Annotated in this window: 43 protein-coding genes and 1 pseudogene; 23 read left to right on the top strand and 21 right to left on the bottom strand. The window is 68.3% G+C overall.

Annotated features, from left to right (window positions below; all coding sequences use genetic code 11):
* Positions 1-1,885, bottom strand: a 1,885-nt coding sequence (locus NE2_RS29970) for a UvrD-helicase domain-containing protein (protein WP_157110977.1), incomplete at its 3' end; no start/stop codon positions are given.
* 385 nt (positions 1,886-2,270) lie between these two features.
* Between NE2_RS29970 and NE2_RS29975 the strand changes: the two genes are divergently transcribed.
* The 4 genes from NE2_RS29975 (at position 2,271) to NE2_RS29990 (ending at position 5,986) form a co-directional block, all read left to right on the top strand.
* The gene (locus NE2_RS29975; RefSeq protein ID WP_063031540.1) at positions 2,271-3,023 is read left to right on the top strand and encodes an alpha/beta fold hydrolase; all 753 of its coding nucleotides are present in this window, start codon (positions 2,271-2,273) and stop codon (positions 3,021-3,023) included.
* Complete coding sequence (locus NE2_RS29980; RefSeq protein WP_063031543.1) at positions 3,023-3,322, top strand: MGMT family protein; 300 nt, start codon at positions 3,023-3,025, stop codon at positions 3,320-3,322. Before NE2_RS29975 ends, NE2_RS29980 begins: the two co-directional genes overlap by 1 nt.
* A 90-nt stretch (positions 3,323-3,412) precedes the next feature.
* A complete protein-coding gene (locus NE2_RS29985) occupies positions 3,413-4,150 on the top strand; it encodes a VOC family protein (RefSeq protein ID WP_063010313.1) in 738 nt (245 codons plus the stop codon).
* Between the two features lie 102 nt (positions 4,151-4,252).
* Positions 4,253-5,986: an NTP transferase domain-containing protein gene (locus NE2_RS29990; protein WP_084494425.1), complete on the top strand. Its 1,734-nt coding sequence runs from the start codon at positions 4,253-4,255 to the stop codon at positions 5,984-5,986.
* 55 nt (positions 5,987-6,041) lie between these two features.
* On the opposite strand, the gene NE2_RS29995 is transcribed toward NE2_RS29990, so the two are convergent.
* Positions 6,042-7,199: an FG-GAP repeat domain-containing protein gene (locus NE2_RS29995; RefSeq protein WP_063031545.1), complete on the bottom strand. Its 1,158-nt coding sequence runs from the start codon at positions 7,197-7,199 to the stop codon at positions 6,042-6,044.
* A 550-nt stretch (positions 7,200-7,749) separates the two neighbouring features.
* Between NE2_RS29995 and NE2_RS30000 the strand changes: the two genes are divergently transcribed.
* The 9 genes from NE2_RS30000 to NE2_RS30040 all read left to right on the top strand — a co-directional run bounded on the left by NE2_RS30000 (position 7,750) and on the right by NE2_RS30040 (position 19,470).
* Positions 7,750-11,469 (top strand): nitrate reductase subunit alpha, encoded by a 3,720-nt coding sequence (locus NE2_RS30000; RefSeq protein ID WP_063031588.1) that lies wholly within the window; start codon positions 7,750-7,752, stop codon positions 11,467-11,469.
* Positions 11,470-11,479: 10 nt separating this feature from the next.
* Entirely contained in the window at positions 11,480-13,186 is a 1,707-nt protein-coding gene (gene narH / locus NE2_RS30005) for a nitrate reductase subunit beta (protein WP_084494429.1), read from the top strand.
* A 37-nt stretch (positions 13,187-13,223) separates the two neighbouring features.
* Positions 13,224-13,973 carry a nitrate reductase molybdenum cofactor assembly chaperone gene (narJ, locus tag NE2_RS30010; RefSeq protein WP_063031589.1) on the top strand — a complete coding sequence of 250 codons (750 nt, stop codon included), beginning with the start codon at positions 13,224-13,226 and terminating at the stop codon, positions 13,971-13,973.
* Entirely contained in the window at positions 13,970-14,707 is a 738-nt protein-coding gene (gene narI, locus NE2_RS30015; RefSeq protein WP_063031549.1) for a respiratory nitrate reductase subunit gamma, read from the top strand. The genes narJ and narI overlap by 4 nt, the downstream gene beginning before the upstream one ends.
* Before the next feature lie 47 nt (positions 14,708-14,754).
* The gene (locus tag NE2_RS30020) at positions 14,755-15,714 is read left to right on the top strand and encodes an LLM class flavin-dependent oxidoreductase (protein ID WP_063031551.1); all 960 of its coding nucleotides are present in this window, start codon (positions 14,755-14,757) and stop codon (positions 15,712-15,714) included.
* Positions 15,715-15,801: 87 nt separating this feature from the next.
* On the top strand, positions 15,802-16,908 hold the full coding sequence (locus tag NE2_RS30025) for an NADH:flavin oxidoreductase (RefSeq protein WP_063031553.1): 1,107 nt from the start codon (positions 15,802-15,804) through the stop codon (positions 16,906-16,908).
* Positions 16,909-17,096: 188 nt separating this feature from the next.
* Positions 17,097-17,612 (top strand): anthrone oxygenase family protein, encoded by a 516-nt coding sequence (locus NE2_RS30030; RefSeq protein ID WP_063031556.1) that lies wholly within the window; start codon positions 17,097-17,099, stop codon positions 17,610-17,612.
* A gap of 138 nt (positions 17,613-17,750) precedes the next feature.
* Complete coding sequence (locus NE2_RS30035) at positions 17,751-18,167, top strand: YciI family protein (RefSeq protein WP_030515967.1); 417 nt, start codon at positions 17,751-17,753, stop codon at positions 18,165-18,167.
* A gap of 13 nt (positions 18,168-18,180) precedes the next feature.
* Positions 18,181-19,470, top strand: a complete 1,290-nt coding sequence (locus tag NE2_RS30040) for an RNA polymerase sigma factor (protein WP_063031558.1) — start codon at positions 18,181-18,183, stop codon at positions 19,468-19,470.
* Positions 19,471-19,495: 25 nt separating this feature from the next.
* On the opposite strand, the gene NE2_RS30045 is transcribed toward NE2_RS30040, so the two are convergent.
* The 3 genes from NE2_RS30045 to NE2_RS30055 are packed head-to-tail and all read right to left on the bottom strand — an operon-like array spanning position 19,496 to position 23,984.
* Entirely contained in the window at positions 19,496-21,235 is a 1,740-nt protein-coding gene (locus NE2_RS30045) for an N-acyl-D-amino-acid deacylase family protein (RefSeq protein ID WP_063031560.1), read from the bottom strand.
* A gap of 39 nt (positions 21,236-21,274) precedes the next feature.
* Positions 21,275-22,927 carry a steroid-24-oyl-CoA synthetase gene (gene casG / locus NE2_RS30050; RefSeq protein WP_063031562.1) on the bottom strand — a complete coding sequence of 551 codons (1,653 nt, stop codon included), beginning with the start codon at positions 22,925-22,927 and terminating at the stop codon, positions 21,275-21,277.
* Positions 22,928-22,943: 16 nt separating this feature from the next.
* On the bottom strand, positions 22,944-23,984 hold the full coding sequence (locus NE2_RS30055) for an NAD(P)-dependent alcohol dehydrogenase (protein ID WP_030515971.1): 1,041 nt from the start codon (positions 23,982-23,984) through the stop codon (positions 22,944-22,946).
* Positions 23,985-24,098: 114 nt separating this feature from the next.
* On the opposite strand from NE2_RS30055, the gene NE2_RS30060 reads away from it, so the two are divergent.
* The gene (locus NE2_RS30060) at positions 24,099-24,719 is read left to right on the top strand and encodes a TetR/AcrR family transcriptional regulator (RefSeq protein WP_063031564.1); all 621 of its coding nucleotides are present in this window, start codon (positions 24,099-24,101) and stop codon (positions 24,717-24,719) included.
* Between the two features lie 23 nt (positions 24,720-24,742).
* Here the strand turns inward: NE2_RS30060 and NE2_RS30065 are convergent, their stop codons facing one another.
* Positions 24,743-25,078 carry a TfoX/Sxy family protein gene (locus NE2_RS30065; RefSeq protein WP_030515973.1) on the bottom strand — a complete coding sequence of 112 codons (336 nt, stop codon included), beginning with the start codon at positions 25,076-25,078 and terminating at the stop codon, positions 24,743-24,745.
* 138 nt (positions 25,079-25,216) lie between these two features.
* On the opposite strand from NE2_RS30065, the gene NE2_RS30070 reads away from it, so the two are divergent.
* The 3 genes from NE2_RS30070 (at position 25,217) to NE2_RS30080 (ending at position 28,333) form a co-directional block, all read left to right on the top strand.
* Positions 25,217-26,917, top strand: a complete 1,701-nt coding sequence (locus NE2_RS30070) for a metallophosphoesterase family protein (protein ID WP_084494426.1) — start codon at positions 25,217-25,219, stop codon at positions 26,915-26,917.
* Positions 26,918-27,018: 101 nt separating this feature from the next.
* Positions 27,019-27,906, top strand: a complete 888-nt coding sequence (locus NE2_RS30075) for a TIGR03619 family F420-dependent LLM class oxidoreductase (protein WP_063031593.1) — start codon at positions 27,019-27,021, stop codon at positions 27,904-27,906.
* A gap of 7 nt (positions 27,907-27,913) precedes the next feature.
* Complete coding sequence (locus NE2_RS30080; protein ID WP_063031566.1) at positions 27,914-28,333, top strand: nuclear transport factor 2 family protein; 420 nt, start codon at positions 27,914-27,916, stop codon at positions 28,331-28,333.
* Between the two features lie 12 nt (positions 28,334-28,345).
* Here the strand turns inward: NE2_RS30080 and NE2_RS30085 are convergent, their stop codons facing one another.
* The 3 genes from NE2_RS30085 to NE2_RS30095 all read right to left on the bottom strand — a co-directional run bounded on the left by NE2_RS30085 (position 28,346) and on the right by NE2_RS30095 (position 30,899).
* On the bottom strand, positions 28,346-29,329 hold the full coding sequence (locus NE2_RS30085) for an alpha/beta hydrolase (protein WP_063031568.1): 984 nt from the start codon (positions 29,327-29,329) through the stop codon (positions 28,346-28,348).
* A gap of 188 nt (positions 29,330-29,517) precedes the next feature.
* Complete coding sequence (locus NE2_RS30090; protein WP_063031570.1) at positions 29,518-29,964, bottom strand: VOC family protein; 447 nt, start codon at positions 29,962-29,964, stop codon at positions 29,518-29,520.
* Positions 29,965-30,068: 104 nt separating this feature from the next.
* Positions 30,069-30,899 carry a helix-turn-helix domain-containing protein gene (locus tag NE2_RS30095; RefSeq protein ID WP_063031572.1) on the bottom strand — a complete coding sequence of 277 codons (831 nt, stop codon included), beginning with the start codon at positions 30,897-30,899 and terminating at the stop codon, positions 30,069-30,071.
* Between the two features lie 117 nt (positions 30,900-31,016).
* On the opposite strand from NE2_RS30095, the gene NE2_RS30100 reads away from it, so the two are divergent.
* Positions 31,017-32,081 (top strand): aldo/keto reductase, encoded by a 1,065-nt coding sequence (locus tag NE2_RS30100; RefSeq protein WP_063031574.1) that lies wholly within the window; start codon positions 31,017-31,019, stop codon positions 32,079-32,081.
* Between the two features lie 176 nt (positions 32,082-32,257).
* On the opposite strand, the gene NE2_RS30105 is transcribed toward NE2_RS30100, so the two are convergent.
* From NE2_RS30105 to NE2_RS30130, 6 genes are all read right to left on the bottom strand, one after another.
* Positions 32,258-32,974, bottom strand: a complete 717-nt coding sequence (locus tag NE2_RS30105) for a sirohydrochlorin chelatase (protein WP_063031576.1) — start codon at positions 32,972-32,974, stop codon at positions 32,258-32,260.
* Positions 32,971-34,197: a uroporphyrinogen-III synthase gene (locus NE2_RS30110; protein ID WP_233429919.1), complete on the bottom strand. Its 1,227-nt coding sequence runs from the start codon at positions 34,195-34,197 to the stop codon at positions 32,971-32,973. The genes NE2_RS30105 and NE2_RS30110 overlap by 4 nt, the downstream gene beginning before the upstream one ends.
* The gene (nirD, locus tag NE2_RS30115) at positions 34,194-34,586 is read right to left on the bottom strand and encodes a nitrite reductase small subunit NirD (protein WP_030515983.1); all 393 of its coding nucleotides are present in this window, start codon (positions 34,584-34,586) and stop codon (positions 34,194-34,196) included. Before nirD ends, NE2_RS30110 begins: the two co-directional genes overlap by 4 nt.
* 65 nt (positions 34,587-34,651) lie before the next feature.
* Positions 34,652-37,279, bottom strand: coding sequence for a nitrite reductase large subunit NirB (nirB, locus tag NE2_RS30120; RefSeq protein ID WP_063031578.1), 2,628 nt, complete (start codon positions 37,277-37,279; stop codon positions 34,652-34,654).
* Between the two features lie 26 nt (positions 37,280-37,305).
* A complete protein-coding gene (locus NE2_RS30125; protein WP_227463199.1) occupies positions 37,306-38,784 on the bottom strand; it encodes a nitrate/nitrite transporter in 1,479 nt (492 codons plus the stop codon).
* Between the two features lie 315 nt (positions 38,785-39,099).
* On the bottom strand, positions 39,100-40,347 hold the full coding sequence (locus NE2_RS30130) for an MFS transporter (RefSeq protein ID WP_233429920.1): 1,248 nt from the start codon (positions 40,345-40,347) through the stop codon (positions 39,100-39,102).
* Positions 40,348-40,412: 65 nt separating this feature from the next.
* Here NE2_RS30130 and NE2_RS30135 point away from each other — a divergent pair, with 65 nt between their 5' ends.
* Together NE2_RS30135 and NE2_RS30140 are read left to right on the top strand one after the other, a co-directional pair.
* The gene (locus tag NE2_RS30135; RefSeq protein WP_030515987.1) at positions 40,413-41,081 is read left to right on the top strand and encodes a FadR/GntR family transcriptional regulator; all 669 of its coding nucleotides are present in this window, start codon (positions 40,413-40,415) and stop codon (positions 41,079-41,081) included.
* A gap of 188 nt (positions 41,082-41,269) precedes the next feature.
* Complete coding sequence (locus NE2_RS30140; RefSeq protein ID WP_063031580.1) at positions 41,270-42,736, top strand: MFS transporter; 1,467 nt, start codon at positions 41,270-41,272, stop codon at positions 42,734-42,736.
* A gap of 51 nt (positions 42,737-42,787) precedes the next feature.
* On the opposite strand, the gene NE2_RS30145 is transcribed toward NE2_RS30140, so the two are convergent.
* From NE2_RS30145 to NE2_RS30155, 3 genes are all read right to left on the bottom strand, one after another.
* Complete coding sequence (locus tag NE2_RS30145) at positions 42,788-43,639, bottom strand: TIGR02569 family protein (RefSeq protein ID WP_063031582.1); 852 nt, start codon at positions 43,637-43,639, stop codon at positions 42,788-42,790.
* 245 nt (positions 43,640-43,884) lie between these two features.
* Positions 43,885-45,084, bottom strand: coding sequence for an adenylyltransferase/sulfurtransferase MoeZ (moeZ, locus tag NE2_RS30150; RefSeq protein ID WP_062963480.1), 1,200 nt, complete (start codon positions 45,082-45,084; stop codon positions 43,885-43,887).
* A gap of 221 nt (positions 45,085-45,305) precedes the next feature.
* Complete coding sequence (locus NE2_RS30155; RefSeq protein WP_063031599.1) at positions 45,306-46,283, bottom strand: DUF3152 domain-containing protein; 978 nt, start codon at positions 46,281-46,283, stop codon at positions 45,306-45,308.
* A 429-nt stretch (positions 46,284-46,712) separates the two neighbouring features.
* Here NE2_RS30155 and fasR point away from each other — a divergent pair, with 429 nt between their 5' ends.
* A complete protein-coding gene (gene fasR, locus NE2_RS30160; protein ID WP_030515992.1) occupies positions 46,713-47,375 on the top strand; it encodes an HTH-type transcriptional activator FasR in 663 nt (220 codons plus the stop codon).
* Positions 47,376-47,594: 219 nt separating this feature from the next.
* On the opposite strand, the gene NE2_RS30165 is transcribed toward fasR, so the two are convergent.
* From NE2_RS30165 to NE2_RS30175, 3 genes are all read right to left on the bottom strand, one after another.
* Positions 47,595-47,822 carry a DUF3107 domain-containing protein gene (locus NE2_RS30165; protein ID WP_030515993.1) on the bottom strand — a complete coding sequence of 76 codons (228 nt, stop codon included), beginning with the start codon at positions 47,820-47,822 and terminating at the stop codon, positions 47,595-47,597.
* A gap of 124 nt (positions 47,823-47,946) precedes the next feature.
* Positions 47,947-48,645 carry a ferritin-like fold-containing protein gene (locus NE2_RS30170; RefSeq protein WP_063010276.1) on the bottom strand — a complete coding sequence of 233 codons (699 nt, stop codon included), beginning with the start codon at positions 48,643-48,645 and terminating at the stop codon, positions 47,947-47,949.
* 129 nt (positions 48,646-48,774) lie between these two features.
* Positions 48,775-49,824: an alpha/beta fold hydrolase gene (locus NE2_RS30175; protein WP_063031584.1), complete on the bottom strand. Its 1,050-nt coding sequence runs from the start codon at positions 49,822-49,824 to the stop codon at positions 48,775-48,777.
* 570 nt (positions 49,825-50,394) lie between these two features.
* Between NE2_RS30175 and NE2_RS30180 the strand changes: the two genes are divergently transcribed.
* Both NE2_RS30180 and NE2_RS30185 read left to right on the top strand, forming a co-directional pair.
* Positions 50,395-52,011 (top strand): DEAD/DEAH box helicase, encoded by a 1,617-nt coding sequence (locus tag NE2_RS30180; protein ID WP_233429921.1) that lies wholly within the window; start codon positions 50,395-50,397, stop codon positions 52,009-52,011.
* A gap of 26 nt (positions 52,012-52,037) precedes the next feature.
* A pseudogene (locus tag NE2_RS30185) lies at positions 52,038-52,248 on the top strand (Rv3212 family protein); the annotation flags it as partial.

Consider the following 52,248-nt stretch of genomic DNA (forward strand, 5'->3'; position numbering starts at 1 on the left):
CCCCGCGGCGCAACGCCCGCCGCGCCCGGTCGACCGCCCGCAGGACCCGCACCAGCGGCGCCACCTCGACCTCGGTGAGCCGATCGAGCAGGGTCCGATCACCGACGCCGGTGATGAGGTCGCGCAGCACGACCGCCGAAGACCGGTCGAGTTCGGAGTAGGGGGCGAGGACCTCCGGCGACTCCTCGATCGTCGACGCGCCGCGCGCCGGTGGCACGGAATCGGCCTCGCCGGGCAGACTCGGCCCGGATTCGCCTGTCCGCGTAGGAGATTCGACTCCCGGCTCGCCGGCGACCAGCTCCGCGTCGTCGTGGCCACCCGTGCTCGGCTCGGTCCGGGGATACCCGCGCTCGATCAGCGCGCGGCGAACGCCCCGGCGCAGGCGGCGCAGACTGATCTGATCCGCGCCGCCGAGCGGGCCCAGCAACAGATCGAGCGCGTCGTCCTCGGAGAACATCTCCGGGCGACCGCGCTCGACCACCAGCAGGGCGCGCAGCGATTGCAGCATCCACGCCGCGCCGCGCCGCCGGGCCAGTGGGGTATCCGGTTTCGGTTGCAGCACCGGCACTCCCGCGGCGGTGAGCGCGCGGCGCAGCGGGCCCAGCGACAGCGGCACCGAACGCACCACGACCGCCATCCGCGACCACGGCACCTCCGCGGTGAGGTGGGCTCGCCGCAGGTGATCGGCGATCAGCGCCGCCTCTTTGGCCGGGGTCGTGAGTACCCGCACCAGCGCCTGCCCGTCGACGGACGGATCGCCGAGCAGGTGGGGTCCACCGGTCCGGGCATCGAAGCGGTGCTCGGTTCGCCCCGGCATGCGGGCGGCGATCCGGGCGACCGCGTCGTGGACCGCCGGCGCGCAGCGATGATCGTCGTGCAGGATGATCCGGCGTTCGGGCGGGGCGTCGGGTTCGCTGACGAAGCGGGTGTCCGCGCCCCGGAAACTGAACACCGCCTGATCCGGGTCGCCGGCCACGACGGTGGTCGCCGGGCCCGATCCGATCGCGCGAATCAGTTGCGCGGCAAGCGGATCCACATGCTGAGCGTCATCGACCAAGAGGGTGCGGAGGCGTTCGCGCTCGGCGGCGAGCAGTTCGTCGTCCTCGATCAGCACGTCCAGTGCGGCGCCGACCAGTTCGGCGGCGTCCAGGGCGGGCGCGCTGGCCTCGGGGGCTTGGACGCCGACCGACCAGCGCAACAGCATCGACTGTTCGTAGCGCTGCGCGAACGATCCGGCGGCCTCCCATTCCTCACGTTCGTGCAGGCGCCCCAGCTCGATCAGATCCTCGGGCCCCAGGTCGCGCTCGGTGGCGCGCAACATCAGATCGCGCAGTTGCTCGGCGAAACCGTTGGTGCCGAGTGCGGCGTGCAGGCGCGGCGGCCACAGCACCTCACCGCCCGCCGACATGTCGGCGAGTTCGCCGCGCACCATCTCGCGCAGGACCACGTCCTGTTCGGCGCCGGTCAGCAGCCGCGGCGGCGGATTGCCCCGGGCGGCCGCGTGCGTGCGCAGGATCGCGAAGGCATAGGAGTGCACCGTGCGCACCATCGGCTCGCGGCTGGCGCCCGGCACCCCGCCGAGTTCCGGCGCGAGGGCGGTCAACTGCCGGGTGAGAGCGTTGCGAACCCGCAGCGCGGCCTGTTTGGAATGGGTGAGCACCAGCACCGATTCCGGATCCGCACCCGCGACGATGCGATCGACGGCGAGATCGGTGAGCAGCGCGGTCTTCCCGGTGCCGGGACCACCCAGCACCTGCCAGGGCCGCCAGCCCGGGTCGGCACCCGACCCACCCGCGAACAGCGTTCGGACATCGGCACCCCATTCGCGTGGCCGGGGTGCGGTCTCACTGCGGCGCACCAGTCGCACCGAGCTATCCGATCGCATCACACGCGCTATTTCAACAGACACCCCCGACAAAATTGAATTCCGTGACAGCAAACGCACCCCGTACATCCGATGTGTCCGAGCTGTGATCGGCGCCACGCCCCTCCGGGCGGTTTTCACGAATTCTCGACCTTCCCCGCCTGCGACCGATAATGCCTGGTAGAAGGCTTGTGCGTGAGGCCACACGACTGCGCCTCAGGGCCGCTGCGAATATCGGAGCCAAAATCTCACCGCCGCAGTCCTTCCCCGGCAGTTCACCCGCGCGGCCAGCCCCCGGCTATCCCCCTGCCCGATTCGCGCGAACATTCGCCTGCGCACCAACAACTTTCCGGGCCCCGGGTGTGCACCGGTCGCACCGCCCCGCCGGCGGCGGCACAATGATCGGGTGCCCGACGCCCATATTCATCGATTCGGCCCCGCCGACGGTCCGCTCGTCCTCGCCCTGCACGGGTTGACCGGACACGGGCGGCGGTGGAGCGCGCTGGCCGACGGGCACCTGCCCGATGTACGCGTCGTCGCTCCCGACCTGCGTGGGCACGGGCGGGCGAGTTCGCTCCCGCCGTGGACCTTCGAGCAGATCGTCGACGACCTGGTTCCGCTGCTCACCGAACCCGCAGTCGTGGTGGCGCATTCGTTCGGGGCGGCGGTCGCGATCCATCTGTCCCGTCACCGCCCCGACCTGGTCCGCGCGCTGGTCTTGCTGGATCCCGCGATCGGCCTCGATCCGGTACTGCTGCACGACATCGCCGAAGCGGGATTGGCCCGGCCCGACCACGCCGACATCGCCGAGGCGCGCCGCGACAAGCTCGAGACGGCCTGGGCCGATGTGGACCCCGGACTCCTCGAGGCCGAACTCGCCGAACACCTGGTCGGCACTCCCGAGGGCCGGGTGACGTGGCGGATGAGCCTGCCCGCCGTCACCTCCTACTGGAGTCAGCTGGCACGCGAGCTGGTCCTGCCGCCGCCGCGGATTCCGACCGTGCTGGTCCGGGCCGGCAAATCCCCGTTCGTCACCCCCGCGACCGTCGCGGCGTTCGCCACGCTGCCGCATTTCACGCTGCACGAATTCGACTGCGATCACATGGTCGCGCAGGCCCGGCCCGCCGAGACCGCCGACGTCGTGCGGTCGGTGCTCTGATGCCGACCACCGACGCCGAGATCGAGCGCGTGCGGGAGCTGGTCGCGGCCATTCCGCCCGGACGAGTCGCCACCTACGGCGATATCGCGGCGGCCGCCGGGCTGTCGACCCCGCGGACCGTCGGCTGGATCATGCGCACCGACTCCGCCGATCTGCCCTGGCATCGGGTACTGCGCGCCGATGGCACTCCGGCGGCTCATCTGGTGCAGCGCCAGTTGCGCCGGCTGGCCGAGGAGGGCTGCCCGATCCGCGGCGATCGCGTCGACCTGGCCGCCGCCCGGCATCGATTCGACAACTGACGGCATCGCGAATCCGGCCTTCGGCCTCGGTATCGACCAACGGATATCCGAATTCGCCCATTACTCCTGTTCCGCGGTTACCGTGGAGGCATGACCACCCGTCTGGCGTGCGTGGTGTTCGATGCGATCCGGCCACGGAACGTGGCGCGGTTCTGGGCGGAGTTGCTCGACTGGCAGATCACCGTGGACCGTCCGCACGCGGTCGAGGTGGCTGCTTCCGACCCGGATTCCGCTGACGTGTCGTTGATGTTCCTGCCGGCGGCCGGACCCAAGTCCGCGAAGAACCGCATCCATCTCGATGTGGTGGGTCGTTCGCTGGATCATCAACGCGTGCAGGTGGATCGGGCGCTGGCACTGGGCGCGCGGCCGATCGACATCGGGCAGGGCGCGGTGCCCTGGACGGTGCTCGCGGATCCCGAGGGCAACGAATTCTGTGTGCTCGAACCGCGCGAGGAATACGTGGATACCGGCGCGGTCGCCGCGATCGTCGTCGACACTCCGCATCCCACCCGGCTGGCCCGGTTCTGGGAGACCGCGGCCGGCTGGCCGCTGACCCACGACGAATCCCGCATGTCCGGCATTCGCTCGGCCACCGGCCAGGGTCCGTGGCTGGAATTCCTGCGCACCCAGGTCGCGGCCCGCGAAAGCGATCGCGTCCACCTCGATGTCGTCACCTACTCCACCGGCGATCCCGCCGACGAGGTCGCCCGGCTCACCGCCGCCGGCGCGGTCCCCTGCCAGGGCGCCGCGGTGCATCCGCCGGCGCAGGCGATGCTGACCGATCCGGAGACGAACCGCTTCCGGTTGCTTCGTGCGCCCTGCGATTGACGCGGCGGCGGCAGACGACGGGCGTGCGCCCGTCCGCGCCGTTCGCCGTCCGATGTGGGCGGATTACCATCAATCCATGATCAACCTGCCGGGTGAGCCGCTGTGACGACTGTCGACGCGATCGTGCTGGCCGGTGGGCGGGCGACCCGGATGGGCGGGGTGGACAAACCCGCGATCGCGGTCGGCGGGCGGGCGATGCTCACCGTGGCGCTGGACGCGGTCGCCGACTGCGTGCGCACGGTAGTGGTCGGCCCGCATCGGCCCGAACTGGCACCCGAGATCCGGCAGGTGCAGGAGGTACCGGCCGGAGCGGGCCCGGTCGCGGCCGTCGCCTGCGCGGTGCGCGCCCTCGAGGAATGTGATTTCCCGGCCGATCTGGTCGTGGTCCTGGCCGCCGACCTGCCGTTTCTCACCGCCGCCGCGATCGGCGAATTGATCGGGCACGCAACGACTTCCGATGCCGACGCGGTATTCGCGACCGACGAATCCGGCCGACCGCAATATCTGGTCGGGGTGTGGCGGCGAGCGGCGCTGCTCTCGGCACTGCGGCAACTGGATTCGGTGACCAATCAGCCGATGAAGGCGCTGGTTCCGGTCGACACCCTGATGGTGCCGCTGTCCGGTATCGCCGATTGCGACACGCCCGGACAGGTGCGCGCGGCCCAGGCCGCCGCACCGGCGTTGCCCTTGGCGCAGGCACGCGACATCCTGCGCACCGGTATCACGCGGCTGCCGGTGCACGAGGCCCGGCCGGCCGCGGTGCGGGGTGCGGCGCTGGCGGCCCCGCTGCGTGCCGCCTCGGCGCTGCCCCGCTTCGATGTGTCGGCGATGGACGGCTACGCGGTGGCCGGCGCGGAACCGTGGCGGCTGCGTCACGACGTCGGCTTCGCCGGCGGTGAGCGACCGGTGGGCCTGCTCGCCGGTGAGGCGGTCCGCATCGCCACCGGCGCCCATGTCCCGGAGGGCACCGACACCGTGGTGCGCGACGAATTCGTCCGGCTCGACGACGGGCTGCTGCGGCGACTGCCGGAGGCGCCGATCCGCGACGATGTGCGCCACCGCGGCGAGGACTGGCACCCCGGCGATATCGTCGCCGCCGAGGGCACCCCCGTCGACGCGGCACTGATTTCCGTCGCGACCGCCGCCGAGGTGGTCACCGCCCAGGTCCGCGGGCCGGTCCGCGCGCGAATCGTCATGACCGGCGACGAGATTCGCAGCGAAGGTCCGCTGCACAGCGGCCAGACCCGCGATTCGGTCGGCCCCGTCTTCCCGGAGTTGTTGTCCTGGCACGGAATCGAATCGTCGGACCGGGTGCATCTGCGCGATACGCCGAACGGCTTCGACGATGTGCTCTCCGATACGACCGACGACCATCTTCTGGTCGTGGTCGGTGCGACCGGCGGCGGCGCGGCCGACCAGCTGCGCGGCGCACTGGATCGGGCCGGGGCGCGAATCCTGGTGCACCGCTTGCGGATGCGGCCGGGAGGATCGACCGTGGTCGCGGAGATGCCCGCGGGCCCTGTGGTTCTCGGTCTGCCCGGCAACCCGTACGCGGCGGTGGCGACGCTGTGGGCGCTCGCCCCGGCCATCGTCTCCGGTCTCACCGGGCGCACACCGGCGCGGGTGCGCACCGGAGTTCTCCTGAATGCGGGACAGGTCTCCGGCCCGGTGCCGCGGGTCCTGCCGGCGCGCGCGGCCGACGAGGGTGGCTGGGTCGCCGACGGACATGTCCGCACCGCCCATCTGGCCGGGCTGCTCGATCGTGACGCACTGGTCGTCGTCCCCGCCGGCGCCACCGACGGCGAGCCGGTCGAATATCTGCCGCTGCCGGGCTGAGGGAGAGGCGCGGCAACTACCGCGTCGATCCGGCCGGCTCGCCGGTGGCCCCGGGCTATGCCGGGTAGTCGGTGGCCGGCCCGAAAGTGCCGTCCCCGTTGCCATCACGCAGGGTGATGTTGCCCGTGAGGGTGTTGCCGATGACCACGTCGAGTTTTCCGTCACCGTTGAAGTCGGCGAGTGCCGGAGTGGACAGCGGTACCAGACCGCCGGAGGGGTAGACGGCTGCCGGCGGGTCGAAGGTGCCGTCGCCGTGGCCGTGCAGGACGGCGATGCTCGAGGTACCGCCGTTGGCTACCACCAGGTCGGGTTCGCCGTCGCCGTCGACGTCGGCGACGTCGAAGCACTGCGGCAGCAGTCCACCGGTCGGGTAGGCGACGGCCGGCGAGAACGTGCCGTCGCCCCGGTTCGTAAGGACCGAGACGGTCGCGTTGGCGAGGTTGGAGAACAAGATATCCGGCTTGCCGTCACCGGTGACATCGCGCGCCATCCCGTACCACGCGGTCGCTGCCCCCGAATCGAAAGTGATGGGCGCAGCGAAGGTTCCGTCCCCGTGGCCTCGGTAGATCTGGATCGTGCTGTTGACGTAGTTGCCGCGGAGCAGGTCGAGGTTGCCGTCACCATCGAAATCGGCGACATCGGCCGAACCGGATCCGACACCGCCGGCGGTGGATATCGTCACCGTGGGCTGAAAGGTGCCGTCGCCGCGGCCGCGCAGCAGCGACCACGACGGCGCCTGGTTCGAGGTCGCGATATCGAGGTTTCCGTCGTGATCGAAATCGGCGGCGACCAAGGCACCCGGCGCGAAGTCGGTGGCGTAGTTCACCGCGGCCGCGAAGGTGCCGTCACCGTGGCCCAGCAGGATGGAGACGTCGCTCGAGGCGAAGTTCGTGACGGCCAGGTCCAGCGTGCCGTCATGGTCGAAGTCGGTGATGGCGACGTAGTCGGCTTGACCGCCGGTGGCATAGTGCACGGCCGGCCGCAGGCCACCTCCGGGCTCACCCAGGAAGACCGAGACACCCCCGCCGAGAAGGTAGTCACTGAAGACGACATCGGGCACACCGTCACCGTTGATATCGGCGATCGCCGGTACCGCCGGCCCCATGAGATTGGGCGGCACCGGATCCGCTTGCGCCACGGTAACTGAGACCACCGCGTGAGCGGCGAGTGCCAGTGGCGCGAGAACGCCGGCAACGGTGATAGAGCGCGACATCGGTTCTCCTGCTGTTGGATTTCGGGGGCAGCCTATGGCCTTCCCGCCAGTGGCGGCATCGCTGCGGCTATCCCCATCCGGTAGCGGTAATCGCCGTCACTTTCGCGTGCGCGCCCTATCCTTTCGACTCGATCCGACGCCTCGACAATGTGTTAACAAATGTAAAACGCCCGCGAAGCGCCGGTTTCCAAAGCATCACCGGGGGCATCGACAGCGGCTCTCCACCGAGGGGCCGGCGCCGTGAGAATCGGCATCGCCGCAGGTCGGAACCGAATCACCCCGTGGGATCGGCAATTGCCCAGTGACCGGGACGTTTCCCCCACCTCACAGCTCACCGGTGACCCGCGCGCGGTGTGAGCGGATCGTTTTGCCGCCCCCGCGAGCGTCCTTACTCTCGGTCTGGTCAGCCCGGTTCATTTGTCTCGATGGGGGCGTTGTGGTCATTTCGCACAAGAAGGGTTCGGCCCCCTCGTCAGAGTCGAACGGCGTACCCGCGGTGTCGAACGGCGTCCCCGCAGCCTCGCGCGGCGCATCTACCGCGTCGAACGGCATCCCCGAGTCGGCGGCCGACGCGCTGCTGAAGGTCGGGCGCTACTTCCAGCGCGGGGAGGTGTCGGGTGACCTCCGCACCGTGCACAAGGTCGGCGGGCGCGAGGCCGACGAGTTCTATCGCGACCGCTGGGCCCACGACAAGGTGGTCCGTTCCACCCACGGCGTCAACTGCACCGGCTCCTGCTCGTGGAAGATCTACGTCTCCGACGGCGTGATCACCTGGGAGTCGCAGCAGACCGATTATCCGTCGGTCGGCGCCGACAAACCGGAATACGAACCCCGCGGCTGCCCGCGCGGCGCGTCGTTCTCCTGGTACACGTATTCCCCTGCGCGCGTGCGCTATCCGTATGTGCGCGGGGTGCTGCTCGAGATGTACCGCGAGGCGAAGGCCCGGTTGAAGGATCCCGTACTGGCCTGGGAATCCATCGTCGAGGACCCGGAGCGGGCGACGACGTACAAGGCCGCACGCGGCAAGGGCGGATTCGTGCGGGCGGAATGGTGGGAAGCCGCCGAAATCGCCGCCGCGGCACATGTTTACACGATCAAGCAGTACGGTCCGGACCGGATCGCGGGCTTCTCGCCGATCCCCGCGATGTCGATGGTGTCGCACGCGGTCGGCGCCCGGTTCATCTCCCTGCTCGGCGGATCGATGCTGTCGTTCTACGACTGGTACGCCGATCTGCCCGTGGCCTCGCCGCAGGTGTTCGGCGACCAGACCGACGTCCCGGAGTCCGCGGACTGGTTCGACGCGGGCTATCTGATCATGTGGGGTTCGAACGTCCCGGTCACCCGCACCCCGGACGCGCACTACATGACCGAGGCCCGCTACCGCGGTCAGAAGGTGGTGGTGGTCTCCCCCGACTACGCCGACAACACCAAATTCGCCGACGAATGGGTGCCGGCTCGTCCTGGCACCGACGCCGCCCTGGCGATGGCGATGGGCCATGTGGTGCTGCGCGAATTCTTCGTCGACCGGTCCACCGCCCGGTTCGACGACTACATCAAGCGCTACACCGACCTCCCGTTCCTCATCACGCTGGACGAACGCGACGGCGGCTGGAACGGCGAGGGCGAATACCGCGGCCACACCTGGCTGCCCGGAAAATTCCTCACCGCCGCCGACCTCGCCGCAGCCGGGGTCGCGGGCTTCGATGTGGACAGCGCCGAGCACAAAACCGTGCTCCTGGACGCCGACGGACATCCCGTGGTGCCCAACGGAACCCTCGGCGACCGATTCTCCGAATCCGGCGCCGGGCGTTGGAATCTGGACCTCGGCGGCGTCGATCCGCTGCTGACTCTGTACGGCCGCACCGACGATGCTGCGGCCGTACAGTTCCCCCGTTTCGACGGTGAGACCGGCGTCGTCACCCGCTCGGTGCCGACCACCGTCGTGGCCGGACGCCGCGTCACGACCGTCTTCGACCTCCTGCTCGCGCAGTACGGCGTCGGGCGCCCGGATCTGCCGGGCGACTGGCCCACCGGTTACGACGACCCGAGCGCGCCCTACACTCCCGCGTGGCAGGAGTCGATCACGGGAGTGCCTGCCGCACAAGCGATTCGCATCGCCCGCGAATTCGCCGACAATGCCGATCGCTCCGGCGGCCGGTCGATGATCCTGATGGGCGCGGGCACCAACCACTGGTTCCACTCCGATCAGATCTATCGCGCCTTCTTCACGCTCACGCTGCTCACCGGATGCCAGGGCGTCAACGGTGGCGGCTGGGCGCATTACGTGGGCCAGGAGAAGTGCCGCCCGGTCACCGGCTGGTCCACCCTGGCGTTCGGCCTGGACTGGCAGCGGCCGCCGCGGCAGATGCAGGGCACGGTGTTCTGGTATCTGACCAACGACCAGTGGCGCTACGACCCCTTCACCTCCGAATCCTTCGCGTCCCCATTGGGTTCCGGCGCTTTCGCCGGGCGCACGGCCGCCGACAATATCGCGCTGGCATCGCGGCTCGGCTGGATGCCGACGTATCCCACGTTCGATCGCAATCCGCTGGACCTGGTCGATGCCGCCGAGGCCGCGGGGCAGACGCCGCAGGACTATGTGGTCGACAACCTGAAATCCGGTGATCTCGAATTCGCCTGTGAGGATCCCGACGCACCGCGGAACTTCCCCCGTGTTCTCACCGTGTGGCGGGCCAATCTGCTCGGCTCCTCGGGCAAGGGCAACGAGTACTTCCATCGCCATCTGCTCGGCGCGGATTCCAATCTGCAGGCCGACGATTCGGCCGGGGTCCCACCGCAGGAGGTGCGCCGGCCGGACCAGGCGCCCACGGGCAAACTGGATCTGCTGGTGTCCCTGGATTTCCGGATGACGTCGACGACGCTGTTCTCCGATATCGTCTTCCCGGCCGCCACCTGGTACGAGAAACACGATCTGTCCTCGACGGATATGCATCCGTTCGTACACGCCTTCTCCCCCGCGATCTCCCCGCCGTGGGAGGCGAAAACCGATTTCGAGGCGTTCCACCGCATCGCGCGGGGATTCTCCTGGCTGGCCGAGAAACATCTCGGCGTCCGCAAGGATCTGGTCGCCGTTCCGTTGCAGCACGACTCGGCCGACGCGCTGGCCCAGGCGCGCGGGCGGGTGCTGGACTGGAAAGCCGGTGAATGCGAGCCGATTCCGGGAAAGACCATGCCGAAGCTGGTGGTGGTGGAACGCGACTACCCGAAGCTGGCGGAGAAGATGGCGGCGCTGGGCCCGCTGATCGAAACGCTCGGAGTCACCACCAAGGGCGTCACCACCGTTCCCGACGCCGAGGTCGAGTACCTGCGCGGAGTCAACGGCACCGTGGTCTCCGGCGCCGCGCAGGGCCGCCCGTCGCTGGCCAAGGATGTGCACGCCGCGGAGGCCATTCTGGCGTTGTCCGGCACCACCAACGGCCGGTTGGCGGTGGAGGGTTTCCACGCGCTGGAGCGCCGCACCGGTACCCGGCTGGCGGATCTGGCGGCCGAGCACGAGGGCAAGCGGATCACCTTCGCCGATACGCAGGCGCGGCCGGTACCGGTGATCACCTCACCGGAATGGTCCGGATCCGAAACCGGTGGCCGACGGTACTCCCCGTTCACCATCAATACCGAACGGCTCAAGCCCTGGCACACGCTCACCGGGCGTCAGCACTTCTACCTCGACCACGACTGGATGATCGAACTGGGCGAACAACTTCCGATCTTCCGGCCGCCGCTCGACATGTCGGCTCTGTTCCGCGAACCCGATGTGGGCGCGGTCGGTGAACGGGGCGTCACCGTGCGCTACCTCACCCCGCATTCGAAGTGGTCGATCCACTCCGCGTATCAGGACAACCTGCATATGCTCACCCTCTCCCGGGGCGGACAGGCGATCTGGATGTCCGATCGTGACGCGGCGAAAATCGGTGTGGCCGACAATGATTGGATCGAGGCGGTCAACCGCAACGGGGTGGTGGTGGCCAGGGCGATCGTGAGCCACCGCATGCCCGAGGGCACCGTGTTCATGTACCACGCGCAGGATCGCGCGGTCGACGTGCCGCGCATCGAAGGCGGCCCGGAGCTTCGGGCCGGCCGGGGCAAACGCGGCGGCATCCACAACGCGCTGACCCGGATCATGATCAAGCCCACGCATCTGATCGGCGGATACGCCCAGCAGTCGTTCGCCCTGAACTACCACGGGCCCACCGGAAATCAGCGTGACGAGGTCACCACGATCCGGAGACGCTCACAGGAAGTGGAGTACTGATATGCGTGTCATGGCACAGCTGGCCATGGTGATGAACCTGGACAAATGCATCGGCTGTCACACCTGCAGCGTCACCTGCAAACAGGCCTGGACCAACCGGGGCGGCACCGAGTACGTCTGGTTCAACAACGTGGAAACTCGTCCGGGACAAGGTTATCCGCGGCAGTACCAGGATCAGGAGAAGTGGAAGGGCGGCTGGACGCTGGACCGCCGCGGCCGCCTCACCCTGAAGTCCGGTTCGCGCATGAAGCGGCTGCTCAACATCTTCGCCAATCCGGATCTGCCGACGGTGTCGGACTACTACGACCCGTGGAGCTACGACTACGACAATCTGCTGTCCGCACCGGCCATGGACACCACGCCGGTGGCGCGGCCGAAATCGCTGATCACCGGCGAGGATACGAAGGTCACCTGGGGCGCGAACTGGGACGACGACCTCGGCTCCGGACCGGATCAGGTCGGCCGGGATCCGTTGCTGGCGCGGCTGTCGGAACAGGTCAAACTCGAATTCGAGCAGACCTTCATGTTCTATCTGCCGCGCATCTGCGAGCACTGCCTCAACCCGTCCTGCGGCGCCTCCTGCCCCTCGGGTGCGATCTACAAGCGCGCCGAGGACGGCATCGTACTGGTCGACCAGGACAAATGCCGCGGCTGGCGGCAGTGCATCACCGGCTGCCCGTACAAGAAGATCTATTTCAACCACAAGACCGGCAAGGCCGAGAAATGCACGTTCTGCTATCCGCGCGTGGAGGTCGGTATTCCGACCGTCTGCTCGGAGACGTGTGTGGGGCGACTGCGCTACATCGGCGTGATGCTCTACGACGCCGACGCGGTCCTCGAGGCGGCGTCGGTCACCGATCCGGAGCAGTTGTACCCGTCGCAGCTGGGCGTCTTCCTCAACCCGCACGATCCGCGCGTGATCACCGAGGCCGAACGCGCCGGGATTTCTCCGGAATGGATTGCGGCGGCGCAGGATTCGCCGGTCTACAAGCTGATCGTCGACTACAAGATCGCGCTGCCACTGCATCCGGAATACCGGACCATGCCGATGGTCTGGTACGTGCCGCCGCTGTCGCCGGTTGTGGATGTGCTGGCGGAGACCGGGCACGACGGTGAGGACGCCGGAAATCTGTTCGGCGCCATCGATTCACTGCGGATCCCGGTGGAATATCTCGCCGAACTGTTCACCGCCGGGGATATCGGACCGGTGCGCGCGGCGCTGCAGCGGCTGGCCGGGATGCGGTCGTTCATGCGCTCGATCAACCTCGGCCAGGAACCCGATCTGGCGATCCCGGGCACCGTGGGCCTGGAGCCCGAGGAGATCGAGGCGATGTACCGGCTGCTGGCCATCGCCAAATACGAACACCGGTACGTGATTCCGTCGGGTGCGACATCCCGGGCGCACGAACTGGATTCGCTGGCGACGGGGTGCAGCCTGGAGGGCGACGGCGGGCCCGGGATGACGGCGTTCGATGTGACGTCGGAAAAATTCGCACTCGTCGACGCCAATGTCGCTGCGCCGGAGCGGAAGTCGTCGCGAATCAATCTGCTGAACTGGGACGGCGGGTCGACCGAGGGGCTGGTGCCGGAACGCAACGGCAGTGACAACGGCAACGGCGCCGCGCACACGAGTCCGGAAGCGAACGGGAACGCGGGCGATTCCGGACCCGGAGTAGCCGACGACACGCTGCCCGAGCCGACCGGAGCGACCCGATGAGGCCGTTTCGCTGTCTCGACCGACAAGGGATGTGACCGTGGGACTACTGACTCTCAGACGCCGGCCGACACCCGTGGTCGACATGTCCGAACGCGATCGCCGGCTGGTCTGGCGTATAGCCGCCCTCGTGCTGGACTACCCCGGTCCGGATACGCTGGCGATACTCGACGATCTGTCCGAGGCGGCAGCCACCCTTCCGGAACCCGTGCGCACCGATCTCCTTCGGCCGCTCACCCATCTGTCCGGCACCGCACCGCTCACCCTGGCGCGCGACTACGTCGACACCTTCGATCTGCGCCGGCGCGCCAGCCTGCATCTGACCTATTACGCCTACGGCGACACCCGTAAGCGCGGTATGGCGCTGCTGCGGTTCAAGCACGCCTACCGGCATGTCGGTGCGGAGTTGTCGGATCGCGAACTGCCCGACCATCTTCCGGTGCTGCTGGAGTTCGCGGCCACCGTCGACCCGATCGGCGGTGAGCGCCTGCTCGGCGAACACGTCCCGGTACTGGAGATGCTGCGACTGTCGCTCACCGACAGCGGATCGCCGTATGCCGGCGCACTGGCCGCCGTTCTCGCGACCTTGCCTCCGCCCACCACGGCAGACCGTCGCCGGATCGCCGAACTGGCGGCGCAGGGACCGCCGGACGAGGACGTCGGGCTGGAGCCGTATTCGATGAACGGCGAGTCGATGCATCCCGCCATGAACCCCGACCTGTACTCCCCGCCCGCAGCCGGAACCTCGGCCACCGCAGGGCTTTTCGCCGGATCCGGAGACCGACGATGACATCCACCGTCTGGGCGACGCTGCCCTACATCGCCTTCACGTCGTTCGTACTGGGCCACCTGTGGCGCTATCGCAACGACCAATTCGGCTGGACCACACGGTCTTCGCAGATCTACGAGTCGCGGCTGCTGCGGCTGGGCAGTCCGCTGTTCCACTTCGGCATGCTCGGTGTGATCGGCGGGCACGTTCTGGGCGTCCTGATTCCGGAGTCCTGGACCGATGCCGTCGGCATATCCGAACATCTCTACCACCTGATCGCGGTCTCCGCGGGCACGGTGGCGGGCGTCGCGGTTATCGCCGGGATCGCTATCCTCGCCTATCGTCGCGTGCGCGTCCCGGCCGTCCGCCAGGCCACCACCACCAACGACAAGTTCATGTACGTATTGCTCGCGGGCGCGCTGATCACCGGGCTGCTCAATACCGTCGGCAGCAATCTGCTGTGGGGCACCTACAACTATCGCGAAACCGTATCTCCGTGGTTCAGATCCCTTTTCACGGCGCATCCGCAACCGGATCTGATGGTCGGCACCCCCTGGACCTTTCAGGCGCACGGGCTCATCGTGCTGACGCTCATCGCCGTCTGGCCCTATACGCGGCTGGTCCACATGTTCAGCGCACCCGTCGGCTATCTGGTCCGCCCGTACGTGGTGTACCGCAGCAAACCCGCCGATGTGGCGAACAAGAAGAAGTATGCGCGCGCCTGGCAGAGCCCGGTCCTGCCGCCGTCGCGCTGACGAGGAGCCTTGACCTGGAGAGCACTCCACGGTCTAGCGTCGCCGGTATGAGCGATTCGGGCAGGCCCGCGCCGAGTTTCGGCATCAAGACGACACCCGCGCACGTCGGCTACGCGGAGATCCTGCGGGTGTGGCTCGAGGCAGACGGCATACCCGAGATCGAGCACGCATGGTTGTACGACCATCTGCTGCCGCGGGCGGCGGTCGGGCTGCCGGGACACGACGGTGGCGCTCCGGAAGGACGTCGGTCGGCGGGGCCGGTCCTGGAGGGCTGGACGCTGCTGGCGGCGCTGGCGGCGCGGACGCGCCGACTCCGGCTCGGATTGCTGGTGTCCAACAACCGGATTCGCCACCCCGCGCTCTCGGCGAAGATGGCGGCCACCGTCGACGTGATCTCGGGCGGCCGGCTGGATTTCGGAATCGGCGTCGGCGGGTTCCCGCGCAACGATCCGCGCTTCGAGACGATGGTGGCGCCCGAATACGAGGCGTACGGAATTCCGGTCGGCACCTGGCGCGAGGCGGTGCGCAAATTGGATGAAGCCTGTGTCCTGATCCGGCGGTTGTGGACCGAGGGCGTCTTCGATTTCCCCGGCGACCATTTTCCTCTCACCGGCGCGCAATGCGATCCGAAACCCGTCCAGCGGCCGCATCCACCGATTCTGCTCGCCGGTACGGGCGCGTCGACGCTGCCCATCGTCGCCGCCCACGCCGATCTATGGAATGTGATCGGCCCACCACTCACCACCGTCGCCGCGCTCCGCGAGCGCAGCCGGGCACTGGACGAACACTGCGCGGCGATCGGCCGCGACCCCGCTCACATCACACGCTCGGCGCAATTACCCATCGCCTACGACGCCCCCGGCCGGGTACGCGAAACGCTGCTCGAACTGATCGACGCCGGTTTCACCCACCTGGTACTGAACCCGCCGGCCCCCTATCCGGACGGAGTCGCACACTGGATCGCCGACGACATCATCCGCCCCACGCTGAACGCCCTCGCCCGCTGAGCCGGGCACGCAGGAATGCCGATGGCGCGGACCGCGTTGTCTTCCACTTCGAGGGCCGAGTTGTCGAATCGGAAGGAAACGTGCCGCATGTCACAGGAGTTGGTCGATGGGCCGGGGATCCACCTGGACGAATTGTTTTCCGAATTTCGCGCGGCGTCGCTGACGCTGCGGAACCGATTCGCGATGGCTCCGATGACGCGGGCGAAATCGCCCGACGGTATTCCGAATGCGGAGAACATCGAGTATTACCGCGAGCATGCGGCCGGAGGTGTCGGTCTGATCGTCACCGAGGGGACCTATGTGCGGGGTCCGGCGGCTGGGCCGATCGCGAAGGTGCCGCGGTTCTACGGTGACGAGAGTGCCGCCGGCTGGCGTGCGGTGGTCGAGGCGGTGCACGCCGAAGGGGCGTCGATTGTCCCGCAGCTGTGGCATACCGGTGTGGATCGCGGGAACGAGCCCCGCTTCGAGCCGGACACGCCCACCGTGAGTCCTTCCGGTGTCGACTTCACCGGAGCGCCGGTGGGGCGGGCGCTGACGACCGCGGACCTGGAGACCCTCGTCGACTCGTACGTGGAATCGGCGCTGCTGGCCCGGGAGCTGGGATTCGACGGTATCGAACTGCACGGCGCACACGGTTATCTGCTGGATCAATTCTTCTGGGCCGCAACCAATCACCGCGAGGACGAATACGGCGGCACCCTCCGCCGGCGCGCCGCATTCCCGGCCCGGGTGGTCGCCGCCGTCCGCGCGGCCGTCGGCCCGGATTTCCCGATCATCTACCGCTTCTCGCAGTGGAAGGGCGTCGACTACAGCGCGCGTATCGCCGAGAGCCCGGCGGACCTCGAAGAATTGCTGACTCCGCTCGTGGAAGCCGGCGTCGACATCTTCCACACCTCGCTGCGGCGGCATTGGCTGCCCGAATTCACCGACCACGCCGACGATCTCAGCCTGGCCGGCTGGACCAAGAAGATCACCGGGCTGCCGGTGATCACCGTCGGTTCGGTCGGCGTGGACAGCGTCTTCCGCGGCGACAGCATCGACGAGACCCAGGCGCAGCGCTTCACCCTGCTGCGCGAACAGTTCGAGCGCGGCGAATTCGATGTCGTCGCACTGGGCCGGGCACTGCTCGCCGACCCGGAATGGGTGAACAAGATGCGCGCCGGGCGACTCGCCGAAATCACACCGTTCCGCTGACCCCGGCCGCGCCTCGATCTCCGGCCGCTTCGATGGCCCGTTTCATCTCCGCCGCACCGTATTCGATGCGGATCCGGACTTCGGGGCGCGGTCGTCCGGAAGCAGATCGGTGGCCCCGTGGACGCTCGCGTATGCGGGCGAGCGCCACGACCATGGGAACGCTCACCGCTTCCCGGTGTACTGAGTGCATGACAGCGACCACCGCCACCGCCACCTCGACCACCTCCGGCTTCGCGACCGGTTCCCTGATCGGCGCGACCGTCACCACCGGCCTGCTGGCCGGCGTCTTCTACGCCTACGCCAGCTCGGTGATGCTCGCGCTGCGTCAGCTCGACGACCGCACCTTCGTGGACGTGATGAACCGGATCAACACCGTCATCGTCAATCCGGTCTTCATGCTGAGCTTCCTCGGTTCGGTCGCCTTCACCGGCCTCGCCGCCGTCCTGTACTGGCGCACCGACCAGCGCACCGTGCTGTGGTGGGTTCTCCTCGCCCTGGCCCTCAACGTGATCAGCTTCCTCATCACCTCGGGCGGCAACGTGCCCCTGAACAACCAGCTTGCCGACACCTCCTCCGGCGATTTCGCCGCCCTGCGCCACCAGTTCGAAGGCCCCTGGATCACCCTCAACATCCTGCGCGCCCTCGCCAGCACCGGCGCCCTCGGCGTCCTCGCCTGGGCCCTGCGCACCACGAACAAGGGGTGAGGGCCTTGGTGACCTGCCATAATGCGGCCGGAAAAAACTTTCGGAAAATTTCGGCTGCCGTGTCGATCCATAGTGGGTGCCGTTCGACCTAGGGGTGAGAGGGTCCGCAGGGGATCCGCCAGACGAAGGAGACACACCATGAAGTACATGCTGATCATGCGCGCCACGGACGAGGCCTACGCGAGCATGGGCGAGGTCGATTTCGACACCGTGCTGGAGACGATGGGCAAGTTCAACGACGAGTTGATCCGGGCGGGCGTGCTGCTCGCGGCGGAGGGGCTCGACCCCGCCGACAGTGTGGTGGTCGATTACGACGCGGAGACCCCGGTCGTCACCGACGGTCCCTACGGCGAGACCAAGGAACTGTTCGGCGGGTTCTATCTTCTCAACGTCGCCTCGAAGGAGGAGGCGATCGAGTGGGCGAAGCGGATGCCGGTCATCGTCAAGGGGTGCAAGACCGAGATCCGGCGGGTGCCCACGATCGACGAATTCCCACAGGACAACGTGTGGATTCAGAAGGAGCGGGCATGGCGCGAGGCCACCGGGCAGCTCTGAGCGGAACCTCCGGATGACGGCCGATCCCACCGGACGCGAGGCGGTCGCCGCGGTGTGGCGGATCGAATCCGCGCGCATCGTCGGCGCCCTCGCCCGCTACACCGGCGATTTCGCCCTCGCGGAGGATCTGGCGCAGGAAGCACTGGCCGAGGCGCTGGTCACCTGGCCGCGGGAGGGGACACCGCGCAATCCGGCCGGCTGGCTGCTCACCGTGGGGCGGCGCCGCGCGATCGACAGCTTCCGCCGCCGCTCCGCCCTCGACGATCGCTACGCCGCCCTCGCCCACGATCTGGGCGAGGGCGGTGTGCTGACCGGCGGGCCCGGTTCGGATCCGATGCGTGCGGCAGCCGAACCGCTGTGGGATCCCGATCGCATCGACGACGACGTGCTGGCCCTGATCTTCACGGCATGCCATCCGGTGCTCTCCCGCGAGGCGCGGGTGGCCCTGACGCTGCGGGTGGTCGGCGGTCTCACCAGCGACGAGATCGCCAGAGCGTTCCTCGTCCCGGCCGCGACGGTTCAGGCGCGGATCACCCGGGCGAAGAAAACGCTTGCCGCCGAAAATATTCCGTTCGCCGTGCCGGAGGCGAGTGAGCGCGCTGCCCGCCTGGGCTCGGTGCTCAGCGTGATCTACCTGATCTTCACCGAAGGTTCGTCGGCGAGCTCGGGCACCGAACTGATCCGCTTCGATCTGGCCGGGGAAGCACAGCGGCTGGCACGGGTGCTGTCCCACCTGATGCCGGACGAGCCGGAGGTGTACGGACTGCTGGCTCTGCTCGAGCTGACCGCGGCCCGCTTCCCCGCGCGGACGGGCCCGGACGGCGAGCCGGTGCTGCTGGAGGATCAGGACCGGCGGCGCTGGGACCGTGCGGCGATCCGGCGTGGCCGCGCCGCCCTCACCCGTGCCGGACAGGCCGGCCGCGGACTGGGCTATTACGGCGTGCAGGCCGCGATCGCCGAATGCCACGCCGTCGCCGGCTCGGTCGCCGACACCGACTGGGACCGGGTGGTGAGCCTCTACGAAGCGCTGGGCCGCCTCGCCCCGTCACCGGTGGTCGAGCTGAACCGGGCGGTCGCGGTCGCGATGGCGAAGGGCCCCGACGCCGGACTCGCGATCGTGGACGGTCTGCGCGCCGAGGGCGCACTGCCGAATTCCCAACTGCTGCCCACGGTTCGGGGTGAGCTGCTCGCCCGCCTCGGCCGCACGGGTGAAGCCCGCGAGGAATGGGAGCTGGCGGTGCGCCTGTGCGGCAACGACCGAGAGCGTGCGGTATTGCACCGCAAGCTCGACGACCTCCGCTGAGGCCCACACGATCCCGACAGCCCCGTCACGCGGCGGTGAGAAAGCGTCCCGTGCGCTGCGAACCCAGCACCGGCGCGGCCGTACCGCTGCCGAAAACGTAACGGCCGCCGACGAATACGGCATTCACCGTGTCGTCGTTGCGGTTGACCATGCGCGACAGATTGCCGAAGTACGGCATCGTCTGTTCGGTGTAGCGTTCGAGTCCCCCGTCCAGCCTGGTCGGGTCGATCACCACCGCATCGGCGCGGTCCCCGACGCGCAGATGCCCCGCGTCGAGCCCGTACCAATCGGCCAGTTCCCCGGTGAGCCGGTGCACCGCATGTTCCACCGACATGAACGGGCGGCCCGCCAACTCGGCGTCGCGCACCCGGCGCAGCAGCCGCAGCCCGAAGTTGTAGAAGGCCATATTGCGCAGATGCGCACCGGCGTCGGAGAAGCCGAGCTGCATCCCGGGGTCGGCGGCGAAGCGATCCAGCACGCCCGGCCGATGGTTGGAGATCGTGGTGCGCCAGCGCACCTTCGGCCCGTACTCCACCACCAGATCGAGAAACGCGTCGACCGGATGCACTCCCCCACGTTCCACGCCGACCTGACCGAAGGTCTTGCCGACGACCGAGCTGTCCGGGCATTCCACGATCTCGGCGTCGAAGAAGTCGCGATGCCAGACCCGCGGGCCGAACTTGCGGTCGTAATCCTTGCGGAACTGGCGGCGGTAACTCTCGCTCTGCAGCATCCGGTGGCGCTCGTCCAGCTGATTCGACAGGTGCAATGCCGCTGCGCCGGAACCGAATTCCTCGAACACCACCAGATCGATACCGTCGGCGTACACCTCGAACGGCACCGGCAGATGCTGGAAGCGGAAGTCACCGCCGCATGCGTTGATCGCCCGCGCCAATGCCGGAAATACGTGCGCCACCAGGGGAATCGCCTTGATGTCGGCCGCCGAGAGCAGACTCACCTTGAGGTGCGGCTGCCCGATTCCCAGACTCGACAGCGCCATCGCCAGCAGGCTGTGCGGCCGCGCCACATCGGGACCGCCCTGCAGTGCACGCCGGCGAGCCCGCAGGATCGAATTGAGCTGGTGCCGTTCGCGCATCGTCGCGTAGGTGGAGGGCAGGGTGCGGGAACGGCAGGTCTCGCCGTCGAGTTTGTCGAACATCAGCTGCTGCGAGGACATGCCGACGAAGCCGGCGTCGAGGGCCTCGTCCAGATGCCGGCGCATGGCGCTCAGCTCGCCGGCGGTCGGCTTCACCTCGGTGCGGGTGGCGCGGTCCAGGCCCATCTCCGCCGCGCGGATATCCGAATGCCCCAGGAACGCGGCCACATTCGGCCCCAGCGGCGAGGCATCCAGGGCGGCGGCGTATTCGTGTGCGTTGCGCCAGGTCTTGACATCACCGACCGCGTCGATCACATGCCCGCGCGGGATGGCCTCCACTCGTCCGAAGAGGTCGCCGGCGGTTTCGGCGCCGACGTGCACGGTGGACAGCGAACAGGAGCCGAGCAGTACGGTCGTGACACCGTGGCGCACCGATTCCGACAGCGACGGATCCAGCAGGACCTCCACGTCGTAATGGGTGTGGATGTCGAGCATCCCGGGAATCACCCATTTGCCGGTGGCGTCGACGACGGTGTCGCAACCGGATTCGTCCAGGGGTTCGGCCGAGACGGCGGCCACCCGGCCGTCGCGAATGCCGACGTCGCGCACCGCCGACGGCGCGCCCGTGCCGTCGAACCAGATACCGCCCTTGATGATGCTGTCGTACATGACAGTTCCTCTTTCACCCACCCGCCCCGGCGGGGCGCGTCAGATCTCTATCTCGCGCCGGACAACCTTGCCGGTCGCATTGCGCGGCAACGGTTGTGCCGTGATCACCCAGCGGGCCGGCACCTTGAAATAGGCGAGCCGCTCGGCGGTGAAGGCCCGCAACTCGTCCTCGGTCACGGCGGCCGGATCGGCGACGACCACGACCGCGGCCACCTCCTGGCCCAGATCCGCATGCGGCACACCGAGTATCGCCGATTCCAGCACCGCGGGATGCTCGTCGAGCACATTCTCGATTTCGGTCGGGTACACGTTCTCCCCGCCACGCAGGATGAGATCCGATCGCCGACCCGAAAGACGCAGCCGTCCCTCCTCCAGGACGCCGAAATCGCCGGTGTGCAGCCATCTTTCGGCATCGATGGCGTTCGCGGTGGCGGCCGGATCGTTCCAGTAGCCGAGCATCACGTACGGGCTGCGCACACAGATTTCGCCCTCCTCACCGTCGGGCAGCGTCCGGCCGTCCGGATCGCGAATCTCGATGCTCACGCCGATGATCGGCATCCCCACGGTGTCGGGGTGGGCGGCCAGCACCGGCGGTGTGGCCACCGTTGCCGCGGTACCGCTTTCGGTCAGTCCATAGCTCGTGGTGAGCGCGACCTCGGCCATCGGAAGTTCCCGGCGCAGCCGTTGATGGAAGGCGGGTGAGGACGGGGCGGCATTGAGCGAGAACGCCACCAGACTCGACAGGTCGTAGCGGGACAGGTCGTGTTCGAGCATGCGGCTGACCATCGTCGGCACCGCACCCCAGTTGGTCACCCGTTCCCGCTCCATCAGCGACAACACCCGCTGCGGGTCGAAGCTACCGGTGTTCATCACCACGGTCGCGCCCGTGGCCAGCCGCGGAATGATCAAATTGTGCAGGCTGGCGATATGAAACAGCGGTGAGGTCAACAGGAATCGGCGGTCGCTGGGCCCAGGGCCGAGCTGTTGCCCGCGGAAGGCGGCGGCCATGGCATCGGTGAAGCGGTGGTAGTCGCAGACGGCCAGCAGATTTCGCTGGGTGTGCACGACGCCCTTGGGCCGGCCGCTCGTGCCGCTGGTGTACAGGATGACCGCCGGGTCGTCCTCCGCGATCGACACCTCCGGCGCCGGGCCGGGATGACCGGAGATCAGCTGCGGCAGATCGGATTCCATGGTGATTACCGGAATATCGGTCGCCACCTCGGCCAGCAGCGCGGCGCGTTTGGCGTCGGCGACCACCACCGTCGGCTGGGTGTGCTCCAGACCGTAGGCGATTTCCCGCGGCGCCCACCACGCGTTGTAGCCGACCGGAATCGCGCCGAGCACCTGCGCCGCCCAGAAGGTCGTCACCCATTCGGGCGTGTTCGCGGCGAGGATCCCCACCCGATCACCCTTGCCGACACCGTAGCGATCGGCGAGTGCGCGCGCGAGAGCCGTTGCCGCGGCGCCGTGTTCGGCGAACGTGATCCGGCGGTCCGGGGTCACCAGATAGTCGTGGTCACCCCAGGCCGTACCCGCGTGGAACAGCTCGGCCATACTGCGCCGCCGATCGCGCATCACCGGAATCGGCGCGCCCAGAACCTCTTCGACCACCATCTCGAACGGCCCACCGGGACCGGTGAGGTCGGCGGTGATCCGGGCGGCGATGGCCTGCGGGTCGGCAGCTCGCGTCATAACCTTCACTTTCTGCTTACGGGATGAGCACGGCGCGACCGCGGATCAGGCCCCGGTCGAGTCGTTCGAATGCGGCGGGGCCCTCGGCGAGGTCGAAACGTTCCACCGACACGTCGATGGCGCCGCGCTGCGCGAGCGCGACCGACGCGTACAGGTCACTTCTGGTGCCGCCGTAGGACTTTCGGACGGTGGCTCCCCAAGGCAGGCCGGGCCCACCGGCGGGTCCGGCGTCGATGCCCGGAATTCCGCCGTCGAGTCCCACCATCCGGTAGGCGCCGTTCGGCGCGACCGATTCGACGGCGAGTTTCGCGGTGGCGTCGTTGCCGACGAAGTCGAATACGGCCTCGGCGCCCCGGCCGTCGGTGCAGTCCAGAATGCGGGCGGCGGTCTTCTCGTCGGCCGTCAGGGTGAGATCGGCGCCGCATGCCGTGGCGAGTTCCAGTTTCTCCGGGGAGATGTCGACCGCGATGATGCGGCAGGCGGTGGTGGCCTTCAAGATCTGCACCGCCACATGTCCGAGCCCGCCGATGCCGATCGCGACGGCGGTGGCGCCGGGCCGCAACTGATCGGCGGCGCCGCGGATGGCGTGATACGGCGTGAGTGCCGCATCGGCCAACGGCGCCGCCCTCGCGAAGTCCAGCTCGCCGATCGGCACGAACGAATTCGCCGGAATGCGAACGTATTCCGCCATTCCCCCGTCTGGTCCGAGGCCGGGGCACGGCGGCATCGCGGTGCGACCGGCCGCCAGACAGACGTTCTCGTTACCGCTCACGCATTCCCGGCACACGCCACAGGACCAGCACAGGTAGACCAGCCCCCGCTCCCCCGCGCGACGCCCCTCGACCTCGGTGCCGACCGCCTCGATGGTTCCGGCGATCTCGTGTCCCATCGTCAGCGGATCCTCGCGCAGCGGGAACGGCAATCCGAGAACGAAGGAGTCCGAATGGCAGATTCCGGCCGCCCCGACCTTCAACAGCAGATCGGCGGGTCCGATCTCGGGGATCGGGACTTCGCGAAGCTCCAGCGTGCCGGGCCCGGTCAATTGCAATGCGCGCATCTTCTGATTCCTCACCGCGGCGTTCGGCGGCAGCGCCGGACGTGACGTGGCACACACGGTAGCACTCACTGGACACAGCGTCCAGTGAGTGTGCGGGCGTCTATCATCGACGTCATGCCTTCGGAATCGACCGCCCGGCGCGGGTCGCTGCGCGATGAGCAGAAGCGGGCGACGCGGATGCGCATCGTGGAGGAGGCACGGCAGTTGTTCGTGCGCGAGGGCTATCTGGGAGTGCGTGTCGACGACATCGCGGCCGCGGTCGGCTGCAGCCGCGCCACGTTCTATCTGCACTTCACCGGTAAGACCGAGGTGTTGCGGGCGATCGCCGAACAGGGCACGCTCGCCAGCGTCCAATTCTTCTACCGGGATCTGGATCGGGTCCTGGCCACCGGTTCCCGCGCGGAGTTCACCACGTGGATGCGCCGGGCCATCGAATGGTTCTTCGACAACAAGGATCTGCTCCCCGCGTGGGACGAGGCGACCGCGCTCGAACCGGAGTTCCGCGACCTCGCGCGCGAGGGCATCATGCAGCTCGCCGACGGGATGCCGGCCTATTTGGCGCGCTGGCCCGAGGCCCGCCGCGACGAAGCGCGCCTGCGCATCGAGCTACTGGTGGCGCAGCTGGAACGCTTCTTCACCCGGTGGGCGATGCAGGGCACGATCGAGGTCACCGCGGCCGCGGCCGCCGAAGTCCTCACCGATATCTGGTTCCCCGCCCTGCAGGCGCCCGAATAGCGCCGGCCGACAACATCTTCCGGCTATTTCGGCGGTAACGTCCGGGCATATCCGAGCCCACGGTCCAGCCAGGTGTGCAGCACCTCGTCGTCGTCGAGATACTCCGGCGCCACCCGCAGCCAGTTCCGCATCTCCCGTCCGCCCATCACCATCGGCGCGACCGCGGAGCCGTCGATGAGTTCCTCGGCCTGCGCGGGATCGACCCGGACCAGCAGTCCGCCCTGCCCGCTCGCCGCCACCGCCATATTGCCGCCGACCAAAAAGGCCAGCCCGCCGAACATGCGCTTTTCGACCGTCTCGGTCACGGCGGGCCCGAGCAGGTCCCGGATCCGCTCCGCCAACTCCTCGTCATAGGCCATACGGCATTCTCACACCGGGCACCGACAGGTTCGGCCGCGATGCCGCGGCGGCCCGTCCGAAGAATTCACCGAGAATTCGCGCCCGTGGGAATCCGCAGCGGTTGCTCCGGTCCGATGGTTGGACCAGCATCCAACCTCATGCGGAATCGCTTGAATCCAGCCGGTGACATCCTCGATACCGGAATCCCCGAGCAGTTGGCCGCCACCATGACGATGGCCGAACAGCACGAATGGCATCGGGGATATCTGCGGCGGCATGCGGTGTCGCGGCGGAACTTCCTGCGCGGTTCGGCCGCGGCCGCCGCGGTGGCCGCCGTCGGCACCTCACCGTTCGCGGGGCGGGCCTATGCCGATCAGGCGCAGCTCGCGGTGGGCGGCCGCCATGTCGGCTACGGCCCCGACGCCGCCAGCCAGTTGCGCTTCGCCGCGCAGCTGTCGCGTAATCCCAGCGGCACCAAGGTCTTCCTCGATCACGGCCCGACCCCGGCGCTCGGCGCGAGCGTCGAGGCGGAGGTGCGCGATCTGGTGACCCAGATCCCCACGAGCGACAGCGGCGTCCTCGCCGCCGAACAGTTCTACGTGCACGCGCCGGTCGACGGCCTGCCCGGACGGCTGCCACACTTCTACCGGTGGCGCACCTCCGACGGATTCGTCGGTGACATCCGTGCCGCGTCGACCGCCATGCCGAGCGTGCGCAATGCGGTACTGCCCTTCCGGTTCACCATGATGGGCGATCAGGGCACCGACGACACGCCCGCCCAGCCGGCGGGCGTCGCTCCCGGCGACTACGACGACAAGTACTACAAGCCCGACAACGACCCCGCGGTCCCGCACGCGGACAACGTGATGCGTCAGATCGTGGCCTGCCAACCGGATTTCCATGTGCTGGCGGGTGATATCGCCTACGCCGACCCGTCGGGCGCGGGGAAGAAGCCGCGGTACGTCGCCGCCGGCGACAAACTGCCCGACGGATTCGACAAGTTCAATCCGTACGTGTGGGACGTGTATTTCGGCGCCATCGAATCCAGCGCCTCGACCACGCCGTGGATGTTCGCCACCGGCAACCACGACATGGAGGCCGCCTACGGCACCCACGGATACGGCGGACACCTCGCCCGGCTGGACCTGCCGGGCAACGGGCCCGCGGGCTGCCCGTCGGCGTACTCGTTCACCTACGGCAATGTGGCGGTGCTGTCGCTGGACGCCAACGACGTCTCCTACGAGATCAAGGCCAACACCGGTTACTCGGGTGGCGCCCAGACCAGTTGGGTGGAACGAACCCTCGCGGAGTACCGCGCGAATCCGAATATCGACTTCATCGTCTGCTTCTTCCACCACTGCGCCTACTCGACCACCGACTCCCATGCCAGCGACGGTGGCCTGCGTGATGCCTGGTGCGCGCTGTTCGACCGCTACCAGGTCGACTTGGTGCTCCAGGGGCACAACCACATCTTCGAGCGCACCGACCCGATCCGCGGCGGCCGCCCGACCAAGGCGGCGGGCGACAATTCGATCGTCTACCCGGACGCGGACGGCACCGTCTACTACACGGTGGGCGGCGGCGGACGTCCCCGCTACGGCTTCCAGCCCGGCTCACCGGAGACCTACCGGGGCCACGAGGTGCCCGACACCACGGTGCCCAACAGCTACGTGTGGACGCCGGCGGGCAGCAAACAGGACGAGGCCGCGCCCTGGTCGCGGGTGCGGTTCCGCAACTACTCGTTCATCCGGGTCGACGTGCGCCCGGGATTCTTCGCCAGCGAGATGGACGTGGTGGCCGTCGACGAGTACGGCCGCGAATTCGACAAGGTGACCTATCGCCGGCAGGTGGGACGCTGAACGGGGGGCGGGTCAACCCGCCGGCCCGCTGAGTCGTCGCGGACGGCCGCTGACCGGGCCGCCGGCCCCCCATCCGGCGGCCGGCGGCCACCATGGCGGTCATGCGTTTCCATTTCGCCGAGGCCGGCGGGGACCCCGCGCACTGGGTCGACCTCGCGCGGGCCGCGGAACAGGCCGGCTTCACCGGCGTCTGCCTGGCGGACAGCCTGGCCTATCCGCGCGACGGTGACCCGCGCTACCCCTATACCGCCGACGGGCGACGAGAGTTTCTGCGCGGCAAGCCCTTTGCCGAACCGATGATCGCCGCCACCGCGATCGCCACGGCCACAACCACGCTGCGCGTCACACCGTTCGTGCTGAAACTGCCGGTGCGCCCGCCCGTGCTGGTGGCCAAACAGGCCGCGACGCTGGCGGTGCTGAGCGGCAACCGCCTCTCGCTGGGAGTCGGAATCAGCCCGTGGCCACAGGATTTCGCCATGATGGGCGTGCCGTTCGAGCGGCGCGGCGCACGACTGGACGAAGGTATCGATATCGTGCGCGGCTTGTGCGGCGGCGGTGAATTCGCCTATCACGGCCAGGTGTACGACCTACCCGCCGTGGAGATCAATCCGGTTCCCACCACGTCGATTCCGATCCTCGTCGGCGGGCACAGCGAGGCCGCGCTGCGACGCGCGGTGCGTCGCGGCGACGGGTGGATGCACGCGGGCGGGACACCCGAGGAACTGGCCACGCTCCTGCGCCGCCTCGCCGAATTGCGTTCGGAATACGAAGCATCCGAATCGGCGCGGACCTCCGAATTCCAGGTTCACGTGGTAGCGCGCGACCCCTTCGACACCGCGGGCATCGCGGATCTGGCCGCCTCGGGCGTCACCGATGTGATCGTCGGATTCCGCAGCGTCCACGACGGCGCGCCGGATACCCGGGGTCTCGCCGAGAAGGTCGACGCGATCACCCGCTACGGCGAGACTGTCGTCGCCGCCTGCCGATAGGAGAGATATGGCCGACCATCCGGCTCGCGCGGCGGGACTGGCGTCCCAGCACGCCGTCCGCACCAAGGATCGCGCCACCTGGCTGAATCTGTTCGCCTCGGACGCGGTGGTGGAGGACCCGATCGGCCGATCGCCGTACGATCCCGCCGGGAACGGTCACCGCGGCCGCGATGCGATCGCCGCGTTCTGGGATACCGCCATCGCCGAGAGCGATATCGCGTTCCGGATGCGCGACTCCTACGCCTGCGGCGCCGAGGTAGCTTTCGTCGGCACCATCACCAGCGTGCGCCTGGACGTCACGGTCGAGGTCGACGGGGTGTTCACCTACCGGGTGGACGCCGACGGCCGCATCGCCGCTCTGCGCGCGTATTGGGAACACGACCGGGCTCGCCGCACCACATCCGATCCCGTGGAGACGGCCGGCTGACCGGAATCCGGCCTACACTCCCAGCGCCGGGGCGAAGACCGACCACGAGTCGTGCAGATCGTCCTGCCAGTACACCCACGCGTGGGTGCCGTTGCGGTGCACGACGGTCGCCGGAATGCCCAGGGCGGCAAGGCGACCGGTGAGCTGCCCGGTGCAGGAGTCGACGACGCTCTCCATCACGCCGCCGACCGCGACCCGGTTGGCCAGCGCGCCCGCGTTGCCGCCGATCGAGGGATCGGCGAGGGTGTCGTGCACGCCGGGCACCCCGTTGCCCGAGGAGATGTAGAGGGCCGTTCCGCGCAACCGATCGGCGTTCACCACCGGATCGTGAGCGGCCCAGTCCGGATCACCGGGTATCCCCCACATATTGCCGGCATTCGCCCCGAAGACTCCGAGCTGCGAATACACGTACGCCTGCGGAATCGGGCCGTTGGTCAGCGGACATCCGCTGTAGGCGCCGACCGCCTGGTACACGCCGGGCGCCCCGATGGCCAGATCGAGTGCCGAGGTCGCCGACATCGAGGTGCCCGCGACGGCATTGCGGCCCGTCATCTGGAACCGTGAGTTCAGCAGCGGCGGCAGCTCCCGGGTCAGGAACGTCGTCCATTCGTTGCGGCCCAGCACCGGATCGTCGGACTTCCAGTCGGTGTAGTAGCTGGCGCGCCCACCCATGGGGACGATCACGTTCACCGGTTTGTCGGCGAAGAATTGCGCGACGTCGGTGCGGTTGGTCCACGGCCCGCCGTCCTCACCGCCGTCGACGGCGTTGAGCAGATACAGCGCCGGCGCCGCGAAATCCGGATGCGACATCCACACGGTGATCTGCTTGTTCATCGCCGGGGAATAGACCACCACCGAATATTGGCGACCGCCCAGCGGATGGACGTCGACGATGGCGGGCGCGCCGGGATCCGCCGAGGCGACCGCGGGCACAATCGCGGCAATCGAGGCGAACGCGGCGAACAGGACAGCAAAACAGCGCGGGAGCCGGTGCATACGCGGAGTATTCCACCGTGTCGCGGTCTCCGCAGCACACTCGGCAGGTGTGTTCGCCGGAAGCCTCTGCCCGCACGCGGCGACCTTCGCGGTTCCGGCACCCGCGGTCCGCATCCGCCGGGCTATCTTCGCGCGCGGCCGCTCGCCACCGCTGGGAAGGGTCCCGGCGGTGACGTGCGCGGAGCCGGTCAGCCGGCGGCGACGGCGTCCCGGATCGCGGCGATATCGATCTTCGACATGGTCTGCAGCGCGGCGCCGGCCGCCGCCGCGTGCTCGCCACCCATCAACGCCGGCAGTTCGGCCGGCACGACCTGCCACGACAGGCCGTAGCGATCGGTCAGCCAGCCGCACGGCCCCGGCTTGCCACCCACGGTCAGAGCCGCCCACAGCCGGTCCACCTCGTCCTGCCCGTCGACCACCAACTGAATGGACGCCGCATCGGTGAAGGGGTGGCCGGGTCCGCCGTTCATCAGCGTGAGCGCGTGTCCGGCCAGGTCGACCTGCACGATGAAGGCCGATCCGTCGGGGTTGCGAGTGATGCCGGTGATGCGGGCGCCGGGGATGTGCTCGGTGTAGAACCGGGCGGCTTCCTCGGCGGCAGTGTCGAACCAGAGGAAGGTGCTGATGTCGGTCATGATCGCTCCTGGGGTGTGTGTCCAACTCGCTGTCACCCCTGGTCGAGGCCGATCCCGCACATTCGACACAGTTCGCGAATCTTCCCGGACTTTTTTCGCCGGTCCTACTCGGCGGCGAGCCGATCCAGCGCCGCCTGACTCGATTCGTCGGCGGCGCGGTAGATGATCAGCCGCTGATCGGGATCCTGCAGCGGCATCAGCGCTTCGTAGGCGACGGTGACCGCACCCACCCGAGGGTGGTGCATCGTCTTGCGGCCCCGGCCCTGCACCCGCACATCTCTGCGCTCCCACAGTTCGGCGAATTCGGCACTGCCCCTCCGGAATTCGTCGATGAGGTCGGCCAGGACGCGATCGTCCGGGTGGGCGGCCCAGGCGGCGCGCAGCCCCGCGATGCCCTCGCGCACGGTTCGTTCGCGGTCGGCGTAGAAATTGCCCATCCCCGGATAGAGCAGGCACAGCCACATGGAGTTGCGATGCCGGGGCGGCAGCGTGTCGAAATCGAGTAGCAGCCGCGACATCTGGCGGTTCCAGGCCAGGATGTCGTAGCGGTGGTTGAGCACCATCGCCGGGAGCGGCGCCAGATCCGCGACCAGCCGGGCCAGCTCCGGTGAGGCCGTGGTCGCAGGCTTGCCGTCGTCCGGTGGCCGCTGCCTGGCCAGATCGAACAGGTACATGCGTTCGTCGGGAGCCAGGCGCAGGGCCTGCGCGAGCGCGTCGAGCACCTCCGGCGAGGGCCGCAGTCCGCGCCCCTGTTCCAGCCGCACGATGTAGTCGGTGCTCACACCGGCCAGATCGGCGACCTCCTCCCGGCGCAGGCCCGGGGTGCGGCGGGAACGGCGGCGCAGCGGCAGGCCGAAATCACTCGGATCCAGTCGTTCGCGCCGGGTGCGCAGAAAGGCCCCCAGTTCCTGTGTCGCTACCACGGTGCCGGTCATCGCTGTCGATCCTACGACGAGGCTGGTACCGGCGATCCCAGGAAAAACCTTCCCTTACCGCGCCCGTCCCGGCCGCGCAGACTTGCCGTCGAGATCGAATCCACACAGGAGGAAGATATGGCGCTCACTCTCGACACCTATCGGCTGCTCGGCCGGTCCGGGCTGCGGGTCTCCCCGCTCGCGCTGGGCACCATGACCTTCGGGGCCGACTGGGGCTGGGGCGCCGAGCGCGACGAGGCGCGCAAACTGTTCGACGACTACGTCTCGCGCGGCGGCAATTTCATCGATACCGCGAGCGTCTACACCAACGGCAGTTCCGAGCGGCTGCTCGGCGAATTCACGCGCGACAATCGCGAAAGCCTGGTCCTGGCAACGAAATACACCATGCTGCGGCGGCCCGGTGACCCGAACTCCGGTGGCAACAACCGCAAGTCGATGTTCGCCTCGGTCGAGGCCAGCCTGCGCAATCTGAACACCGACTACATCGATCTGCTGTACCTGCACGCCTGGGACTTCACCACGCCGGTCGAGGAGGTGCTGCGCGGGATGGACGACTTGGTCCGGCAGGGCAAGGTGCTCTACGTCGCAATCTCCGACACCCCGGCCTGGCAGGTGGCCCGCATGCAGACCATCGCCGACCTGCGCGGCTGGTCTCCGCTGGTGGCGCTGCAGGTGGAATACAGCCTGATCGAACGCACCGTGGAACACGACCTGTTCCCGATGGCGCGGGAACTGGGGCTCGGGGTGATTCCGTGGTCGCCGCTCGGCAGCGGTGTGCTGACCGGCAAGTACAGCGCGGCCGATCTGGACACCTCGGCGGCGGGATCGCCGGAGGGCAGCCGCAAGAACGTCGCGCTGGCCAACGGTTCGCTGACCGCGCGGGGCCTGGCGATCGCCGAAGTGGTGAAGGAGGTCGCGGCGGAACTGGACCGGACGCCGGCGCAGACCGCACTGGCGTGGACGCTGCGGAATCCGGCGGTGACCGCCCCCATCATCGGCGCCCGCACCCCCGCGCAGCTCAGCGACAACCTGGGCGCGCTGGATGTGGAATTCGATGCGGCACACCTGGCTCGACTGGACGCGGCCAGTGCCGTCGAACCCGGATTCCCGCACAATATGCTCGCCCGCGAGATGACCAACACGGTGATCAACGGCGACCTGACGGTCGTCCCGCGCGCCTGACTCGTACGCCGTGACCACTGCGACCGGTCACCACACCGGCCACAGTGGTCACTCGGGCGGTCCGTCGAGTACGAGGCGGACCCACCAGCGACAGCCTTTCTCCGAGGACTCGGACTCCGGCATGCACTCGAGCATGCGCCGACGTCCGATCGGACAGGAATCGGGCGGTCGACGAATCAGGCCGCGGTGGTGAGGAATTCGGCCGCCGCGGCGCGGTATCGGCCGACCAGCAGGCGCACCACCGCTGGATGCGCACCCAGCGGTTCGGCGACTCCGTCGGCACCCGCCTCGTGCAAGCGTTGCTGGAACAGTCCTTGTGCCAAGAGGTACGAGCCGACGAACACCCGCCGCGCGCCGGATTCTCGCAGCGCGGCAACGACTTCCGGCACCCGTGGCTCACCGGTGGCGATATGGGCCGTGCGAACCGCGACGCCCAGCTCCTCCGCCAGCATGGCCGTCGCCCGCCGCACATCGTGGCGCGCACGCGCGTCGGAGGATCCGGCCGCCGCGAAGACCACCGCATCGCCGGGACGCATCCCGGCCTCGTGCAACCGCATCCGCATCACCCGGGCCAGCATCGGGTCCGGGCCCATCGCGGGGGTCACCACCACATCCGGATGTCCGCTGTCGCGCACCTCGCGTGGGACATCCTGGTAGACGTGGTATCCGGAGGCGAGGAAGGCCGGAACCACCACGGCCGGAACACCGTTCAGCTCGCGCAGCACCTCGGCGGGTGTGGGGCCGAGCACGTCGACGAAGGCGGTCCGTACCGGCACGTCGGCACCGGCACGCCCCAGTTCCACACGCATCGCGTCGGCCACCGCGGCGATCATCCGCACCCCTGTGGCACTGCGGGTGCCGTGCGCCACCAGCACCAGCGCGGGGGCGCTCACCAGACCCCCGCCATGGGCGTGGGTCGCTGCGGACGCAGCGACGGGGCGTACCCCACCGGCGGGCGGTTGTTGTTGTCGACGCATTCGGCGGGGTCGAGGGCGAGCCGGTAACCCCGCTTCACCACCGTCTGAATCGCCTTCGGTGTACCGAGACCCGCACGCAGTCGCGCGATTCCGGTCTCCACCGCATGGGTGTCGTCACCGCCGCCGGGCAGCGCCGCCAGCAGATCCTCCCGCGACACCACCCGGCCGGGCTGGCGGGCCAGTGCCCGCATCAACGCCATCGGCGCGGGAGCGAGCTGGCGCACCGAACCGTCGACCACGACACAGCCGCCGCGCACGCTCAATTCGTGCCCGGCGGCGTGAATTCGATTGGCGCGCCGGGGAAGTTCCTCGGCGACATGGCGGGCCAGCGCCCCGAGCCGCGCCCGGCCCGGCATGGACGTCGGCACCCCGAGTTCCTCGAGCGGCGCGGCGGTGATCGGGCCGACACACGCCGGCAGCACCCGGGAACGCATCGCCTGCAGGACGCCCTCGAGCAGCCCGGTTTCCTTGGCTCGCATCAACATCGAGGCCACCGCGGGCGCGCTGGTGAACGTGACGCAATCCAGTGCCGAGGTGACCACACCCTCGATCAGGCGGTCCATCGGCACGCGGTCGTCCGGTGGCACCCAGCGGTACACCGGCACCGGCACGACATCGGCTCCGGCGCAACGCAGTACTTCACAGAAGTCGGGTACCGGTTCCCATTCGGTGGTCGCACCGTGCAACTGCACCGCGATGCGCACTCCCTCGACACCCGCCGCCAGCAGGTGATCGAGCACCTCGGCCGACGATTCGGAGGCCGGCGACCATTCCTCGCGCAATTCGGCGGCGCGGATCGCTCCCTTGGCCTTGGGACCACGGGCCAGCATCCGCGTGGAAGCCAATGTCTCCCGGAGGTTTTCGGCCAGACCCCAGCCTTCGGCCGCCTCCATCCAGCCGCGGAAACCGATGCCCGTGGTGGCGACGGCGATCTGCGGCGGATCGGCGACCAACTGCCGGGTGACCCGCTCCAGCTCGGTGTCGTCGGACAGCGGGATGATGCGAATCGCCGGGGCGGACACGATATTCGCGCCTCGGCGACTCAACAGCGTGGCCAGTTCGTCGGCCCGGCGGGCGGCCGTCACACCGATGGTGAAGCCGTCCAGGGGTTTCAATTCGGTGGGTCGCGCTTCGCTCACGGCGTACCGCCGTACTGCACCGGTTCGTTGGACACCGCGACGACCCCGTCGACGACGCGCACGCCGTAGACGGGCAGTGCGACCGAGTCGTCCTCGAGGCAATGGCCGTCCAGCAGGGAGAACGCCTGCTTCAGCAGCGGCGACGCGACGACCGGCACACCGGCGCGGTCACCGACGATGCCGCGCGACATGACTGCCGCCCGCCCGAACGGATCGATATTGCCGACGGCATACAGCGTGCCGTCGGGCAGCAGGAAGAGCGCGGCCTGCCGTCCGCCTCTCAGTAGCACCGCCACGCCGCGGCCGGGGATCAGATAATCGAGCCGGCAGGCCGAGGTCCAGCCGGTGGTGGTTGCCGGTGCGAAGCCCGGTGTGTCGATAACGGTCATCGGTAATCTCCTCCGAACGCCTTACCTAATAGGTACCGGTGTCCTGTTTCCGCACGATTACGTGGCTATTTCCCGGGCGTGGCAGTTGCGGCCGGCATGGCGGGAAGTTCGGGCATACCGTGTCCATCGCGGCCCGCCCGGTGCCCTCCGTGGTTACGCGGGCTGCCGCCTCCGGGCACGTCGGGCAGGCCGAGCAGAACCGGCGTCTTGCGCTCCCCGCTCTCGTCGAAGGCGATTGTCGGATCGGCCTCCTCGGGCGCGTTGACGAAGGTGACGAAGCGCGAGAGCTTCGCGGGATCCTCCAGTACCGCGGCCCATTCGTCCTTGTAGCCGGCCACGTGGCGGGCCATGCTCTCCTCCAGTTCGGCGGCGATGCCGAGGGAGTCCTCGCACACGACCTGCTTCACGTGTTCGATGCCGCCCTCGAGTGACTCCTGCCACGGCGCGGTGCGCTGCAGCCGGTCGGCGGTGCGGATGTAGAACATCAGATAGCGGTCGATGTAGCGGATCAACGTCTCGTCGTCGAGGTCGCCGGCCAGCAGCACCGCGTGCTTGGGAGTCAGGCCGCCGTTGCCGCCGACATAGAGGTTCCAGCCGTTCTCGGTGGCGATGACGCCGACATCCTTACCGCGCGCCTCGGCGCATTCGCGGGCACAGCCCGAGACCGCCAGCTTCAGCTTGTGCGGCGAGCGCAGCCCGCGGTAGCGCTTCTCCAGCAGCACCGCCATGCCGACCGAATCCTGCTGGCCGTAGCGGCACCAGGTGGAACCCACGCAGCTCTTCACAGTGCGCAACGATTTGCCGTAGGCGTGGCCGGATTCCATCCCCTTGTCGACCAGTCGCTGCCAGATCTGCGGCAACTGCTCGACCCGCGCGCCGAACAGGTCGATGCGCTGACCGCCGGTGACCTTGACGTAGAGGCCGAAATCCTTGGCGATCTGCCCGATTTCGATCAGCTGCTCGGGCGTCACCTCACCGCCGGGCATCCGCGGCACCACCGAATAGGTGCCGTTCTTCTGCAGGTTGGCCAGGAAGTGGTCGTTGGTGTCCTGCAGCGCGGACTGTTCGCCGTCGAGGATGTGGTCGCTCGAGGTGGAGGCCAGGATGGAGGCGACGGTCGGCTTGCAGATATCGCAGCCGATTCCGGTGCCGTGCTTGGCGATCAGTTCCGAGAAGGTGCGGATGCCGGTCACCTGCACGATCTGGAACAGTTCGGACCGTGACGGGGTGAAGTGCTCGCACAGCGCCTTCGACATCTCCACGCCGGACTGCTCGAGCAACTTCTTGATCATGGGAACGCAACCGCCGCAGGAGGTTCCGGCGGAGGTGCAGCTCTTGACGCCGGCGATATCGCAGGCGCCTTCGTGAATAGCTCCGACGATGGCCCCTTTGGACACGTTGTTGCAGGAGCAGATCTGCGCCTCGTCGGGCAGTGCGTCCGCGCCCAGTTCGGCGCCCGCGGGCGAGATGAGCGCGGCCGGTTCGGCGGGCAGTTCGCTGCCGACCAGCGGGCGCAGCGCCGCGTACTGCGAGGCGTCGCCGACCAGGATGCCGCCCAGCAGCGTCTTGGCGTCGTCGGAGATCACCAGCTTGGCGTAGGTGCCCTTGGCTGCGTCGTGCAGCACCACCGACAGCGCGCCCTCGGTAGTGGCGTGGGCGTCACCGAAGCTGGCCACGTCCACACCGAGCAGCTTCAGCTTGGTCGACAGATCGGCGCCCGGGAATTCGCCCGCGCCGCCGAGCAGCCGGTCAGCGACGATCTCGGCGGTGGTGTAACCGGGAGCGACCAGGCCGTAGCAGGTGCCCTCCACGGCCGCGACCTCGCCGACGGCGTAGATGTTGGGGTCGGAGGTGAGCATGCCGAGGTCGGTGAGCGCACCACCGCGCGGCCCGATCTCGAGTCCGGCATCGCGGGCGATCTGATCGCGCGGGCGCACACCGGCGGAGAACACCACCAGCGAGGCGTCGATCACCGAGTCGTCGGACAGCGAAACCCGCAGGCCCGCGCCGTCTTCGGCGGGTTCGATGGCCGAGGTGCCGACCCCCGTGTGCACGTGCAGGCCCAGATCGGTGACCAGCTTCTCGAGGATCGCGCCGCCACCCTCGTCGACCTGCACCGGCATCAGCCGCGGCGCGAACTCGACGACGTGCGGCGTCATTCCCATGAGCCGCAGGGCATTCGCCGCCTCCAGACCGAGGAGGCCACCGCCGACGACGACACCGACCGCACCGGGGCCCGCGTTCTGCGCCGCGGCGCGGATGCCGTCGAGGTCCTCGAGGGTGCGGTAGACGAAACATTCGGGGCGGTCGTGGCCCGGTACCGGCGGCACGAAGGCATACGATCCGGTCGCGAGAACCAGTGCGTCGTAACCGATCACGTCACCGGAGGAGGTGGTCACCTTGCGGGCGGCGCGGTCGATCTCGTCGGCGCGCACGCCGAGACGCAGATCCACCAGCACGTCGCCGGCGTATTCGTTGCCGGGCAGGGCGAGCGCGCTCTTCTCCCAGGCGCCGACGTAGGACGACAGGCCGACGCGATCGTAGGCGGCCTGCGACTCCTCGCTCAGCACCACGATCTGCCAGCGCCCGGCCTCGTCGCGGGAGCGCAGCGCCTCCACGAACCGGTGCCCGACCATGCCGTGGCCGACGACCACCACGGTCTTGCGCTGCGTGGGTTCGACTGTCGTGTTCATGACTGTCCTCCGATGCTTTCCGATGGTCAGGCGCGAGCCGAGGTGGTGGACTGGGTGGTATCGGTTTCCGGCGACCGTTCGGCCTCGAGCACCAGGGCCTCCGCCTCGGCGACGACACCGGAACCGCTTCGCGGCGAACGCATTCCGGGCCGACGCAGGAAGACCGACCAGACGACGGTCGCGCAGACGACGTAGAAGCCCAGGAACACCCAGAACGCGGTGGTGGCGGAATTGGTGGAGGCGTAGGAGGAGCGCAGCACCAGGTTGATGGCCACCCCACCCAGGGCGCCGATCGCGCCGACGAAGCCGATCAGCGCGCCCGAGGTGTTGCGCGACCAGGCGGCCTGCTCCGCGGGGCTCACCGGGAGGCTCTTGGACTTCGCGTCGAACACCGACGGGATGATCTTGGTGACCGACCCGTTGCCGATTCCCGAGAGCACGAACAGGGCGATGAATCCGCAGACCAGGGCGACCATGGTCGCCCCCGAGGCCACGCCGCCGTTGTGGTCGGCGGCCACACTGGACACCGCGACCACGACCGCCGCGACCATCATTCCGGCGAACCCGGCCAGCGTGACGCGGCTGCCGCCGAAGCGGTCGGCCATCTTGCCGCCGTAGGGGCGGGCCAGCGAACCCAGCAGCGGGCCGATGAAGGCGATCTGCGCGGCGTGCAGACTCGCCTGGGCGGCCGAATCACCCCCGGCCTTGAAGCCGATCTGCAGAATCTGGCCGAAGGCGAAGCTGAAGCCGATGAACGAGCCGAAGGTCCCGATGTACAGGAAGGCGATCGCCCAGGACTGCGGAACCTTCAGCGACTCCAGCATGTAGCCCAGGTCGGCCTTCTGATTGCGCAGATTGTCCATATAGAGCGCGGCGCCGAGTCCGGCGATCGCGATGAACGCCAGGTACACCAGGCAGACGACCGACGCGTACGAATTGCCGAGCGTGGCGATCACCAGCAGGCCGATCAACTGGATCACCGGGACGCCGATATTGCCGCCACCGGCGTTCATGCCCAGCGCCCAGCCCTTGAGCCGCTGCGGGTAGAAGGCGTTGATATTGGTCATCGAGGAGGCGAAGTTGCCACCGCCCAGGCCGGCGAACGCCGCCACCACCATGAACGTGGTGTAGGACGTGCCCGGCTGGTTGATGAAGTACAGCGTCAGCAGCGTCGGGACCAGCAGCATCAGCGCGCTGAAGATCGTCCAGTTGCGGCCACCGAAGCGCGCGGTGGCGACGGTGTAGGGAATGCGCAGAATGCCGCCGACCAGCGTCGGCATGGCGACGAGGAAGAACTTTCCGGCGGCGTCGATGCCGAACTTGTCCGTCGGCATGAACAGCACCATCACCGACCAGATCGACCACACCGAGAATCCGACATGTTCGGCGACGACCGACCAGATCAGATTGCGACGGGCGATGTTCTTGCCGCCGGCCTCCCAGGCCGCGACATCCTCGGCATCCCACTGCTCGATGTCGTGGTTACGCGTCAGCGTGCTCAACAGGGCCTCCTGAAATCCGGTTGGCCCCAAGGTAGGAAACGGGTATTGCCGCGATGCTGCGCCACATGACGCGCAAATCAACGGTTGCTCACGCATTCGGCGATTTCCCGGTGAGAACCGGGGCATTGTTTCGCCCATATGACACAACGGTTTCCGTGCGTCACAAAGTACCGACGCTCACACACGGACTCGGTGAGGTCGATGCCGGCGAGTGGCCCGGGCCACAATAGTCGGGCGTCGGCTCACATCATGGACACAAGCTCACCGCGGCGCAACCCGAGCGGTGAAATTGCCGAAAGGTCGCGGCCCCGACGCCGATCAGTGCCAGGTGTCCTCGAGCATGCGCGGCTTGCACGCCTGCCAGGCGCCGGCCACGAGCACCAGGACGGCAACCGCCAGCAGCGCGAAGGGCGCGCCCCATCCGCCGACCGCACTGTGCAGCACACCGAACAGCAGCGGACCCACACACGCGACGGTGTAGCCGATGCCCTGGGTGAATCCGGACAGCGCCGCCGAACCGGCCTGGGTGCGGGTCCGCAGATTGATCAGCGTGAGCGCCATCGGGAAGGTGCTCGGTCCCATGCCCAGCAGCAGCACCCAGAGCCAGGGCGCGCCCATCGGGGCGACGAGCAGTCCGGCGAAGGCGGCGAAAAACGCGATGGCGCAGACGATCACGACCGGAAACGGATTGCGGATACGGGCGGTGAAGGAGGGCGCGGTCAGCGCGGCCGCCAAACCGATGAAGGAGAAGAAGGCGACCATCGTGCCGCCGTAGGCCGCGTCGGCGCCCGCATCGGCGAGAATCTTGGGCAGCCAGGTGAACATGGAATAGGTGATCAACGAGGTCATACCGAACATCGCGGCCATCCCCCACGCCAGCGGCGAACGCCGGATGTTCCCGGCGCGCGCGGGCTGTTCGCCCGGCACCTCGGCGAGCGCGGTGGTGTCCACGCGATCGCGGCCGCGCCGCTCGCGCAGCACACCCAGCCACGGCACCGCGGCCGCGAAACCGAGTAGCGCCCACAACCCGAGCGAGACCCGCCAGCCGGCCGCGTCCGCGACCGGGACCGCGATCAGCGCCGGCACCACGGTGCCGATCTGCACCATCGTGATGTACACCGAGCTCAGCACCGCCAGCCGATCGGCGAAATAGCGCTTGACCAGCGGCGGAATCACGACATTGCCGATGCCCATACCGGCCAGCGCCAGCGCGGACAGACTCAGCAACTCCCAGGTGTCGGGCACCAGCGCCCGGGTGAGCTGCCCGGCCCCGGCCATGCACATGGCGACCAGCGCGGTGCGTTCCAGACCCAGCCGGCGCACGAAGATCGGGGTGATCAATCCGGCCAGCGCGAACATGGCGGTCGGGATCATGCCGAAGACACCGACGATGGCCGTGGAATAGCCGATATCGGCGCCGATCCGCTCGGCGAGCGGGGTGAAGGCGGTGACCGCCACACGCAGCGTGAGCGCCGAGACGACGATCGCGACCAGGACGAGAATCCGGCCCTCGGCCAGGCCGCGGCGCCGGATGTCGGTAGTCGACTGCAGATTGGTGACGGTCACCGAGAAATCATAGGATGATTGGATGAAAGCGAGCAACAAATGTGAGGAGGGGTACTCTGTTGGCCGTGCAACCAGTCCGGCGCACCAGCCTCATCGCTCAGGTCACCGAACAGCTGCGCGCTGAAATCCGTTCGGGGCGTTGGCCGATCGGCTCTCGCATCCCGACCGAGCCGGAACTCACCGAATTGACCGGCACCGGCCGCAATACCGTGCGCGAAGCGGTGCAGGCGCTCGTGCACGCCGGCATGCTCGAACGCAGGCAGGGTTCGGGCACCTACGTCATCGCCGCGTCCGATCTGGGCGGCACCCTCACCAAATACTTCGCCGACGCCGTGGAACGCGACGTCCTGGAACTGCGTCAGGCCCTCGACGTACAGGCTGCCCGGCTGGCCGCACAGCGCCGCGACGACAACGACGTGCAGACCCTGCTGCGCTTGCTCGACCGGCGCAGCCAGGTCTGGGATACCGACAGCACCGCGGCGGTCGACGCGGACGTGGCCCTGCACCGCGCCATCGTCGCGGCCAGCCACAACACCGTCTACCTCGAGTTCTACGATTCGCTGCTGCCGGTGATCGAGGACGTGATCCGTTCCCGCACAACCAAATACGGCAACCAGTATCACGACGAACACGCCGAGCTGGTCCACGCCGTGATCGACGGCGACTCCGATCGGGCCGCTCGCGCCGCCAACTGCTTCCTCGGCTCGCTCATCGCCGAATACCCCGAACGGTGACGGATTCCGCGGCAGGTAAACGATTCGTCACCATGGTGCCGGTCGCGGGGTGAGCGAGTGTTGCTGCGAACGTCACGGAGCGTGAATCGGACGTAATTTCGCCTTCCTACCGTGGATGCGACCGCCGGACCCGCACCTCAGGGTCCCCGAGATGAGGGCGGTCACACCCCTTCGAGAGGAACGCGCCGATGACTACCACCGACGCCGCGATATCGGCCACCGCCGCTCCCGACTTCCACTATCAGGCCCGCGGCCGCTGGCTCGATCACTGGGAGCCCGACAACGAAACCTTCTGGGAGAACGGCGGAAAACGCACCGCCCGTAAGAATCTCGCCTTCTCGGTCTTCTCCGAGAATCTCGGATTCAGCATCTGGGTGCTGTGGGCCAGCGTGGTCACCGCCATGGGTTCGGCGGGCTTTCATTATCTGAGCGGCCCCGACGCCGTCGCCAATTCGCTACTGCTCACCTCCACCCCCACACTCGTCGGCGCCGCGTTGCGCGTGCCCTACACCTTCGCCATCCCGAAATTCGGTGGCCGCGCGTTCACCGTGTTCAGCGCGGGGATGTTGCTGCTGCCGACGCTGGGCCTGGTCTATTTCGTCAATCAGCCCGGCACGCCGTTCTGGGTGTTCATGGTGCTGGCCGCGCTCGCGGGCGTGGGTGGCGGCAATTTCTCCTCGTCGATGGCGAATATCAATTTCTTCTATCCCGAGGGGAAGAAGGGCGCCGCGCTCGGAATCAACGCCGCGGGCGGCAATATGGGCGTCGCGCAGACCCAGCTGCTGGTGCCGCTGATCATCACCCTCGGCACCCATCTCACGGCCAAGGATCCGGCCGGTTACCGGTTCGGCATCACCCTCGCGGTGCTGGTGTGGATTCCGTTCGTCCTCGTCGCCATGTTCGGCGCGCTGCGGTACATGGATTCGATCACCGGCGCGAAATCCGACGGCAGCTCCTATCGGCTGGCCCTGACCAATCGGCACACCTGGATCATGGCGGTGCTCTACATCGGCACCTTCGGATCGTTCATCGGCTTCTCGTTCGCCTTCCCCACCCTGCTCAAATCCACCTTCCCCGACCTGGCGAAGATCGGCTGGATGTCCACGATCGGCAATCTCGCCTTCCTCGGCGCGTTCGTCGGATCGCTGAGCCGGCCCTTCGGCGGCTGGATCGCGGACCGGTTCACCGGCGCCCGGATCACGGTCTACGTCTTCGCCGGTATGGCCGGCGCCACCGCGCTGATCGTGGCCGCGCTCTCGGTGAAGAACTTCCCGCTGTATCTGATCTCGTTCCTGCTGCTGTTCGTGCTGTCGGGCATCGGCAACGGCTCCACCTACCGCATGATCCCCTCGATCTTCGGCGCCGAGGCCAAGCGCCGCGCCGCCGAACACGGCCAGGACCCGGCGACCGCCCTGGCCGCGGCCAAGCGGCAGGCGGGTGCGGCGATCGGTGTGGTCGGCGCGGTGGGCGCGGCCGGCGGGTGGGTGCTGCAGCAGGCGCTGCGGGAATCCAACATCCACTTCGGCGGGATGGCACCGGCCTTCTGGGCCTACGCCGTCGCCTTCCTGATGATGGGCGGGCTCACCTGGTGGTTCTATCTGCGCTCGTCGTTCGCCGTCGGGCGGGTGCCGTCACTGGCCCACGCGGGCATCTAAGACCCTCGCACAGACTGCGGGCTCGCCGGTCGCATCCGATCGGCGGGCCCGCTAGAGCATCAAGCGGATCATGTCGGCGGTATGCGCCAGACCGGGAAACGCCTCCGCCGTCGACCGCGGATGCAGCGCGTGCACCGCGAGCCGGAACATGACCGCGCGCAACAACATCTGCGGCCACTCCGGCAGATCCGACCATCGCTCGAGCAGACCCGGATCCGCACCGCCCCAGGAGAGCGCGTCGACCACGATCACCCCGGCCGCCCAGGACGCGGGCCGCCAGTAGGGGGCGATGTCGGTGAGCCCCGGCGCCTGGCCGTTCGCGAACAACACCGTGCCGAACAGATCGCCGTGCACCAGCTGCGACGGGATCTGCACCGGTTTGCGCAGCGTCGCCAGCTGCGCCAGCATATCGATGCTGTGGCGGCCGTCCGGCGTGGTCACCGGCAGCATGCCGCCGGCTTTCAGGCTGCGCAGCGGCACCGACTCCCACGCGGCCCGGTCCGCGGCGACGAACACGTCGACATCGACCCACGGCGCGATCGGCTGCTGGACCAGGAAGCGCGGGCGCTCCAGCCGCGCGGTGGCGTGGTGCAGGCGTAGTGACACCGACACCACCTCGTCGTGGCGCGGTTCCGGGGTGCCGTCCATATAGGTATCGGCACGCCAGCCGGACACCACGTAGCGACCGTCGGTGGCGCGCACCGGCCGCGCCAGCCGCACCCCGTCCACCTGCAGTGTTTCCCGGACCTTCGCCGACCACGCTGCCCGGGCGTGGTCGGCCACCGGGCTGAGCACGACCTCTCCGCACCGCCACCCACCGTCCCAGTCGCCCAGCGCGACCGGGGACACTTCGCGCAGCCCGAAGGTGGCCCGCACATACTCCGGAGGTTCGACAGATGTCACGGCCGTACCGTAACCCCGGCGACTTGTCCACTCGAGACAACGCGCTGAGCCGCCTCCCCGGAACTTTTACTGTGCCGCCACCCCGGGCCTCTGCGTACCGGTAAGTGCCACGCGAGTACCAGCCCGGTCCCAGGTAGGGAGCCGAAAAGGCCTTGGGCGTACCCGGCGAGTTACCCATGTTCTCGCGAAATCAGTGGGCCTGTCCCGTAGCGGAGCTACGGGACAACATCGACGAAACGTCCGGGTCAGTAGACAGGCAGGCTCGGGTCGACCTGGTTGGCCCAGGCGACGATTCCGCCCTGGAGGTGGGTCGCGTCGGAGAATCCGGCGCGCTTCAAAGCAGCCAGTGCCTCCGCTGAGCGGATGCCGGTCTTGCAGTGCAGCACGATCGGTGTGTTCTGCGGAAGTTCGGCAAGCGCCTCGCCGGACAGGATGCGGTCCTTGGGGATCAGGGTCGCGCCGTCGATGCGGACGATGTCCCACTCCACCGGTTCGCGAACGTCGATGATGGCGACGTCCTTGCCCGCGTCGAGCATGTCCTTCAGCTCGCGCGCGGTCACCGTGGAACCCACCGCAGCGGCCTGGCCCTCCTCGGAGACCACACCGCAGAACGCCTCGTAGTCGATGAGTTCGGTGATGGGCTGACGCTCGGGATCGCGCCGCAGCTTGATGGTGCGGTAGTTCATATCCAGTGCGTCGTAGACCATCAGCCGGCCGAGCAGGGTCTCGCCGATGCCGGTGATCAGTTTGATGGCCTCGGTGACCATGATCGAACCGATCGACGCGCACAGCACACCCAGCACACCGCCCTCGGCGCAGGACGGGACCATGCCCGGCGGCGGCGCCTCGGGGTACAGGTCGCGGTAGTTGATGCCGCGCTTCTCACCGTTCGGGCCGTCGGGGGCGTCCTCCCAGAACACCGACACCTGGCCCTCGAACCGATAGATCGACCCCCACACGTACGGCTTACCGGCCAGCACGGCGGCGTCGTTGACCAGATAGCGGGTGGCGAAGTTGTCGGTGCCGTCGACGATCAGGTCGTACTGCGCGAACAGGTCGACCGCGTTCTCCGGCTCCAGGCGGATCTTGTGCAGCACCACCTCGACGCCGGAATTGATCTCCAGAATCGAATCGCGCGCACTGTCGGCCTTGCTGCGACCGATATCGGATTCGCCGTGGATGATCTGCCGCTGCAGATTCGACGCGTCCACCTCGTCGAACTCCACGATGCCGAGCGTGCCGACACCGGCGGCGGCCAGATACAGCAGCGCCGGTGAGCCCAGACCACCCGCACCGATCACCAGCACCTTGGCATTCTTCAGGCGTTTCTGCCCGTCCATCCCGACATCGGGAATGATCAGATGCCGGCTGTAGCGGGCGACCTCATCCCTGGTCAGCTCCGCGGCCGGTTCGACCAGTGGCGGCAGGGACTGTGGTGATGACACGTCGCAGACTCCTCGAATCGAATTCGCCGTTAGGGCTGATCGGTGCAACGCGGCGAATCGGGCCGTTCTTCCCAGTACCGCCTCTCCGCGACTTTAGCGTGCCGCCGCCTGCCGCAAGACTTGCGGGTCGGGCCGGCGTTTGGCTGCCCGCTCGGCGTAGCCCGTCCCCGGCGAGTTACCCATGTACTCCCGAGATCAGCTGTGGCGTTGGCATGCCGTCGTCACCCGCGGGGATACGGCCAGGGGTTGAAGCGGCACCTTTTCCCGTCCATCGGCACCACACCCTGCGGGTCCAGGGTCGCGATGTCGTTGTTGCGGGTGCCGAAGGTCTGCTGCATCATCACCGGCGCCAATCCGCCGTCGATCTCGCACGGCTGATGTTCGTGGTAGCCGATGGCGTGACCGACCTCGTGGTTGATCTGATACTGCCGGTAGGAGCCGATATCGCCCTCGAAATCGGTGGCGCCGCGCACCCAGCGCACCTCGGAGAGAACCACGCGGCCGAGATCGGAGTTGTAACAGGAGGAGTCGATCGGGATTTCGAAACCGCAGGCCGATTTGGTGGTCTGCCGGGAGGTCAGCGAGACCCGGAAATCCGGTTCGCCGTTGTCGATCCGGCGGAAGCCGAAGCGCGGATCGTGGGTCCAGCTCTTCGGGTTGGCCAGGGTGGCGTCCACCATCTTGGCCACCGAATCGTCCCCGCCGAGCGAGGTGGTGTCGACTCCGTTCTCGACCTCGACGGTGTAGGTGAACAGATGCGCCTGACCGGCCCCGACCTGCGCCGATGCGCCGGGAACGATATGCCAGGTGCCCGCCGCGGTCTCCGTGAACGCCCCGCCCGCGGGCAGCGCGCCGGAGGGCGGATCGCCGGCGAACTTACCGTCGCCCTTGGGTGGTGCGCCGATGATGCCGGCCTTGCTGGTGTGCTGGCTGAGCCGGCCCAGGGCGGGGGTGGAGCCGCCGGAGGTGTCGGTACCCCCCTTGACGGCGTCCACGATCACCAACACGGTGATGATCACCAGTACCGGAAGCGCGTAGGCCCGCCAGCCGTAGGTGGAGACGAACCGCCCCAGCGCGCTCTGCTTCTTCGTATCGCGTTCCGGCCGTGGCCGATTCGCCGCGTCGTGGGCGCCGGTCGGATCCCATTTCGCACGCAGCGGTTGATGGGAACGATCGCCGTGGCCGTTGCCGGAATACAGGCCGAGCGGATCGTAGAATTCGGAGCTTTCCGTAGGTAGCTGCCGGTCACGCCGACCGGTAGCGGCCGATTCCGCGCGCGCGGCCAGAACACCTGCGGGGCGAGGCGAATCGGGCCCGCCGGTCGTTCTGCCCCGTTGTTCGCTCACCCGAACAGATTCTCACAGGCCGTTCGGCGACATCTACATACCTGCCGTTGACCGGCCGGGGTTGCGAGAAATCTCACCACTGTGCGAGATTTCTCACGGCGGCCAGTTACTGACAGGTTGCCAATAGGTGTGGAAGGTTATTCGAATACCACAACGGCAGGAACGGGATCGGCTTCCCAGCCAGTGCAGCCGACCCGCAGCGGGCTGCATCACGAACGAGTATCGTTCGTTGAATACCGTGCACATCCACGTTCCCGCCGGGAATCGACTGGGAGAACCGAAATGACTGACCTCGTGGACCGGATGACGTCCTCGCGACTGTCGTCCGAGGCCATGGCACCGAGCAAGCGCGGAACTCGCCTACCCCGGGAGGCCCGCCGTGCCCAGCTGCTCGCCGCGGCCAGCGAGGTCTTCGTGCTGCGCGGCTACCACGCCGCCGGCATGGACGAGATCTCGCAATGCGCCGGCGTCTCCAAACCCGTTCTGTACCAGCACTTTTCGAGTAAGCTCGAACTGTATCTGGCGGTCCTGCAGAACTACATCGACGCTTTGGTGTCGAGTGTCCGCCAGGCGCTGCGGTCGACCACCGACAACCGGCAGCGCGTCCGGGCCGCCGTCGCGGCGTACTTCGACTTCGTCGACCACGAAACCCAGGGTTTCCGACTGGTTTTCGAATCCGACCTGACCAGCGAGCCGCAGGTGCAGCGGCGCGTCGAACAGGCCACCGAGGCCTGCGTGGACGCGGTGTTCGACCTCGTCGCCCACGATTCCGGACTGGACCCCTACCGCGCCCGCATTCTGGCCGTGGGACTCGTGGGCGCCAGCCAGATCACAGCGCGCTACTGGCTCGAGGCGGACCGGCCGATCCCGAAGGAAGAGGCCGTCGACACCACCGTCCAGCTCTGCTGGGGCGGTCTGTCCCGCGTGCCACTCTCCCAGCGCTGAGAGCGCTCCCCCGCCTCTCCGCGTATTTTGCGTACAAGTGAGTGCCGCGTAGGTTTCTGCCCGGTCCTGCGTTGAGAGCGCATGCACCTTCTGGGCGTGCCCGGCGAGTTACCCATGTCCTCGGGAAATCAGGCAGACGTTTCGGCCCCGGCTTGCTTCGACAGCAGGCCGGGGCCTTTCGTTCATCATGCCCGCAGCTACTTCGACCGCAGGCGCCTTCTACACCGCGGCGAAACCCACGCGGCCGCTGGTGGAGGTGCCGATTTCGACGTAGGCCACCTTCGCGGCCTGAATCAGGTACTTGCGGCCCTTCTCGTCCTCGAGGGTCAGCACACCGCCCGAACCGCTCAGCGCGCCGGATACCAGCGCCTCGACCTCCTCCGGGGTCTGCGAGCTGGCGATGACCAGTTCCCGCGGGCTATCCGAAATGCCGATCTTGACCTCCACGGCCAACCTCCTAGAGTCCAGATGGTGTCGCTGCCCAGGCTAGTGCAGCGAACGGGTCGGAGACGATGCGCCTGCCTGTGCTGTCAGCGAACAGCCGACGGTCCCGACGGCCGTCGCGAGCGGCTCATCCCAGGCTCAGCACACGCATCCGCTCGGCATGCGAGTTCTGCATCCGTTCGAACAGCGCTGCCACCCCGTTGAGGTCGCCGGTGGCGGTGAGCACCAGTTCGGTCAGCTCGTCGCGCTGGGCCATCACATACTGCGCCTGGGTGATGGCCTCGCCGAGCAGCCGGCGGCCCCACAGCGTGAGCCGGTCGCGCTCGGAGCGGCTGACGGTGACCGCCCGGCGCACCTCCTCGATGACGAATTCCGAGTGGTGGGTCTCGGCCAGCACATCGCGCACGACCGCGGCCACCTCCGGCGCCAGCGCATCGGCGAGCACCGCGTAGAAGTCGGCGGCGATACCGTCGCCGACATAGAACTTGACCATCGACTCGAGCCAGTTCGAGGGATCGGTCGAGGCGTGGTAGGCGTCCAGGGCCCGCACGAACGGCGCCATCGCGTCGAAGACGTCGACGCCACGCCCCTGCAGCGCCCGCTCGAGCGTCTCGAAATGCTCCATCTCGGCGGCGGCCATCTTCGCCACCGCCACCTTGCCCCGCAGCGTGGGCGATAATTTCGCCTCTTCCGCCAGGCGGTAGAACGCGGAGATCTCACCGTAGGCGAGAACCGCGAACAGATCGGTGACACCGAGATGGTCGGCGGGGATTCGATGATCGGATTCGGTCGAAACACCCAGCGCGCCAGATGTGTTTGCACCCATGACCATCACCCTAGTGGGTCGGCGCCCGGAGGGGGCGGCGGCGCGGCGCCGAAAAGAGTTCCCCCGCCGGCCGCGCTTCACACCGGCAGGTCCGAACCGGCGGACAGCTGTCGCCGCCGCTTCGCCGGATCATGCCTGGTCGCCCAGAAATTTCTCCAGGTAGCCCCACGTGGTGTCGCGGGCGATCAGGATGCCCAGATGACTGCCGGGCGAGGTCTCGTATCGCACCTCGCGGGCGCCGGTCAGCGTTCGCTGCCCGTGCGCCACCGCCGCCGCGGGAGTGATCACGTCGTCGGTCCCACCCACCAGCAGTACCGGCGCGGTGATCTCGGCCAGCTCGATCGGCCGGGCGCCGACGTGCACCACGCCCTTGCCGATGTCGTTGGCGAGCATGAACCGGCTCCACAGCTGGTTGTAGAAGCGGCCGGGGTAGCCGGGCAGCCGGGACTGGAACCGGTCGATCGTCTCCATTCGGGCCAGCGTCGCCGAATCGGTCAGATTGCCGGCCAGGAACATCGGCCGGCGCAATTCCCGCTCCCAGGCGGCGGCGCGGTAGGCGAGGCGGGTCAGCGGCGCCGGAACACCGCCGGCCGCCCGGACCAGGTTCGACACCGTGCGCCCGCCGTCGATGCGCGCCAGCGCGCGCACCTGCGGGACCCCGTTCACCCGGTTGTAGTCCAGCGGTGCGCCGACTGCGGTCACGGAGCGAATCGGCAAGGTCGCGTCGGCCGCGGCGGTGAGCAGCGACAGCACGCCGCCGAGGGACCAGCCGACCAGATCGACGGGAGCACCGTCACGATCGGCCGAGACGCGGCGCACCGCCTCGGGCAGAATGTCGTCGACCCAGTCCTCGAATCCCATGCGGCGGTCGGCGAAGCCGATCTCGCCGTAGTCGACCAGATAGGGGCGGCGGCCGATCTCCAGCAGGAAGCGAGCCATACTCTGGTCCGGGCGCAGGTCGAAGCACACCGCGGGGGCCGCCAGCGGCGGAACCATCAGCACCGCCGTGTCGTCGGCGGGCGGGGGTCCGGCGGGATCGACGTCGTAGCGTCGCAGCAGCCGGTGCGGTTCGTCCCAGAGCACCGTCGAGGGAGTGGGAACAGGCGCTTCGATGCCGTCGCCGAAGGTCAGCGCCCATGCGTTGCGGGCCGCGACGCCCACCGTCTCTGCCAAGCTCACAGCGACCAATTTATCGTGTGACACATCGTCTCACATATGTGGGCTGGGCCACGCCCGGCCGGGACCGCCCGTGGAATCCGCTCGCACCGAGGGGAAAAGCGGACATATCGAACCCGCGGCACGCCTGCACATACTTCCGGGCAATCGCCGTTCTCATCGCCCGCGCAATTTCGCCGGTCGGACGAATTACCGTGTGCCGCAGCCGGACCGGACACCGAGCAGCCGCCCACGACAGCGCGAGCGAGGCGAAGAAAACTATCACGCTACAATCTCTATGGGCAACGGAAATTTTCGCTCGCACCGCCATATCCCGGCCGGTATATCGGGACCGGTGGTCGAGGCAGTGCGACAAGGGGTAACCGACGCCCGCCGAAAATGTGCGCGCACCAGATCCGCGACCCTTTGCGCCGCGCCCGGACAGCGATCCGGGTGGCGAGAGTGCAGGTGGAACCCGCCGGAAATGTGGTGGCCCGGAAATCCGGTCCCAATCCACCCTCGTGCGCGCTGGATGCGATCAACACGAGGAAGGCACGAATCCTGAGCAAGATCACCGTTGAACAAGAACCCGGGTTGGCGGACACGCTGCTGACAGCGGAACTCGACTCCACCCACACCACTCCGACATTCGCCGAATTGGGCGTTCGCCCCGAAATCGTGCGTGCTCTCGGCGAGATCGGAATCGAACACACATTCGCCATCCAGGAGTTGACCCTCCCCCTCGCGCTGGCCGGCGACGATCTGATCGGCCAGGCCCGCACCGGGATGGGTAAGACCTTCGGATTCGGCGTACCGCTGCTGCACCGAATTTCCACCGCCGATTCCGGCACCACGGCATTGGACGGCACGCCCCGCGCGCTCGTCATCGTGCCGACGCGGGAACTCTGCGTCCAGGTCACCCAGGATCTGGAGAATGCCGGCAAATACCTGAGCAATCAGCAGGGACGCCTGCGCGTCACCTCGATCTACGGCGGCCGCCCCTACGACGCGCAGATCGCCGCATTGCGCGAAGGGGTCGACGTCGTCGTCGGCACCCCGGGCCGTCTGCTGGATCTGGCCGAACAGCAGCATCTGATCCTGGGCAAGGTCGGCGTACTCGTGCTCGACGAAGCCGACGAAATGCTCGACCTGGGCTTCCTGCCCGATATCGAGCGCATTCTGTCGATGGTTCCCGAACAGCGTCAGACCATGCTGTTCTCGGCGACCATGCCGGGCCCGATCATCACGCTGGCCCGCACGTTCCTGCACAAGCCCACGCATATCCGGGCCGAGGAACCCTCCGATTCCGCGGTGCACGATCGCACCGCGCAATTCGTCTACCGCGCCCACGCGCTGGACAAGAGCGAATTGATCGCGCGGATTCTGCAGGCCGAGAGCCGCGGTGCGACCATGATCTTCACCCGCACCAAGCGCACCGCCCAGAAGGTCGCCGACGATCTGGCCGACCGCGGTTTCGCCGTCGGCGCGGTCCACGGCGATCTGGGTCAGATCGCGCGTGAGAAGGCGCTGGACAAATTCCGCAAGGGCAAGATCGACGTGCTGGTCGCGACCGATGTCGCCGCCCGCGGTATCGATATCGACGACGTCACCCACGTCGTCAACTACCAGTGCCCGGAGGACGAGAAGACCTACGTGCACCGCATCGGCCGCACCGGCCGAGCCGGACGCACCGGTGTCGCGGTCACTCTTGTCGACTGGGACGAGCTGCATCGCTGGGCGAGCATCGATTCCGCGCTGGGCCTGGGCATGCCCGAGCCGGTGGAAACCTACTCGCGCTCCGAGCACCTGCGCAGCGATCTCGGCATTCCGGAGAACGCGACCGGAACCGTGCGGCGCGCACCCGCGCGCGAACCGGATGCGGTCGTGGAAGAGCGGGAGGCACGCCAGCCCCGCAAGCGCAATCGCCGCCGCACCCGCGGTGGTAAGGCGGTCGACGCACCCGAGGGCGCCACGGCCGAGTCGGCCGAGTCCGCGACGGACACTACGGAAAGCACTGCGGCGCAATCGGTTCCGGCCGACCAGCCCGCGGGCGAAGCAGCCGAGGGCGACAAGCCGGCGCGGCGTCGTCGCCGCCGGCGCCGGCGCCGCAAGCCCGCCGCGGAGGGCGGTGACACCACCGGCGGTGACGTCTCGGCAGACGAGTCCGGTAGTGCGGCAACGGGTGGCGATCAGACTGCCGCATCGGCCTAGTCGCCGGATCGGTTAGTCTCGCTGACGTGCTCGCACCCGAGCGGCGGACGCGCGCCGACCTCTATGCCGCAGTCGCGATCGCCGTTGTCGTGGCGATCGCGGCCGCTGTCGCGTGGTCGACGAGCGACGCCCGCGGCACCGAATCCGATCCCGCGGCCCATCCGGCCTCGGTGGCGCCGGCGGCCGATCGGCTGCCGGACTCCCTCACCGAACGGTGGCAGGCACCCGACGGCGTCT

It is taken from the genome of Nocardia elegans NBRC 108235 (assembly GCF_001612845.1).
Classification (GTDB): domain Bacteria; phylum Actinomycetota; class Actinomycetes; order Mycobacteriales; family Mycobacteriaceae; genus Nocardia; species Nocardia nova.

Coding starts and splice junctions, on each gene's coding strand:
- NE2_RS30140 (WP_063031580.1), top strand. CDS start 41,270: ATGACTACCACCGACGCCGCGATATCGGCCACCGCCGCTCCCGACTTC.
- NE2_RS30085 (WP_063031568.1), bottom strand. CDS start 29,329: ATGCACCGGCTCCCGCGCTGTTTTGCTGTCCTGTTCGCCGCGTTCGCC.
- fasR (WP_030515992.1), top strand. CDS start 46,713: ATGACTGACCTCGTGGACCGGATGACGTCCTCGCGACTGTCGTCCGAG.
- NE2_RS29980 (WP_063031543.1), top strand. CDS start 3,023: ATGCCGACCACCGACGCCGAGATCGAGCGCGTGCGGGAGCTGGTCGCG.
- NE2_RS29985 (WP_063010313.1), top strand. CDS start 3,413: ATGACCACCCGTCTGGCGTGCGTGGTGTTCGATGCGATCCGGCCACGG.
- NE2_RS30090 (WP_063031570.1), bottom strand. CDS start 29,964: ATGACCGACATCAGCACCTTCCTCTGGTTCGACACTGCCGCCGAGGAA.
- NE2_RS30095 (WP_063031572.1), bottom strand. CDS start 30,899: ATGACCGGCACCGTGGTAGCGACACAGGAACTGGGGGCCTTTCTGCGC.
- NE2_RS30045 (WP_063031560.1), bottom strand. CDS start 21,235: ATGTACGACAGCATCATCAAGGGCGGTATCTGGTTCGACGGCACGGGC.
- NE2_RS30035 (WP_030515967.1), top strand. CDS start 17,751: ATGAAGTACATGCTGATCATGCGCGCCACGGACGAGGCCTACGCGAGC.
- NE2_RS30040 (WP_063031558.1), top strand. CDS start 18,181: ATGACGGCCGATCCCACCGGACGCGAGGCGGTCGCCGCGGTGTGGCGG.
- nirB (WP_063031578.1), bottom strand. CDS start 37,279: ATGAACACGACAGTCGAACCCACGCAGCGCAAGACCGTGGTGGTCGTC.
- NE2_RS30060 (WP_063031564.1), top strand. CDS start 24,099: ATGCCTTCGGAATCGACCGCCCGGCGCGGGTCGCTGCGCGATGAGCAG.
- NE2_RS30100 (WP_063031574.1), top strand. CDS start 31,017: ATGGCGCTCACTCTCGACACCTATCGGCTGCTCGGCCGGTCCGGGCTG.
- NE2_RS30020 (WP_063031551.1), top strand. CDS start 14,755: ATGAGCGATTCGGGCAGGCCCGCGCCGAGTTTCGGCATCAAGACGACA.
- narH (WP_084494429.1), top strand. CDS start 11,480: ATGGCACAGCTGGCCATGGTGATGAACCTGGACAAATGCATCGGCTGT.
- NE2_RS30080 (WP_063031566.1), top strand. CDS start 27,914: ATGGCCGACCATCCGGCTCGCGCGGCGGGACTGGCGTCCCAGCACGCC.
- NE2_RS30065 (WP_030515973.1), bottom strand. CDS start 25,078: ATGGCCTATGACGAGGAGTTGGCGGAGCGGATCCGGGACCTGCTCGGG.
- NE2_RS30170 (WP_063010276.1), bottom strand. CDS start 48,645: ATGGGTGCAAACACATCTGGCGCGCTGGGTGTTTCGACCGAATCCGAT.
- NE2_RS30030 (WP_063031556.1), top strand. CDS start 17,097: ATGACAGCGACCACCGCCACCGCCACCTCGACCACCTCCGGCTTCGCG.
- NE2_RS29995 (WP_063031545.1), bottom strand. CDS start 7,199: ATGTCGCGCTCTATCACCGTTGCCGGCGTTCTCGCGCCACTGGCACTC.
- NE2_RS30055 (WP_030515971.1), bottom strand. CDS start 23,984: ATGCGCGCATTGCAATTGACCGGGCCCGGCACGCTGGAGCTTCGCGAA.
- NE2_RS30025 (WP_063031553.1), top strand. CDS start 15,802: ATGTCACAGGAGTTGGTCGATGGGCCGGGGATCCACCTGGACGAATTG.
- NE2_RS30070 (WP_084494426.1), top strand. CDS start 25,217: ATGCGGAATCGCTTGAATCCAGCCGGTGACATCCTCGATACCGGAATC.
- NE2_RS30075 (WP_063031593.1), top strand. CDS start 27,019: ATGCGTTTCCATTTCGCCGAGGCCGGCGGGGACCCCGCGCACTGGGTC.
- narI (WP_063031549.1), top strand. CDS start 13,970: ATGACATCCACCGTCTGGGCGACGCTGCCCTACATCGCCTTCACGTCG.
- casG (WP_063031562.1), bottom strand. CDS start 22,927: ATGACGCGAGCTGCCGACCCGCAGGCCATCGCCGCCCGGATCACCGCC.
- nirD (WP_030515983.1), bottom strand. CDS start 34,586: ATGACCGTTATCGACACACCGGGCTTCGCACCGGCAACCACCACCGGC.